Source organism: Streptomyces sp. NPDC091972, from assembly GCF_044756385.1.
GTDB lineage: Bacteria > Actinomycetota > Actinomycetes > Streptomycetales > Streptomycetaceae > Streptomyces.
The window spans coordinates 1-57,671 of sequence record NZ_JBIVSV010000024.1 but is presented as its reverse complement, the minus strand read 5'-3'; the positions used below and the strand labels follow the sequence as shown (position 1 = coordinate 57,671).

The following is a 57,671-nucleotide window of genomic DNA, read 5'->3' as shown; positions in this document are numbered from 1 at the left end:
GCTAGTCGTGGTGATGCCCGCGGCCGACTCGGGCGTGCGCATCGACGATCTCCTGACGGAGATCGACGACCATGTAGCGCACACAGCCCGCACCCGGCGGCGGCAGCCGGCCGCACCCGGGCGCTACTTCTCCGAACTGCGGATCAACGACCCGCTGAGCCCCTCGCGCCGAGCCGTCGGTATCCACTACGACCTGCGCATTGGCCGGCCCGGCAAGACGTCAGCCGCAGTCTTGCAGGACAGCACAGACCTCGACGATCTGCGGATCCCGCTCAGTGACCTGGAACAGCTGGCCGAGCGGCTCGATGCCGCCTACGAGGAGCAACACCGGGTGAAGGCCGTCGCAGACCTGCGACAGCATCTGCGCCATGCGGACGGCTCGGTCCTGGGCGAGGAGTTCCATGCGCGGGCAGGGGATACCCGTGTGTTGCACGCGCCCACCGGGCTGGGAAAGAACATCGCCTCGGAGCTGATCGCGCTGTGGTGTGCCCGGCGGGGTCTGACGGCCGCTGTGGTGGTCCCGCAGAACGCGCAGGTGATGCAGGCGGTGGCACGGCTGCGCCGGGACGCGAAAACCCTGCGCCGGACGGACAAGGAACAAGACGGCGGCCGGATGCCGGTGGTGGTGCCGCTGATTTCCACCCGCGGCATGCAAAAGCTCGCCGAGGACACAGCGGGCAGCGTGCACGATGATGCCGAGCACCGCGAGTGGGTGTTCGGGGAGATGTCCTATGGCTGCGCCCTGACCGCGCACGCCACGCCGGAGTCGCGGGGCGTGGAGCTGTGGGATCCCGGCAACGAACCGTGCGACCAGCTCAAGGACTCTTCCGGCAAGACACGGTGCTGTCCGTGGCGTGCCACCTGCGGGAAGTTTCGTCACCACCGTGCCGCACTGGACGCGGACATTCTCGTCACCAACCACACCAACTTCCTCATCGGGCGGGTCCACGTTCCACTGGACGACCGCGGTGTGGAGCGCCGGGATGTGACGGTGGAGGAACTGCTGCTGCGCCGGGCGCATGTGGTGATGATGGATGAGGTCGACGCGCTGCAGGCCAAGGCGTTCGATGAGGGCGCCAAGAGCGTCCTGCTGGCCCGGTACGGGTCGCCCAGCAGCCCGGTACGCGAGTTGGAGGAGCAGTTCAGCCGCCACTGTCTGCGGCTGAGCCGCGAGGTCGAGGAGTATCTGCATCCCAAGATCAAGCGGTTGTCGTGGCTGGCCGAGACGTATGTGTCGCACCTGGCGCGGGGCGCCATCACCCCGGACCGGGAACGGCGCAGACTGGTGGTGCCGCGGCGGTGGGATGCACTGCTGGCGCACCGGATCTTCAAACTGAAATCCGGGGACAGGCCCAGCGAAGCGCACATGCGCACCGTGAACCAGCTGTTCAGCAAGACCGGTGAGCTGGCGGCGGGCGACGAGGTTAAGGGGCTGGAGGAACTGCGGGCCGTCCTGTCGTCGCTGACCGACTTGTCGGACGATGACAGTTTGAGCGCCGAAACCCTCGCCGAACTCGCCGACCGGTTCAGGAAGGTCACCGCAGATCCCGCCCCGCAGGACACTTCCGACGCCTCGCCGAAGGACACGACGCAGGATGCCCCGCCGGAAGACGTGACCGATCTCGTCCAGTACGCGGCACGGCGGGCCTTCCTGGAGAAGAGCCGCGAGATCCTGCGGCAGATCGTGGGCGTGGCTCCGGCCCTGCAAGGGGCGGGGATGACGGCCTCCAACGAACTGGCGGAGGTGTTGTCGTCGCATGTGCCGTGGAGGGCTGCGCCCTACGGGCCGCTGGGACGGCCGCTGTTTGCGTTCAGCGAGCACTTCAACGACCAGGACCTGGCAGCAACCACCCTTACTCTCAAGAGCTTCGTGGGTGACCCGCACAGTCACATCAGCCATCTGGGCGACGTCACGGCGCTGGCCCACGGCGGCCGGCGGCGTGTGGTGATCGGCCTGTCGGCGACCGCGCACATGCCGCGCGCGCCGCGGCATCATCTCCTTACGCTGCCGTCGTGGTACGTGCCGGACGACGTCAACGGCAGTCTCAGCGCCGTGCTGGACAAGGTGCAGCACGAGGACGGGCAATGGGCACGGATCTCGGGACTGCGAGGACAGCGGCGCGAAGACGCGTACGGCCAGATGGGTGCGGCCTTGTGGCCGCGGCTGGACGCGGAGCTGGCGGAGGTGGCCGCTGATCCGGCGCGGGCGCACCGGGCGCACGTGCTGGTGGCGTTCGAGGCCTACAACGCTGGCCCGCTGCTGGCCCAGGGGATGATCTCGGCCGGTGCACCGTCCGGGGAGATCTGCGTGGCGGTGCGCCCGCAGGAGATGGCGCGCTATGAGAAGCACCCCCCGGGCTGGGTGCCCGTTCCAGCGGACCGACTGGAGCAGTTCCCCTTCCATGTCGGTCACGGACGGTGCCGGTTCCTGCTGGCGCCGATGGCTCGGGTCGAGCGGGGCCTGAACATCGTCGATCAGGGCGGGCGGTCCCTGCTGCACGTGGCCTGTCTGGTGGTGCGGCCGGTGCTGGTGATGGAAGAGCCGGCCGTGCTGCTGGCCATGGTCAACTCACTGGCCTACCGTGACGCGCCTGCGCCCGGCGCTGAGCCGGCCGCGGCCCTTGAGCAGCTGAGGCTGTCCGCCGGGCGCACGTTCGAGGAGATCCGGCGCGGCTCGCACTATTTCAAGGACCTCGGCGAGGACGTGAAGACCGCGATCGTGGCGGAGATCCTCACCCGTCTGATCCAGCTCGGTGGCCGTACCCGCCGTGGCGGAGACCATGGCAGCCTGCATCTGGCAGACGCCGCGTTCACCGAGACCGCGACCGACTCCACCCTCCCCCACCTCCTGTCCACGTTGCGCACGGAGTGGCAGCGGCGAGATGAGTGGGAGCTCATCGACCGGATCTACCGCTCCACCCTCGATGTCCTTCTGAGCCTGGCCGACCATGACCTTCCCGGGGAGACGCCGTGAGCCGCTCTGCCAAGAGCCCCAGTGCGCTGACCACTCTGTCGTTCGCGCTGACCGGCGAACTGATGGGCGAGGTGTATGTGTATCCGCTGCCCGAGGATTTCAGCCAGGCCTGGGCACGGCTGCCCAAGCTGCGTTCGCTCGACGCGCAGCGCCCGACCGCCTCGCTTGCGACGGCGGCCCGCGCGGTCACGGGACGGCGGCTGGTGTTCACCGACCCGGAACGCCCGCCGCTGACCGGGCCGTGGACCAGGCGGGCTCTGATCGTCACCTCGGAGCCCCTCGACTTCACGGTGTGGCGGCGGCTGGTCCGGGAATGGGAGGGCCGGCTGACTGGCTGGGAGGGCCAGGACACGCTCAGCCAGTACCTCCTCGACGAGGCAGGTGGCCCCTACCCGCTGGAGGAGGTATTGCACCGCGACCGTGAAGGCCGCATCACGGGACCGAACTGGGCTTTTCGGGTGGCGAGTTGGCGTCTGGCCCATCTCCTGCGCCGCGAGCCGTGGGAGGTCGACACGCTGGCCGAGCCGCTCGCGCTGGTCCTGGAATCGGAAGGCGACCTGCTGACGTGGGCGCAGCCGATGGAGCGGGAGGCGAGCTGGATCGACGCAGCCACGGGGGAGCGGCGCCGCCGTGTGGGGCACGCCATGGACCGCATCCACATCGACGTCGACCCTGCTCCCGGGGGCCGGACGCTGGTCGCACATCTGGAGGCGCGCACCGCGCGGATCGCGACCGGCTGGTACGGGGTCAAGAACGCGCACGTGTGCCATCCCGCCAACCCCGACATCGTGCTCAAGGCGCCGGTGCACCTGCGCTGGGCAAAGGACGAGCACGGCCAATGGACGCTGAAGTCGGCGCAGTACAAGGGGGCGACCGCGCAGATTGTCGAGGCTTGCGGGATCGCGCCGCTGCCCGACCCGTTCGCGGTCGACTTTGACAAGCCCGGGCCGGTGCGGGGCATCCACACCACCGCCGTGCACCCGATCGGCAAGGGGGCCGGCTCCCGGCTGAGGCGCCGGCTGGAGGAGCACGCCAGCCGCATGCTGGACGCCACTCCCCTGACCTACACCGGCAGCGGCGTCAGGGTGCCCCGCCTGTCGCCCGAACCGTCTCCGGTGGTGGCCCCGGACAAGATTCTTCCCGCCGTGGTGGCAGCCGGCTTTCAAGCCCTGCGGATTGTGGCCCTGTATGAAACCGGGGCGTGGAAGGAACGCGTCTTGGCCCAGCTGGCCCGCGACTTCGCCCAGCCGGACGTGGAGGCGCTCAAGGACGGGCACACCATCGCGCTGGCACCGGGCCTGCAGCTGATGACGGTGCGGGTGCCGGAACTCGTGCGGCACGGCCCGCACAACCGGGCCCCGGTCCTCAACGGTCTATCCATGCTGAGGCCCTGCGATCCGGGCGAGCTGGTCGCCGCCCTGGTCGAGACCTCCCTGCCGGCCCGTGGTGAGGCGGATGCCAAGGCGGCGCTCAAGCCGCTGTTCGCTGCCCGCGATCTCCCGTCGCAGTTTCTGACCATGGCCTCGCTCGGCGACCTCTACCAGCCCAATCTCGCCGAAAAGATCGCCCGCTCCCGCGCGGCCAAAAACGGCCAGGAGCCGCCGCCCGTCACGCGCAAGGAAGACGCCGCAGCACAGATCGCCACCGGCGGTCTGCTGACGGACTGCGGCGTCATCGACGACCGGCTGGCGGCCGCCGCCTGCCACCCCCTGGCCCGGGACACCGCACTGGACCGGCGGGCCTGGCTGGTGGGCCTGTGGACCCGGCTGCACCGTTTCCCGCGCATCCGCGGCCGCGCCACCGCTTCCCCGGTCCTGGCCGTCACCCTGGTCGCGCTGAAGGCCTCGCACCACCCGGACGAGAGGTACTGGCCGGCCCTGATGTACAGCAGCCAGCGGTGGCTGCCCCTCGCGGTCGGTCGCACCCGCCACCATGCCGGACCGATCGGCCTGCCCGGCCATCATCTACGCGACGAGACCGGCGGCCCGACGCGGGTACGCGATCATGTGGAGCAGGCTTTGGCGCAGCTGCCCGGCGACCTCGGTGTGGTGGTCTTCACCGAGCAGCACCGGGACCTGTGGCCGGGCCTGGCCAACCCCACCCTAGGCGACGGGCTACTGCCCGGGCTGACGCTGGCCGCCCGCGGCCGGGACGTTGCCGTTGTCCGCGTCACGCACGGCAGCCGCACCCCACGCCCCACCCACCGCGCCGGCGGCAGCAGCAAACGCCCCGGCGACGCCGACAAGGCGGCCATGCCTGAGAAGATCCTGTACGTCTCGGACCACGGTGGGGTCAACTCCTGGCTGTTCGCAGCAGAGACACGGCAGCACAAGGGCGGGCAGCGCACCGGCACCGACTACACCCGGCGCACCCTGCCGGATGCCTCACAGGGCAAGCTCGGCACCGACTTCCACGCCATCACCCGCACCGAGTACACCATCGCCCGGGCCGGCGCCTGGCAGGAGGAGCGGCTGGTCGGGCTCGCGGCCCGCCTCTCCCAGCAATCCGCCAGCTGGAGCGGCCGCACCCTGTTGCCGCTGCCGCTCCACCTGGCCCGCAACGCGGACGAGAAGCATCCGCAGTTCGTGGCCGCAGCCGAAGACGAAGAAGGGGAGCAGTCCTGACAGTCGGGACGGCGAGATCGCACAGGCACTCCGGCCAGGCGGTTTCGCTACTCTCGTCGACGCGGCATGGCGGTCATGGCATTGGTAGAGCAGCAAGTAACGCATGTTCATCGAGAAACGGTCTTGAGCTGGAGAACACGGTGGTGACCGCCGACGCCCTGCACACGCAGCACGACCACGGGGCCTATTTGACCAGTCGCAGCGCGCACTACGTGGCCGTCAATAGAAGAACCATCCGGGCTTGTATGTCCAGGTCAGGAAGCTGCCCTGGCGGGACATCCCGCTCGGGCACCGCACTCACGACCGCGCCCACCACCGCGAGGAGATCCGCCAGCTCAAGGTCGCCGCGTTCAGCCACCTGGACTACCCCGGCGCCCGCCAGGCGATCCAAGTCGTACGGTGGCGACGCGACTTGAGCACCGGGAAGCTGACCATCGAGCGCGTCTACCTGATCACCAGCCTGAGCGTCTTCGAGGCCACCTGCACCGAACTCGCTACCTGGATCAGAGGCCAATGGGGTATCGAGAACCTCTTGCACCACGTGCGGGACCGCACGTTCCGCGAGGACGACTCCAAAGTCCGCACCGCCACTTTGCCCCGCGCCATGGCTTCCCTGCGCAACCTCGCCATCAGCGTCTTCCGCCAGGACGGTCAGACCAACATCGCCGCCGCCCTTCGCCACACCGGCCGCGACTACCACCGGCCTCTACGAGCCCTCGGTCTCACGTGACGAACCCGGACAAACCTCGATCATGCAATGACCCTGATGCCAGCGCGGACATCAGGCGCGAAAGCCCGTGCCGCAGTGGCCGAGGCGACGCGCCCACGGTCGGCCGGCAAAGGGGCGACGTCGCTGCCGAACTTCGACTGACGCGTCGGGCAACGGGATAGTTGCCCGACGCAGTCTCTCATTTCGGCGCTGCGCCCTTCTGGTCACGGCTAGCGAGGAAATCAAGCAATTCCGCAAAGAGGCGCGTTACAACCTGGTCCTCAACCGCTTTGGATACATCCTCCACACACCGAATCTCATTCGGCGCAACTCCCAGTTTGGCCACTAGGAGCGCCCAGTAAAGATTGCTTCCACCACCCAGGCGCGCCGCGAGATGTGCGGAGAACCCGTTCAATAGTTCTCCTCTGGTGGCCGCGTTGCATCCGTTCACGAACGCCACAAACTCCCGGTAGCCTCCGTCGAGCCCGTATGCATTCGGACGTTTTTGCACGTCCATCAGCAGTCGACCAAAATCCATTTCACACCTTACGGAACATAGGGGCTTGGCGTCATTTGCAAGTACTCACTGTACTCCCAATGACTCAAGTAGTCATCCATTGCTTCTCCATGACGACCTGTCCACGCATCATAGACTCTTCCGTCCCTGACCACGACGTCGTGATGGCCCCAATAGGTGTCCTGACCACGATATTTCCCGAGCTGCGGCGCCCCTTCTGAATCTGTTATTCGCATTCGATCGCCGCCGATTTTCGATTGGATCTCGACTGCTACGTCTTCGCACCCATTACTTCCGCAGATGTTTGAGGGTTTGGATGGCTTCCAGTCGGCACCCAAATCGCCCGTCTTCGATGCTGGTGCAGACTTAGGCGATGATGCGCCAGACTCTGAGCGGGCCTCCGAGAGTGCCTTGTTGAGGCCGTTGTCGATGCGGTTGATGCCATCCGCGCCGCCCATCGCGCCAGCGCCAACCAAGGTCAGGCCCCCCGCGGCTACGGGCGCTCCGACGACGCAGCCGCCGACGGTTGTGCAGATGAGGGCTCCGCCCAGGAACGTTTGTCCGCCGTAGTTCATCAGGTAGATGCTGCCGACGGTCTCGAAAGCTCCCACCCAGACGTCGGGCTGGCTGAGGATAGCGGTGCCGTAGTTGATGGTTGTGTCTACGGCGCCGGAGAGCCAGTTGAGGAACCCGCCTCCACCGTCTCCGTCACCGCCCCCGCTGGTGGTCGTCGTGCTCGTGATGTAGCCGGTGTTGCTGGTGTAGGCGGTGCCGGTGTTCCATCCGGGGGCTACTCCGCCACCAGTTGGCTTGCCGTTCTTGGAGAGGGTGCCGTCTCCGTGGGTGACGACGTTGTTGCCGCAGCCGACGTCGAAGCCGTCGCCGCAGGCGAGTCCTTCGCCGGTGGGGTCGGAGAAGGTGGCGGGGTTGTTGGCGCTGTAGGTGTAGCCGTTGAGGGTCTGGGGTTTGTCGGTTTCCAGGAGTGGGTCGACGCTGATGAATCGGGCGAGGAAGGGGTCGTATTCGCGGGCGCCGATGTGGGTGAGGCCGGAGGAGGTGTCAGCGCTTTTGCCAAGGAACCGCTTGTCGTCGGGCCAGGTTCCGGTGCCGCCGGCGCGGGAGGCGCCGAAGGGGGTGGTGTAGCGCTTGGTGACGGTCTGGGTGGTGGCGTCCAGGGCGAGGCTGGAGGTGCCGTGGTGGTCTGCGGCGAGGTAGGAGAGGGTTGAGGTGCCGGTCTTGTTGTTGCGGACGGCGATGGTGGTGGAGCCGGCTGAGTAGTAGCGCTGGGCCCAGTACTTGGTGGTGGAGGTGCTGGTGTCGAGGTGGACCTCGGTGGCGCCGAGGTAGAGGACTGTCTCGCCGGCGGTGTTGCGGCGGATGAGGAGGTTTCCGTCGGCGTCGTAGATGTAGCCGGTGGTGCTGCTGCCTTCGACGAGTTGGTTCAGGCGGCTTTCGTTGTCCCAGATCAGGGTCTGGGAGGTGGTGCCGTCGAGGCGGGTGGTGGTGTTGCCGGTGGCGTCGTAGGCGTAGGTGGGGGTGACGCCGGTGCAGGTGCTGCCGGTGGTGGTGGCGGCGAGCTGGTGTGGCTTGGTGGTGCTGTAGCAGTAGGTTTTTGTGGTCGTGGCGCTGGTGGTGTGGGCGGTTTCGGTCTTGCGCAGGCCGGAGTCGGTGTAGGTGTAGGAGGTCCAGTAGGGGCTGGCGCCGCCGAGGTTGGCGGTGGTGCGCGTGCTGGTGGAGCAGTCTGCGGTGGATGGGGTCCAGGCGTTGGTCAGGCGGCGGTAGCCGTCGTAGGTGAAGCACTGGTTGTCGGCGGCGCTGGTGCCGCCGAGGGTGGTGGGATCAGTGATCGCGGTGACGTTGCCGGCGTCGTCGTAGGTGTAGTTGAGGTCCTGGAGCTGGTAGTTGTGGGTCTGGTCGGTGACCGCGGATTCGGTCAGCCGGTCGGTGCCCTCCTGGTACTTGTTGGTGATGTATGCCTTTTTGGTGCCGGAGGCGGAGGAGGTGCCGAGGGTGAGCTGTTGGGCCTGGCCGAGAGCGGAGTAGCTGGCGCCGAGGAGATAGCCGGTGGTGCCTGTGACGGCGGTGGGCAGGCCAAGTGCGTTGTAGTCGGTGTTGATGGTTTCGGCGCTGAGGCCGCCGGCGGCGGGCTCGGAGGTGTACTGCTGGGTGCCGTCGATGTTGTAGTACGTCGAGAAGGTCAGCGTTGAGGACGGTAGCGCGCCGGACTTGACCAGGGCGTCGCCGGCGGGCAGGACCACCTGTGTGGTGGTGGCGCGGTAGAGGTCGTCGTAGGCCGTGACCTGCTTGGTGTAGGCACTGCCACTCGCGGTGGCTCCGCCGACGTATCGGGTGGAGGAGTCCGGCTGGCCCTTGGCCAGGGTGTCGTAGGTGTAGTGGGTGAGCTTGTTCGCGTCGACCTGTTCTTCCAGGGTGGAGGTGAGGTCGGCGGTGGAGGCGGCACTCCAGGTGTCGGTGGTGCGGCCGAGGACGTCGTAGGCGTAGATGGTGACGCGGCCGGCGCCGTCCTTGGTCCAGGAGGTCTGGTCGAGGTTGTTGTAGCCGGTGGTGGCGGTGCCCGTGTCAGGGTCTGTGGCGGAGGTCTGCCGGCCGAAGAGGTCGTAGGTGTAGGTCCACTTGCTGTCGGGGCCGGTGATCGTGGCTTGCTTGCCGTCGCGGGTGTAGGTGTATGCGGTGGAGGTGTAGGCGGCGCCGACGGTGGCCCCGTAGCTGGTGTCGGCCGGGGAGGTGCTGGCGTACTCGCGGCGCTCCACCGTGCGCCCTTGGGCGTCGGTGATGGTGCGCACGGCGGAGCCGCCGGTGGTGGCGGTGGTGGCGGTGGAGTCACCGGTGTAGCTGCTGGTGGTGGACCATTTCTGGACGCCGTAGATGAGCAGGGTGTTGGTTGTGGGGCGTCCGGCGCCGTCGAAGACGGTCTCGGTCTGCTTGGGCGCTTCGCCGTATTCCGCCCGGGTGTAGGTGCCCGACGGGGTTGCGGTGGAGTCGAAGATGTCGGCGTACGTCTCGTAGGCCAGGCCCCGGCTGTCGTAGCGGGTGTCTGTCAGCAACCGTCCCCCGACCGGCGTCGGCGACTGCGTCTGCAGGGTCCGCAGCAGTGAGTCGTAGACGGTGTAGGCGGTGTTGTAGGTGCTGCCGTCGGCCTTGAGCGTCGAGGTGGATGTCCAGGACGGCGCGTTGTTGGAGACGGAGTAGGCGTAGGTGTAGTTGGCGCTCTGTCCCAGCGACCGGGAGCGGTTAGGCAGCCAGGTGGCGGTTTTGCGGCCGAGGGCGTCGTAGGTGCTCTCGGTGATCTTGTTGTTGGCGTCGTAGACCTTGGTGGGCGTGCCCCGCGCGTAGTCGGCGTAGGTGTAGACGTTCTGCGCCTTGGGGTTGGTGACCTTGGTCTTGGTCAGGGGTCCGGTGGCGGTGGGGGTGTAGACCGTGGTGGTGGTGTTGCTGCCGGCGTCCGTCGAGGTGGTGACGCGGCCGAGGGTGTCGTACGTCAGTTTGGAGAGCGTCTGCCACGAGGTCGGGGCCCGTTCGCCGCTGGTGGCGGTGGCGGGGTAGGCGGAGGCGCGCCCGGTCCAGGTGATCAGGCCCTTGGTGGGGGTCTGGGAGGGGCTCCAGGTGGTGGCGGTGGTGGTGTCGTAGACGGTGGCGGTGTCGGACAGGATGTCGCCGCGCGTGGCGGAGGTGGTGGGCAGCGACAGGGAGGTTTCGGTGACCGAGCAGGGCTGGCCGACCGTGCGGGTGCGTGAGGTGAGGGAGTTGATGCCCAGGGTGTCGTTGCGGGCGTACCAGGTGCGGGTGCAGGTCTCGTCGCCGGTGACGGCGGTGTCGCCTTCGTTGGAGACCTTGGTGGGCATGCCGTAGCCGTCGAAGGCGGTGGAGGTGACGCTGGTGCGCCACTTGGATGCGGCGGTGAGGTAGGTGTAGGTGGAGGTCTTGGCGGTGCGGACGTAGTACGCCTCGATGTCGGCGTACGACTTGTGCTGGGTGGCCGTCTTCTGCAGCCAGGGATCGTTGACGGTGACCGTCACGGGGGTGGAGCCGTCGTAGGTGATCTGCTGGCGCAGTTGTCCGGCGTAGGGGTCGCTGTCGGTCTGGTCGGCGACGTCCAGGCCGGTGAAGTCGATGCCGGCGACGGATGCGGTCCGGGTGGTGCCGTCTTTTTGCTTGTCGCCATTCATGCCCTGCAGGTAGAGCGACACCGTCTTGGACTGGGTGCCGCCGGAGGCGCCGACGGTTTCGGTCACCTTGCCGTAGCCGCGCCAGATGGACCAGGTGCGCTCGTCGGCGGGAGTCATCGGGTCGTCGTTGTAGTGCCAGGCCGGGTCGGCGTAGCTGTAGGCGTGTTCGACGGCGAGGTTTTTGCCGGCAGGGTCCGAGGAGAGGACCGCGGTGACGCGGTATTTGTGGAACCAGTCGATGGACGACTCGGCGGCGCCGTTGATGTGCCAGTAGGTCGGGTAGCAGCTTTTGGTGTCGTGGTCCTCGGCGGCCGGCATGTTGGAGCCGCGTACGCATTCCGGGTCGGACAGGGTCACCGTGGTGATCGCGCCGGTTTCGGAGGTGATGATCTCGATGCGCGGGCGGGACAGGGGGAGGATGTCGTCGGAGTTGGAGTCGACTCGGTTGATGCGCATCTGGTAGCCGAAGGTCACCGGGTCCAGCGCGATGTCGGTGCCGTTCTTGCCGGTGTGCTTAATGGACTTCAGAACCAGCGTCTGGTCGGAGGTGTCCCCGATGTCGCCGCCGTCCAGGAACGTCTGGGTGAGCGTCCAGGAGTCGACGGCGGTGAACGCGCTGGTTGCGGCCGACCATGCCCAGGTGTCGATGCCGGTCAGGCGCTTACGGGTGAAGAACGACGGACTTTGGGCATCGCAGGTGGCGTCCTGCTTGCACAGGGAGTCGTAGGGGACGTCCGGCCAGTTGTCGGCGGTGGCATCCGTCAGTGAGGTGCAGTCGGCTGCGGTGCAGCGCTCGTCGTAGGAGAAGGTGACCTTGTCCGAGGTGACCCCGGTGAACAGGGTGTCCTTGTTCTGCCCGTAGAGGATCTTGGAGAGGTAGCCGCCGCGGGTGTAGGCGGTGGTGGCGGTCGTGGCGCCGTTTTTGGCGTAGTAGTTGGTCTCGGCGGTGTACCAGTAGGTCATCGCGTTGCCGAGGGGGTCGACGACATAGTCGAGGTTCCAGCGCCAGGCCTGGGTGAGGGAGCGTCCGGAGAAGGAGCTGCCCTGGTCGTAGCCGGGCTCGCCCGAGTCGTCGCCGAACACCGGGACGGTCCATACCGAGTTGGTGCGCTCGGTGTCGGCTCCGCTGAGTTTGTTGAGGCCGAAGACGTACTTCGTGCCGTCGCCCGTGATCACCGTCCAGTACTCACCGTCGTTGTCGCCGTTGTCGGCGCCGGTGGAGTGGGTGACGGTGGAGGCGTCGTCGTCTTTCAGCCGCCATTTGCCGTCGGTGTCGTCCTTGACCAGCTCGCTGGACTTGCCGTTGAGGACCAGGGAAGCGTTGTCGTACTTCCAGCACTGGTCGTACTTGTCGTCCTGGCCGTCGTCGTCGCAGGCGCCGTAGGAACGGTCGATGTAGGAGGACGTGAGGTCAAAACCTTCGCCGACCTGCGTGGACTGGTTGTTCGTGGACGCCGTCTTGCCGTCCGAGCTGCCGGAGTTGTACGACAGCGACAGTGACGGGGCGGGGCCTGCTGCGGCCGGCGGCGTGCTCAGCGGATACGACCAGGTGAACGCACCGGAGGAGCCGCCGGCTTCCCAGGTCGAGGACGACGACAGGGGCGAGGCGGTGTAGTTGCCGGCGCCCGAGGCGGACTCTCCGGCGGCCGCGGTCACGGCCAGGACGGTGGCCGAGGAGGTGGTGGTGGCCGATGTCCGAGAAGCGCTCTGCACACGGGTGGCCGGCGTGGTCGAGGGGGAGGCGAGGCTCACCTCGGCGGAGACGGACTGGTCGGAGATGTCATTGTGCGAGTCGAGCGGGGTCTGGGCCCGGCAGGCCGCCTTCTGCGGCGTGGTGAGGGCGCATGCGGGGAGCCGGACCAGGCGCAGACGGCTGGACCAGCCGCCGCCGTAGGCGGACGCGAACGCCGAGTAGTCCACGCTCACCTCAGCCTTGCCGGGATCGGCGGCGACGGTGAGGAGCACCCCCTTGATACCGGCGGCTGTGGCGTCCTGGTGGCTCAGGACGCGAATGCGCGCCTCATTGGAGGCGGTGTTCTTGGCGCCGGAGCGGGTGATTGTCACCGGCAGTCCGCCGGCGGTGAGGTCGGCCTTCCCGCCCTTCTTGAGTGGAGCGCTGTCCTCGGCTGCCCTGGGCCAGGATGCTTTTTGTTCCGCGGCTGCCCGCTTGGCCTGGGCGGCGTTGGCCTTCTTGGCCTTCGCGGCCGCGGCGCGGGCTTTCGTGGCCCCGAGCCCGCTCACCTCCCGGACCTTGCTCACACGCTGCTTGGTCACGGCAGGCTTGCCCAGTCCACCGGTGGTTGCGGCAGCCGCAACGGGTGTCAGCGCCGGCACAGTCAGAGCCATGGACAGGACCACCACAAGTGGCGCCCATCTGGCTGGTGTTCGGGTACGCACGAAACCCCCAAGTGAAGTAGACCGGGAAAGTCCGAGAGCGCGGCAGGCGTGATGGCGGCACGGGCGGCGACCCGTGTGATGGGTGACGGAACGGACGAGGAGCAGGGTGGGCGGCGGTGGGTGCCGCCGCCCGGCCCGTGCTGCGGTGGTGTGGTGCTGGGGTCAGTCCCCGACGGTGCTGGCGATCTGATCCTGGCTGGCCATCGCACCGGCCCACACCCGGATGTCGGTGACGGAGCCGGGCAGGTAGTGGCCCCAGGCGGAGTTCGCGAAGCCCTTGCCGACGGCGAAGTCCCCGGATCCGATGACGGCTGTGTAGGCGGTGTCGGATCCGTTCTGGTTGAGCCCCAGGTAGAGACTGACGGTGCCGGACTGGGCGTCGTACACCCCGGTCAGGCGGACCGGGCTGCCCAGCATGGCCGCCGCGTCAGAGGTGACGCCGGTGAAGCTGCCGTCAGCGTTGAGGCGTCCGAAATGCCAGAGGCCGACCGGAATCGTCTTGTCTGTCTCCGGGTCGATGTCGGTGTTCTTCAGCTCGTACCAGAAACCCCAGGCGGACCCGTCGGCGCTGGGCTGGCCGATCACCTGCGCGGTGTAGCCGATGCCCTTGGCCACCAGCGCGTCAGGGTCCAGCTGCACGGCGGTGGTCGCGGTGAACGAACCGGTCTCGTCCACCAGCGGACCGGAGGCCGTGGCCGCGTCGTCGGCGCCGTGAAGCACGATCCCTTCACCGTCCAGTGAGGCGCCACCGGAAAGGGTGAGGGGGCGGCCGTAGCCGGAGTCGGTGTCCGCGAGCGTGGTCCCGGCGGCATCGACCGGGTTCCAGGCAGCCACCAGCTCGGCTCCCGCGTAGTTATTGGAGGTTTTCAGCCGTGCATCCGTGGAGAGTAGCTCGTCGGTGAGCTTGACCTGCCAGGCCCGCACCTCGTCGATCTGCCCGCCGAAGTAGTCGGCGGGCGATCCGGCCGTGTAGAGAGTGCGGCCGATCAGGAAACTGCCGTTGGCGGCCGTGGGCTGCCCGGTGTCCAGCGCGACCGGGGTGCCTTGGGGCTTGCCGTTGACGTACAGCTGGATGGTCTTGGCAGTCGAGTCGTAGACGCCGGCCAGGTGGGTCCAGACGCCGAACGGGACCGAGGTCTGGTTGGCGTAGGAGCGGACGATGTGCGAGGCCCCGGCGGCGTCCCGCCAGTGCCAGTTGAAGATCCACCCCTTGTAGGAGGTGGAGTAGTACAGCGCGAAGCCCGATGCGGTGGCATCGCTGCTCACCTGCGACACGACAGCGTAGTTGTGCGCCGGAGCCGAGGCGATGCGGGCCCAGGCCGAGACCGTGTAGGAGGCCCGCGTCTCCAGCACCGGGCCGGAGGTCGCGGCATAGCCCGCGGAACCGTCCAGGGCCAGCCCGGTGTCATTCACCGGGGTGGTGAGGTCGTTGCCGGTGGCGTCCTTGGTGATGAACCCGCGCCGGCCGTGTCCGTCCCGGGACGCGCCCGAGGCGGAAAGGGCGGCGTTGTCCTGGTCGGTCGTCACCGTCGTCGAGGTATCGACTGCGGCACCGCTGGCTTCGTCGAAGTGCCACTGCCCGACCGGACCGGGCCCCTCGGCGACCACGAAATCGATGGCGTTCTGCGCGCCCCAACTGATGGTGTCCTTGGCGCGTACATAGATGGTGTACGTGCCGGGCGCGCTCGGGACGATGTCCTTGGTCACGGTCGCACCGGGAAGCGGAGCAGACCAGGAGACGTCCGTGGACAGCCGGTACATATAGGCGGTGTTGGTGTCCCCGGCGTACGGGGTGAAGGTGAAGGTCGCCTTGACCCCCGGCCCGCCTCCGGGCGCGCAGGCGTTGGCCGTGCACCGGGAATAGGGGCTGGCCACCGCGATACCGGGGGCCTTCGGGCGAGATGAGTCGACCTTGAAGTAGCACCAGTCGCCCGTAGCGGCGTTGGACGGTGAGGACAGATGGCTGTTGTAGTCGTTGTAGTAGGAGCGGGTCCATGTCCGGTATCGGTACAGCGTGCCATCCGTCAGCGTCGGAGTGTCGGCGTACAACTGGGTGTTGTCGGCGGCGTGACCACTGGTGGGCCGCTCCATCTCGGCGACCGCCTGCGACCAGGAGTTGCTGCTGGCGGTGTACTTGTCGACGTCGAAGGCGGCACGCAGCAGGGCGTCTGCCTCACCCCCCTTGGCGGTCTGCACGGTCGCCGTCAGCCGGGCGTTGGGGGTCGAGACGATCAACGGATCGCTCTGGTCGGTCTCACACTGGACACCGTCGCCGGTGACCAGGCCGATGGTGGTGGGCTTGGCGGGAATGCCGACGAAGTCCACGTCCAGGGTCGCGTCGTCGTCGAACCGCTTCCAGCCGTTGGGGTCGGACTCGTCGTGTGCCTTCAGCATCAAAGTGAGACGGGAGATGTCACCGGCCGCGAACTTCTTCACGGTCGAAGTGAGGTTCTCGTTGGGCTCGGTTGCACTGTCGTTGAACTCGATCGCCTTGTCCGGCTGACTCGGGTCGCAGGCCGAACCCCGGCCCGCCGAGACGTACCGGTCGACCATCAGATCCCAGTTCGCCGTCGGCCCCGGCCACTTGGTGGACGAGGAGATGTTCCCGGTGCGCGTCAGATCCACCCACGAGGGCTCGCACGACATCGAAAACCGCTCCGTGACCCGGAACGTGACATCTAGCACCTCCTTGCCCGCCAACTGGCTCGGCGAGAACTCGAAGTACATGCGGTTCCTGTAGCCCGAACCGCAATAGTAGGCGTAACCGCCGGTCACATAGGTGCCGCAGTAGCCGACACCCTTACCGTCGTCACCGCCGGAGAAGTTGTAGAACGTATCCCCGTCGGACGACAACAGCGTGCGCTCCGACTCACCCCACGACACATCCGGGTCGATGTACAGCGGGTACACCGTGTCCGCACCGGTCAGCAGGTCCGCATCCGGTACCACCGTCACCGAATCCTTGTCCGCCGACACCGGCAGCATCACTGACACGTCGCCGTCACCCGGGCCTTCCGCGGGGTCTGCCGACTTCTCACCGGACCCGTCATCCTCGGACGCTGCCACCTCGTTCACCGAGGCAAGGCTGAACGAAGCCTGCGACGCGCTCGCCGGCGAGGTAGCCGCCGCGTCCCCTGCGGAGTCCCACATCTGCGCGGACGGCGCACGAAAGACCGTGTTTCCGTTGGCATCCACGGCAGAAAGGTTTCCGCCCTCGTCACGGACGGTCAGGCCCTTGGTCTTCAAGGAGAAATCGAGCTTTTTCAACGCCGGATTGGCCGCTGCCGTCGCATTCTTGACCACCAGGACCTGCCGGATGCCCTCAGCAGTGGCCGTCATCCGCAGATCCACACCCGGCAGCACGTCCCCATACACGGCGGACGCACCGTCCAGCACCGGCGGCGGAAGCACCCCGGGCCACCCCAAAGACAACGATGTCCCGCTGTCGGCCAGCGTCACCAGATCGGCACCATCACCGCCGCCGGACAGGGCGATGTCCAGGACCGCGGCCTTTGGCCCGATCGACCCGTCGGCTCGCCGCTCCAGGGTCGCATCCGGCGCAGCCCACGAACCGTCACCGAGCCTTGCCCGCACCGGGACGGCCGACTGCACCAGCTTGAAGGTCAAGCCGTCAGGATTGGCATATGTCGTCGAGTACTCCGTGCGCTGCCCCACAACCTCGACCCGCTCACCCGACTCGGCGGCCTTCGCCGAGGCTGCCTGAGCCTCCGGCGTCGCATCCGCCTGGGCCTGCGGCGCCGACCCCGCCACAACGGGCAGCCCGGCCAGCAACACCGTCACCACCGCGCTCGCCAGGAACCGTCCCCCGGTTCGCCGGCCCCGTCTACCGTGTTTGCTGTGCACCGCATGCGCACAGGCATGACGGCGCGACACACGCCACCCCATAGCCCCCACCCCACCCTTAACGGATCTTTACAAGTTGAAGATCTAAGTTCACTCGCTGCAGCAAGTCAACACTTCTGGGTGACCAAAATTGGCAGGGTCAGATCAGGACTGAATCGAATCACCCCCCCTCTCACAGCAAACCCACAGCAAAAGCAGGGGACTCCACGCCACAACTCCGCCCGCCACTGAAACGACACCCCCAACCATCAAGCTGAGTCCAGAGCGCTCCCGCACGACCCCGTCCCGCCGCCTCAACGACCCCTATCTCGGCGCCAAACCGCATGACTCCGACTTCAGACACTCACACACGAAGCCACGACCATTCGCGATCGCAATTCCCGATGCTCCGGACCGCGTGCGCGTGAGCCTTGCATCCCGACAGGTCCAATCACGATGCGAATTCGAGGCCGCCGTCACTCACTGGCCACCCGTCGTCCCCGCCCGCTCGCGCTCTGCCAGGGAAGGTTCGCCGAGCACGGGTCAATGGATGCCGAGACGACTTCCGACGCTGGGAGTGGGGCCCGTATGATCTCGAGTCCAGACCGTGGAGGTCGAAGGACGACGACAGAAGAGCCGCGGATACGCATCGGCGACGATGACGTGTGGCTGGAGCTGGCTCGAATCCGTGCAAACAGAGCCAGGTTGGCGCACCCTGGCAGGTTTCCTCTGGTCCGCCGGATGATGCAGTCGGGTTGCTCACCTCACCGCTGCGGCATCCCATCCCAGCGACCGGAAGCGGATGTGCGCAGCCGGTGTGACCGTGATGGAGCGACCGGTGTACTGGATGGTCGAGAAGGTCGTGTTGTGGTGAACGATGACTTCAGCGGCCGACGGTGCAGCACCAGGCGGTCGTTCAGACGTGGTGTGTCCGTCTGCAACCAGTACGAGGTCGTATCAACGCGAGAGCGCGCTGCGGCTGGTTGAGTCGACGCAGTACTCGGTGGCGAACCCGGTGACGATCAGACAGCGCACGGCTCGCTCGTCCAGTAGCTCCCCAAGCCCGGTATCGAGGAGGAGTCAGTGCTGTCCTTGTCGAGTACGACATCGCCGGGTCGGGGCGCCACCGCCGGATGGATCTCGTTCAGGCCAGCGGGCACGTCAGACAGCCGTTGTCGCAGATAGATGGGCCGCACGCCAGCGGAGCGAGCCTGCTCGGCAAGGTTGGCGACCCTGCGCAGACATGCCTCGACGTCATGGGCATCGGTCAACAAGGCACTCTGCATGTCGATGATGAGCAGTGCTGTGTCCGGCATCCCGCGAGACTATCTGGCTCGCCGACACTTCGGACGTCCGACCAGCGATCCCCCCGTCATCAAAGCGAAGAGACCCACGTCCTTCGTTTGGATCATCGTGGGGAGCAAACCTGAGACGTAGGGTGGCTTGGGTGTTCACTCCCGAGCGTCGCACGCAGACGCGAACTGCCCTGATCAAGCGCGCCCGACAGGACCCGAGGATCAGTGGCGGGGCCGTAACGGGGTCGTTCGCACGAGGTGAGGAAGATCGCTGGTCCGACATCGATCTGTTCTTCGCTGTCGCCCCGTGGTCACGAACCCCGCCTGCCCGAATCAAGCGCTCACCTCGTACCCTCCGCGCATGACTGATGATCCGTTCCAATGCCGCTGCGTTCTCTGCCATGACTACGGTGACCGGGACGAAGCAGACCGCGTTGACCTGACGATCATCGAGAAGGTGCAGCAGCACGGATGGCACGTCGTGATGGTTCCCGAAGACGAGATTGGTCCTGGATTCGCCTACACGATCGGGCTGTCGCACACGCACGGCGCGCCTGAGCTCGCCATGTTCGGACTCGATATCCACGCCATGCACCGCATGCTCAACAGGCTCGGAGAGAAGTCCGCCGCGAGGGCTGTACTGGCTGACGGCCAGAGGCATCCTGACGTTGTCGACGGTCACCAAGTCGTGCTCAGGCAGGTGGATCTCCGCTGGTACCGAACCTTCTTCGGGCGGGCCATCCGGTTCTACCGGAGGCCTCCATTTCCCGTGTTGCAAGTTGCATGGCCCGACATGGAAGGCCGCTTCCCTTGGGAAGAACAGGCCGAGGAGAGATATCAAGAGTCGCAGCCTCAGTTGTGGCTGCCACCGGGTGAACACCCCGTCGGGATCTGGACTACCGAACTCTGATCCCGAAAGTGCCGGCCAGCGACAGAGCAACACCGCCGTGGGGAGCTACTGGAGCAAGATCATCTTGTGGGGCAGTTCGAATTCGGCTCAACCATAGAGCTGCCTCTTGATCTTCTTGATGCGATTCACGGCGCCCTCGATCCGCGGCCCCGGTACGGGGAGAGGAGTAGCCGCATCTTCATCACGCGCTGCCGGGTGCGACCGGAGTAGATGCCGTCCGCCGTCCTCCATCGCATCGAGTGCCCGGGACCAAGTCGCGCACGCCTCTACGACGTTGCCTGCGGATAACTGGGTGGCCCCCAGGTAGCCGAGCGTCACGGCGTGCGTCCGCTTGAAGGCCGCCCCGCGGGTGCGGACGCTGCGCCCGAACTGGCCGACCGCACCCTTCTCGTCCTTGAGGTCGCGCAGGGCACAGGCCGTCTCATGTGCCAGAGACGCCTCACCGAAGAAGAAGGTGCGGTCCGGTTCCCTGATGCCGTCGTGCGCGCTGCGTAGATCGTCTTCGGCGCACAGCAGCATCTTGGCCGCCGCCTGGCCCTGCCCGGTCGCGGCGAGGCACCGGGCGAGCGGTCCCGTGATCTACTCGATCCGCGAGTATCGCGGCCGCAAGGGCGAACTGAAGGGCTTCGGCTGGCGCGACTTCCGCGACCTGATCGTCCGCGCTCGCAATCAGCTCGGCGGCCCGATCGTCCTGGTCCGGGACAACCTCCGCCAGCACCTGACCGCCGGCATGCGTGCGTTCATCGAGACGAACGCCGAGTGGCTCACCGTGTTCCACGTGCCCGCCTACGCCTCGGACCTCAACCCACAGGAGGGAATCTGGCTGGGCAAACGGGAGATCGGCAACCTCGCCGCCGAAGACCTCACCCAGATCACCCGAGCCGTGAAACGTCGGCTCAAGAGGATCCATTACCGTCCAGAACTCGTCGACGGCTGCCTCGCAACCGCCGGCCCGAGCCTTGAGGACTGAGGTGACTCATTACCCAGTTCGCATAGTCGCCCATCGCCACGTCATCACACAAGGTCTCCCACAACCCGTTGTCTGCGAATGCGGTGGCATCGAGAGTAGCGAGGAGCTGACGAAGCTCGTCCGCCACCTCCTGCCTCCTGTCCTCCTCGTCTTCCTCGTAGAAAAGGAAAGCGGGCGATGGTGCCCGCGGCGCACTGGTGGAACGCCTCGACGTCCCTGTTCACATGCCAGGCCGTCGCGGACCCGATCTTGGGAATCTGCACGACGCGACGCGAAGCCACATCGACGCCGAGTCGACCGAACAGGCCGCTGGCCAAAAGACGACCGACCCGCTCTCACCGATCCCGTCCAGGAGCGTTGCCTCAGTCAGCGGTTGGTACTCATAACCGATCAGCCCTGCTGGGACACCGACTTCCCGCAAATAGGCGGCGATCTCGGGCAGGCACACCTGGTGAGCAGCCGATACGGACCACGGCGTACTGGAGCAACGGCAACGGCGGGAAGTCTCGGATCACGCAACCATCATCCTCGTGCTCCGGCCACACCGGGAAGGCGTGAGCTGGCCCCTGCCACCCTGCAGCGGGCCCCGACATCACTCAATCAAGTTCGGTAGTATCCGACTCGCGGCGTCACATCGCGGTTCGCATCGGATGGCAACACCTCTCCTTCAGCCGCCGGTGGACACCGGAGCCGCACCGCGCAGCGGAAGGTTGGCGATCACCCGGAATCCGCCGTCGTCCCGCAGTCCGGCCTCGACACTTCCGCCGAGTCCGGCGGCGCGCTCCCGCATGCCGACCAACCCGTTGCCGTCGCCGGTCATCGCGCCCGGCACTGCCGGGCCGTCGTCGTCGATGCGTAGCCGTAGCGCGTCGGGGCCGTAGTCGACGACCACCCGTGCCGTGCGGGAGGCGGAATGCCGAACGACGTTGGTGAGCGCCTCCTGCACGATCCGGAAGGCGGCGAGATCCGTGCTTGCAGGCAACGTCCTGCGGCGGCCCTCGTGGCGGACTTCGACGTTGAGGCCAGCGTCGGCGAAGTGCTCGGTGAGCTCGCCCAGCCGGTCCAGTCCGGGAGCGGGCGCGCGGGGTGCACCGCCGGGGGCGCGAAGGGCTTCGAGCACCCGGCCGACCTCGCCGAGGGCCTCCTTGCTGGCGGCTTTGATCGTGGTGAGCGCCTCGCGGGCCTTCTCTGGATGCTGGTCAAGGAGGACGAGTCCGACACCGGCCTGCACGTTGATCACGGAGATACTATGCGCGAGGACGTCGTGCAGCTCGCGGGCCATTCGCATCCGCTCCTCGTCAGCGCGGCGCTGCCGGGCGGCCTTGCGCTCGGCCCCTGCCTGCGCCCACTGCTCCCTGCGGGTGCGGCCGAGCTCGCCGCCAGCGGTGACAGCCGCGATCAACGCGGCGAGGAACAATTCCTGTCCCCAGTTGGCGATCCCGTCATCCGCAGGCGGCAGCCAGCGGTACAGCCAGTGCCCGATCAGCACCTGCCCGCCCCACAAAACCCCCAGGGACCACCAAACGACGCGCCGTTCCCCCGCGGTGACGGCGGCGAAGGCAGCAACGACGACGAGGATGAAGATCGGCCCGTACGCGTAGCCCAGCGCCAAATAGATGAGCATCGCCGCGCTGGTGCCGACGACCGCGATCCGCGGCCTGCGGTGCCGGAGCAGCAGCAGGACAACCGCGCTTAGAACGAGGACGTACGTCAGCCAGATGGCTCGCTCCCGCTCGGGCTGGTTGCCCGACGCCCCGGCGGTTCCGACGGCGACAAACACGGCGATTACCAGCGTCGACGGCCACGGAATGCGGTCCGTAGCTCCTTCGAGCCAGTGCCGCATCGGCCACGGTGGCTCGGCCGGGCCAGACCACCGCCCGTCCTGCGGCACTCGGCAGGAATTGCGCTTCTCCCATGAGGGCCCTGGACTTGTCATGTCAGCCACGCTAGACGGCCGGGCCGCTGGTTGCGTCCGCCTGCTGCCGTCATCCTGCGTACTCCCTCTGGAGTACTTGCGCTCGACGAACTGTGCAGTCACCTCGTCCCAGGTAGTCCGCGGGCATCCGGCCAGTTCCCGCTGCACACACCTCGCCGGCCGCTCGGCGCGCGGAAGGCTTCGACACGTATGTCCTTCTCCGATTTGCAACGGAGCCACTGGAGCGGATGCCCCTGGTGCCTTGGCCCCTTCGTGGCCGCGTCCTGGTTCCGTCGTTGGCCCATGCCCTGACGGAGGAAGTTCTGGTGGCGCCACTTCGAGCGTTGCTCTACCTCTCGGCCACCTTGACCGACGAACTCGCCGTCGCGTACAGCAGCGCCTTCATTGGCACGTGCCCCGAAGGCCGACGCCCGCCGGGACCTATGAGCACCCGTGCCCAGAGCCACCCGCTACGCACTCCGAAGGGCGTCCAGCACCCTCTCGGGCGACACCGCGATGACACTGATGTCACCGATCGCCCGCGGCTCGATCATGGGTGCGACAATCTCATGGACGGGCAAAGAGAGGGTCCCTCGTCTGGGGCGATTCTGTGCATACGTGCCTCGTGCTATATCCGGCAGCGAAGACTCCCCCTGCGTCACCGTCTTGAGCAGTACTTACCAGAGCTGATCCGCCCACCAATATGGCAACTCGGCCAAAGTCGCGTCTGGTGTGAGATGGGTTCGCACGAGGCAGGCCGGGAGGGGCCGTACTGCCGTCCCCTCGCTTCTGGAACGCTGAGCCACACGACCGGCAATCGAACGTTTACGAATGTTCCACATGTCGCATTTGCCGCCCGCGTGCCGCCGCAATGTCACGGGCCGCTCGGTAAGAGATATATCTGTGTGTCACACTCTCCCTCCATCGACTGTGGACCAGGAAAGGGGTTGTGTGCGTCGTGTCAGAGAGCACTTCCACCGTTGAGCTGACCTCGCAATACACCGCTCAGGTTGGTGCCGATCTTGAGCGTAATTCCCAGGAGCAAGCGCAGATCAACGAGCAGATCGAGTCTTTGCGGAAGCAGTTGGAGGTTCTGCAGCGCGACGAAGTGGTACTGGTCAACATCCAGCAGGCTATCAGTGCAGCCACAGACACCACCAAGGTGACTCCGTCATCGCAGACACAGACGGTGCCGCCCGCGCGGAAGGAGGCGGCGAAGAAGGAAGCCGGTGGTCCGCCGTCGGGCGGCTCAGCGCGGGTTGGCAGGAACACGCCCAAGTTCCGCGGTGCTGTGGACAAGAAGGCATCAGCCGGCGGAGCGGGCAAGACCAAGGCGACGCAAAAGGCATCGACCCTGATCGGCCTCGTCCGCGATCACCTCTCCAAGCAGAGCACGCCGCTCTCGGCGACGGAGATCGCTGCCACCCTCGATGAGGCTTACCCTCAGCGCAGTATCAAGGTGCCCGTCGTGCGTGTCACTTTGGAGAGCCTGGTCGCCAAGAACGAGATTCAGCGCATCAAGCAGGGCAGGTCGGTGTTCTACGCCCGCGCTGAGGCGGCGGTGCAGTTGGCCTCGGAATCGGCCGACGAGTCGGCCCCAGTCAGCGCCTGATCCCATATGAGCGCCTGTTCAGGAGTGGGCGGGCCAGCCGGGAGTGCCCTGGGTGGGCCGTGTCGTGACGCCGAAGGGCGTGCTGCTAGGCGCATGGTTGCAGCCGTTTCAACTAGGCCTCCTCGGACCTGGTGGTGCAGGCGGTGCTCGCCAACCAGGGAGTGTCCTTGGTCCGGGGGTCTTTGGGAAAGGTTGGGCTTCAGCCCCGAGACTGTCTGGCGCGGGTGCTAATGCTCAAACGGCGGCTCACCTGCTCAATGAGCCAGCCTCACGATGCAGGACACCGTGTGCGGACGGATGACGCCGCAAGGTGCGTGGTCACCTTCCAGCGGCCCTAACGGCTGTAGCCCCGACCAGCGACGGGGCTGGTACGGGGCTACAGCAGTGAGCAACTCGCGTGTTACTGATCTCTCCGGGTTGTTGTCGGGTGGTGAGTGAGGGTGAGTCTGGTTCCGGCGAGGCAGCCATCGATCAGGTCGGGCTGGAGCTGGATATGACGTAAGCCCCGGCGGAGGGTGCGTTCGAGGTGATCGTCGTCGGCGAAGGCGACATTGGCCAGTGGGCCGCGCCGTAACAGGGACCGGACGCCCTCCACCGGGTTCAAGTCTGGCGCGTAGGGGGGGAGTTGCACGATGGTGAGCCAGTCGTGTGCGTCCGCATACTCGCGCATCCCGGCAGCCCGGTGGGTGTTGAGATTGTGCCCCGGTACCTGCGATGCGGGGCGCGGCCGGTAGATGAGCCGGGATGCCTCGCCCGGCTGGTAGCAGCACATGGCGGCGATCCACCAGCGACGTCAGGAACGGCCTCGGACCCGCACGACGGGCGTGTGCCCACGCCGGCCCCAGGTGCGGGCCTGCGGGGGTGTCATCGAGAACCCGGCCTCGTCCTCACAGACGACGAAGGCCCCCAGTGCCGCGGCAGTCATTTCACCTGCAGCCACACGTCCTTCTTCCACAGTTCGACTGCGTGCTCGTCGCGTTCCAGCGCGCGGCGGGCCGGAGCCTGCCAGACCAGCCGTGCCGGTGCGGCAGCCGCCACACCGCCGCCATCGAGCAGTCGTTCTCAAACCTGACGGCGATCACCGCTCGGATCAGCGCCCCGGTCCACCGCTGGTCCTCCCAGCCGTACTCGGCGGGCCCCAGGGCCCACTCCGTCTCCAACTCGGCGAACTGGCCGTCAGACAGTTTGGGCAGCTTCGCAGGTCCCGTGGAGATGGGGGCTTCCCTCCCGCCCACCCGCCAGGCACGCCGCCAGCGTTCCACCGACCGCCCACTCACCCGCAGATCCCTCGCGATCACTGCGGTTTTCTCCCCGCGCGTGAACCGCTCGCCGGCCTCATACCGGATGTGCTCGCGAAGCTCTCGCCGCTCGACGGTCAACCCGCCGCCCTGCGCGTAGCGCATACAACCGGCCTACCGCGGGGATCAGTTCCCGACAACAACCCGAAGAGATCAGTAGTCCGGATCGTGCCCTGAGAGCGTCGGCATCCGAAACATCCGCTGCGCGCGGCTGACCATCTGGTGCGGAGGGCACCAGCAGGCATCGCGACCGTTGCTCAATAACATATGACATGCCCGTCCGGCGGCCTCTGGCTGCCGGACGCGCACGGTCTCAATCGAGCTGCGTCAATCGCCCCGTGGAATGTCGGAGTCGGGGTTTTGATCGCCGACGGAACCACCCTGTGGTGGAGGCTGGTTTCCCGGCTCTGAGGCTCCCCCCTGGCCTGACGGCCCTCGTTCACCGCTCGGCGTTTGGCCCTGCTGCATCATGTCTGGAGGTGGTCCGCTCGGGCGGCCCATGGTGACCAGGTCCGTGCCTGCCAACCCCCAACCGAGCCCCACAAGAGCGGTGAGGCTAAGGGCGGCTACCCACTTTTTGGCGCGGCGGCGAATGGGGTCGACAGGAGGTTCGGCGATGGCCCACCCGCTGAACGGCTGCTGATGCGCGGCAATGGCGGCCGTTGCCACGCTTGAGCCTGGGGGTTTGGGACTTGCCGGCGAGCGTCGGTGCGCTGCGTTGGAGCGAAACGGGGGTGATTTGGACACGGTGGCTGCCTCTCACGTGATGGTGCAGGGGGTTGGTGCGCTGGATTGGTTCGGCGCGCTATCCCGGGAAGCCACCGCCGAAGCCCTCGGGACGTTCTCCGGTCGGCATGTCCCCGGGCGGGCCCTCTCCAGGCGGCATGTCCCCGGGCGGGCCCTCTCCAGGCGGCAGGTCGCCGGGCGGCTGTTCGCCTGGAGGCATTTCCCCTGGCCTTTCTATCTGGCCAGCGCCGGGAGGGCCGCCTCGCTCGGGGCCGGTGCCCGTGTGTGGTTTGGAGGCGAGCAGCCCTGCTGTGGCCACCACGGTCGCCACGGTGGTGATGATCATGCGGCGTACGTATCGGTTTCTCATCCGTGGCTCACAGGGTGAAGGACTCATGGTGGATGTTGCGGGCGGGTACTCCGGCTCGTCGTAGACCGTCCCAGGCGGCGGCCATCATGCCGGGCGGGCCACAGAGGTACACATCGTGCTCGGCCAGGTCGTCCACCTGGGCCCGAAGGGCCTCTGCCGTGAGAGGCGATGGCTTGGACGTGCCGGGGGTATCGATGATGCACCGGAAACTGTGGCTGCGAGTGTCTGCGACTGCCTCCAACTCGGAACGCAGAACGAGGTCCGCTTCACTGCGCGCCAGGTAGATCATGGTCAGATCGCCGGGGACGGCCGGCAGCGTTTCGAACAGGGTGCGCAGCGGTGTGATGCCGACACCTCCGGCGAGCAGGAGCACCTTCTGGCGCTGCCGTCGCGCCGCGGTAAGCGCGCCGTAGGGACCCTCCGCCCACACGCGTGTTCCCGGCTTTACGTTGGCCAGCTTGGCGCTGTGGTCGCCGGACTCCTTGACGGTGATGCGTAGGAGGTCGGGGGCGGGTGCGCCGGAGAGGGAGTAGGGGTTGGCACTGAGCCGCATTCCCTTGCTCAGAAAGCGCCAGCGGAAGAACTGGCCCGGCTGTGGTGCCAGTCCGTGCAAGTGGGAGCCGCGCATGAGGACGGAGTATGCGCCGGGAGCTTCTACTGTTACGGACTCGACGCGGAGGCGGTGGCGTAGGTTGAGGCGGATCGGCGTGAAGATGCGGAAGTACATCACAGCGCCGGCTGCGCCCAGGTAGAGGACGAACCAGCAGGCGCGCGCGAAGGTGGTGCTGAAGGAGGTGCCGAGGGCCAGTTGGTGGGCGAAGGTCAAGAAGAGCGCAACGTAGGTCGTCAGGTGCAGGAAGTACCAGACTTCATAGGGGATGCGCCGACGCACCAGACCGGCGGAAACGATACCGACGATCAGCAGCAGTGCTCCGCCGATGGCTGCGGGGAGCAGATAGGGGAATCGGATGATCATCTGCCATGTGAGGGGGAGAACCGGTGTCCCCCGCTCCATGGCACTGCCCCAGAACTCGAAGACGACGTGGAAGACCAGCAGGATGATCGTGTAGCGGCCTGCGCTGGCGTGCCATTTCGCTACCCGGTCGCTGCCGACAGCGTGCTCTAGGTAGGGGATGCGCGCCATCAGCAGGACCAGGAGGGCGCAGGTGTAGCCGGCGACCATGCCGAAGATGTCCCCGGCACCGATGATCCATCCAGCCAGGCCGATCACGGCGTGGGACGTGAACCACCACAGCGCCAGGACAGCCACGAGGCCAGTCCACAGGACTGTCTGTATGACCGTGTCGGGGTGAATCCGGCGCGTGGGGGGCTCGGGGCTGGCTTTGGGTCCTGTTCGCGCGCTGATTCCGTCGTGAACTGCGGACATGGGTAGAGCCTCCGTTTCGATCCGTGAGGAGGTGCCCACTGTGCCGAGGTCTTTTCTGCGTTTTTTCTGAGATCACGGCGGTTGGAGTTGTGGCGGGGCGGCGTCTCATCTTCATTTAAGAATCGGAAGGTAGAGCATGGCTGTATGGACGTTTCCGCCAGCTCTCATCAGCGCCGTGACCTTCGTACGCCGCACAGCTCGGGAGGGTTGTTGATCAGGTCCGACGGCTCCGCGGTGCGCGTGCTGGTCGTCGATGATTCGCCCGATCTGACGGAGGTGTTGTGCTCTGCGCTGGTCAAGGAGGGTTTCCGGGTGGAGAGCGCCGCCAATGGTGCTGCGGCCGAAGCGATCGCCCGGATGTTCCGCCCTGATGCAGTGGTGCTGGACATCATGTTGCCGGATTTCGACGGCCTGACCGTTTTGGAGCGGGTTCGGGAATTTCTGCCTGAAGTGTGTGTGCTGTTCCTCACCGCCCGCGACGCAGTGGAAGATCGGATCGCTGGGCTTGCCGCGGGTGGTGACGACTACGTGACCAAGCCGTTCAGTCTCGCTGAGGTGGTGATGCGGCTGCGCGGTCTCTTGCGCCGTGCTGGCATGGCCCGCCAACGCAGCGACACGGCGCTGTTGACGGTCGGTGATTTGGTGCTGGACGAGGAGGCGTATGAGGTCTCCCGCGGCGGTGTACCAATCCACCTGACACCGACCGAGTTCGAGCTGCTTCGCTTTCTCATGCGCAACCCTCGCCAAGTGTTCAGCCGCAGTCAGCTGCTGCAGCAGGTGTGGGACTACGACTACGGCGGCAGTGCGCACGTCGTCGAGCTTTACATCTCCTATCTCCGCAGGAAGATCGACTCGGACCGCTCGCCGATGATCCGCACCGTACGCGGGGCCGGTTACGCGCTGGATCCTTCACCTGCGAAGCGAGGGCGAGTGTGATGAAGAAGCCTTGGGAGAAGGACGGGCGGACCGGGCACCGGCGTCTGACAGGACGTCCAGCGATGAGCTGGCCGATGAGCTTGCGCGCAAGACTCACCTGCGGTCTGCTGGTGCTGCTCGCCGTGTGCTGTGCGGTAGTCGGTCTGACGGCTGCCATCGCCTTGCGGAGCGTGCTGACAGATCGGCTGGACGAGCAGTTGACCCAGGCGACGGACCGACTGCCGGCCAGCCTGGGAACCTCTCAGCGCAACCGGCTCGACGGCGACAGCGGGGACACCCGCGGCCAGATGCAAGGCACGCTCGGCGTGCTGCTGCAGGACGGCTCGCTGCTTGACTCGGCGGTGGTTGATGCGGGCGAGAGCACCACCGCACAGATGAACGCTGAAGACGTCGCAACTCTTGCTGCGCTACCGCACGATGGGCAGGCACACAGCGTGAGACTCAGCAATGTAGGCGACTACCGCGTAGTGTCGGTTAAGGGTGACGCGGGCAAGACACTCATCACCGGCCTTCCTCTGGCTCCCGTGGATGACGCGGTGTGGCAACTGGAAATGGTGTGCGCTGCTGTCTTCGGTGCGGCTCTGCTGGCCACCGGACTCGTCGGCGTCCTGTGGATCAGGTGGTCGTTGAAGCCTTTGCAGGAGGTGGCAGCGGTCGCGACGGAGATCACTCGGCTACCGCTGACGTCCGGGGAGGTTCGGTTGCCCCCTCTGGCGTCCGAGACCGACCGCCGTACCGAGGTCGGTGTGGTCGGAGCGGCCCTCAATCGCATGGTCGGCCATGTGGAGCGCGCCTTGGCGCAGCGTCAGCGCAGTGCCGAGCAACTACGCAGGTTCGCCGCGGATGCCAGCCACGAACTTCGCACTCCGTTGGCCACCATCCGCGGGTACGCGGAGCTTTCACTCGGGGAGACGGAGCCAGTTCCTGTGAGCGTGCTGCGCGCCCTGCAGCGTATCGAGGTGACGTCTGCCCGAATGGGCGAGCTGGTGGACGAGATGCTGCTTCTCGCCCGTCTCGACGCCGGACGGCCTTTGGCCAGCGAAGACGTCGACCTTTCGCTGGTGGCCTTGGAGGCCATCGAGGATGCGCGGGCGGCGGGACCCGATCACGACTGGCAGTTGGATCTACCCGATGTGCCGGTCATGATTATTGGGGATCCGCAGAGGCTTCGGCAGGTGATCGATAACCTGTTGGCAAACGCGAGACTGCACACCCCCGCAGGAACCCGGGTAACCCTTGCCCTACGGCGGGATAGGCAGACCGACGCACAGCTCACCGGCGGTCAAGGTGGCGACGACGGCTGGGTCCGGTTCAGTGTGGGTGATAACGGCCCCGGCGTGCCGCGGGAGTTGCAGGCGGGCTTGTTCGACCGGTTCGTACGCGGGGACGGGCTGGACGAGAGCAAGCAGGCGGGGGCTGGCCTGGGGCTGTCCATCGTCACCGCAGTGACCGAGGCTCACGGCGGCTTGGTGCAGATGACGAGCAGGCCGGGTGCGACCGAGTTCGCGGTCCTGCTGCCGGAGCGCGGTGTTCCCGAGATTGCCAATACTGACCGTTTGTGATTTGGAACTGGTTGGTTTATAAGGAGAGTATGGGCACCACGCAGACGACGGCATCCGGACCCGGCCGCCCCCGGGAGTTCGAGATCGAAAACGCGGTCCGCGACGCCATGAGGGTGTTCCAGGACCGGGGCTACGCCGATACCTCCCTGTCCGACTTGATGGAGGGGACGGGGCTGAGCCGAGGCAGCCTCTATAAGGCATTCGTCAGCAAGCAGGGTTTGTTCCTGGCGGCGCTCGACCGGTACACCACCCAGAACATCGAGGCACTGCGTGCCAATCTGGCGAGCGCGCCAGGCAAGGTGGGCATCCGCACTGCACTCCTGGAGGTCGCGCGCGCCTCGTCGCTCGAGATGGGGCGTATCGGCTGCCTGCTGGTGAACTCCACCACCGAGCTGGCATCCAAGGATCCTGAGGTGCGCGAGCGAGTCGTCAACACCTTCACCCGGCTGGAAGGGCTACTGAGCGACGCCGTCAGGGTCGGCCAGGCCGCCGACGAAATCGACGACGCGCAGGACCCGGCAGATATAGCGCGGTTCCTGTTGTGCACCGTGGAGGGGATGGGCGTGCTGGGCAAGACGGGCCGCACTCAGGAGGAGATGGCCCTGATCGTCGACGTCGCCCTGCGGGCACTGTAACGCCCACATCGGCATCCGCTGCCCCTGCTGCAGCCCTCCGGACCGTTAGCGCCTTGCCAATTGGAACCAGTCGGTCTAGATTTACGGCCGACGCCCCCAAGGCAGCTTGGATCCACCAGTCGCAGCTTCAGACGCGCACACCTCAATGTCGAGCGTTCGCCACAGGCATACCTGCATTAGGAACTCATTGGTTCCTAATGCATGGCTCAGGAGGAGGCTGAGATGACAGAAACCGCAGAAGCCACCGCGACACCAGGTCTCGACGGGACACAGCTTCAGTACCGGCGTCGATGGGCGGGGTTAGCGGTCCTGTTGGCCGGAACGATCCTGTCTCCCGTCGACTTTTTCATCGTCAACGTGGCGCTGCCGTCAATCAGCGAGGACCTGGCCGCCGGTCCCACTCCCACCCAGTTGATCGTCGCCGCCTACTCGTCGGCATATGCAGTCCTGCTGATAACAGGCGGCCGGCTGGGCGACCTCTTCGGTCGGCGTCGCATTTTCCTCATAGGCCTGAGCGGATTTGGGCTCGCCTCCGCCCTGTCCGGGACAGCGTGGTCCGCGGACGTGCTCGTGGGAGCACGCACTCTCCAGGGCGCCTTCGCGGCCGTACTGATGCCGCAGGCCCTGGCAGCCATACGCACGATGTTCCCTGAGCGTGAACGACCCAAGGCGCTGGGCGTGTATGGCATGACGTTCGGAGCGGGATCGGTGATTGGGCAACTGATGGGCGGGGTGCTGATCGCCGTGGATCCGTGGGGTCTGGGATGGCGCAGTGTCTTCCTGGTGAACCTGCCGATCGTCCTGGTTGTAGCGCCGCTGGCCAGGGTGTTGCTGCCGGAGAACCGGCCCCCACGGGCCTCGACGGCCGACCCTGCAGGGGTGATCATGCTAGCCATCGCGCTGGGAGCACTCGTCGTGCCGCTCACGGTGGGCCCCGAGCAGAACTGGCCGTGGTGGACGGTGGTCCTCCCGATTTGCTGCCCGCCGCTGCTCGTTCTGTTCTGGCATCAGGAACACCGCCTGCTGCAGCGGGGCGCGGACCCTGTGGTGCCGCCGCCGCTCCTTCGAATACCAGGGCTCGTCCGTGCTTTGACCGCCGCACTGTTCTTTAACGCCTTCGCCTCCCTGTTCCTGGTGTTTTCCGTCTACCAGCAGGCGGGACGCTCGTCCGGCCCGCTGTCTGCAGGCCTGGCCATCGTTCCGCTCGGCATCGGTTTCGTCAGCAGCCCGCTCGCTCTCGCACGGCTGACTGAGCGCCTGGGCGACCGCGTGGTCGTACTGGGCACGGCCCTGGTCACCACCGGATTGCTTGGGACTGCCTGCGCCTCACTCAGCAGTAGCCCATGGCCCCTTGCTGCCGCCCTCCTGGTCACAGGAGCGGGGCAGGGGCTCACCTTGCCGGCGCTGGCCCGCCTGGTCATCGAGCGGGTCCGCGGGCGGTGGGCCGGCATGGCCTCCGGGCTGGTCAACTCAGCTTTGCAGATCGGCGGATCACTTGCGGTGGCGCTGGTCGGCTCCCTCTTCTACGCAGTCCTGGGCGTGCATCCGCGCCCCGACGACGCCCAGAGAGCTTTCTTCTGGGCGACCACCACCATCGCTCTGTGCACCGCGGTTGCGGCCTGGCTCGTCAACGGGCTTGCCGCCTCCGCGCAAACATCCTCAGAGGAGTCGTAAATGCGGATCCTGCATGTCCAGGCATCTCCCCGCACAGGGAGGTCCGCCTCCCTCGAGGTGGCCAGCGCCTTCCTTGATGCGTGGGCGAGCCGCGATCCGGACGTCGTCGTGGACACGCTCGATGTATGGAACACCCCGCTGCCAGAGCTCGACGGCCCAGCGCTGGAAGCGAAGTACGCCGGGATCTCGGGCCGCTCCCGCACGCCCGAGCAGGAGGAGACCTGGCAGGCGATCGGCCTGTTGGCGGACCGCTTGAAGCAAGCCGAACTGCTCATATTCAGCGTTCCCATGTGGAACTTCGGCATCCCCTACCGGCTCAAGCACTTGATCGACGCGATCTCACAGAAGGACATGCTCTTCGCCTTCGACGGATCCTCCATCTCCGGCCACCTCAGCGGTCGGAGCGCCGTCATCATCTCGGCGCGAGGCAGCAGTTTCGGAGAGGAATTCGCGTCCGCCGAGTACGACTTCCAGCAACGCTACCTGCGGGCCTGGTTGCACATGCTTGGCCTCACCAACGTGCACACCGTGGAGGTTGAAAAGACCTTCCAGGGAGGTGAAGTCGACGCGGCCTCCCGCAGTGCCGCCCGCCAGCGGGTCCGCGCCCTCGCCCTCACCCTTGTGGCCCAGTCTCTGGGCAGCCGCCCCTCCCCCACACTTCTCGCCTGACGCCATCAGAGAAAGACCAGACAATCATGAAAATGCAAACCCTCGGGGCCAGCGGCCCGCTCGTCTCCGCACTGGGTCTCGGCTGCATGGGGATGAGCTGGGCCTATGAGCCCAACACCGACCGCGCAGCCATGCTCGACCTCCTGCGTGAGGCCGTTGACCGCGGCATCACCCTCTTCGACACTGCAGAAGTCTACGGCCCGCATATCAACTAGAAACTTGTCGGCGAGGCACTCGAGTGCGTCCGCGACCAGGTATTCATCGCCACGAAGTTCGGCTTCACAGTCGACCCGGACGGCGGCCCGCAGCCCGTCGGCCTGGACAGCCGACCCGAGCACATCAAAGCCGTCGCAGATGCCTCGCTTACGAGACTCCGAACTGACCGCATCGACCTGTTCTACCAGCACCGCGTCGATCCTTCGGTACCGATCGAGGAGGTCGCCGGCGCTGTAGGGGAGCTGGTGCAGGCCGGCAAGGTGAAGTACTTCGGACTGTCCGAGGCCTCGGCCGGCACGATCCGCCGCGCCCATGCGACGCACACGGTCACCGCGGTGCAGAGCGAGTATTCCCTGTGGTCTCGCGACCCCGAGCAGGAAGTCCTTCCCCTGTGCGAGGAGCTGGGCATCGGCTTCGTCGCTTACAGCCCCCCGGGCCGCGGATTCCTGGCGGGAGCCATCCGCCCCGACACCGTCTTCGCACCCACCGATCTGCGCAACGGCCACCCACGCTTCGCCCCCAAGTCGTGTCAACAGAACCTGGCACTGCTCAAGTCCTTGGAGGGCGTCGCCACGGCATGGAATGTCACCCCCGCGCAGATGGCACTCGCCTGGCTGCTGCAGCGGCGACCCCAGATCGTGCCGATCCCAGGCACGCGGCGCAGTTCCCGACTGCAGGAAAACCTCGCGGCATCTGACATCGACCTCTCCACACAGGATCTGGAGAGGATAGAGACCGCGCTCGCCAGTGTGAAAATCTCCGCGCGGCGGTATGGAGACAGCGAGATGGACCTGCTGAACAGGTAATGCGCCGGAAGGCGTCAGCCGGTGCGATCCGTACTGCTCGGCCCTATGGATGCGACGCCCGCAGGAGCGCTGTCAGGGTCACGTGAAGCCAGGCGCGATAATCCGCGACGCTCCAGCCTCGACCGAGGGTCAAACGAGTGAAGGCATCCGGCGCCGTGATCGTCCAGCAGGCGTCCGCCAGCCGATCGACGTTCACATCGGCGCTCAGCAGGCCTTCTCCAGCGAGATGACGCAGGAAAGCGGACACACCCACGAGGCGCTCGTGTTCGACGGTCTCCAGCAGTTCGTGAGCGGCACTGCCAGCCTGGGCCAAGAGGCCGGCAAGGGGGGCGAGTCGCTCGTGGTAGGTGCTGACGAAGTCGACCCAGAGTTGCAGCTTGGCGCTCAGTCCCTGCGCACCGAGGACTGCTTGCAGAGCAGGACGCTCAGCCATAGTCATGGGTTGATCGTCGCCAGCAAGGGTCACATCCCATAGGGCCTTCATCAGGCCGGGCTTGCCGCCGAACGCCTTATAGACGGTCTCGGTGGAAACGCCCGCCAGGCTTGCGACGGCCTTGACAGTGGTGGCCTGGTATCCGTTGCTGGTCAGCAGGTCGCGAAAAGCCGCCAGCACGGCTGTGCGGTTGCGCTCAGCCGCGGCTTGGCGGGCACTGGAGTCGTAGGTGCGACGGGCCGGTCCGGTCGTAGGCATACGCGTCCCCCAAAAATTTGTTACAGTTGACTGTATCGAATCGTTGTTGCATCTCACCCTACGGTTTTCAGGAGACACCCATGGGCCACACCGAACCCCACCCCACCAATGCCCCCGCCGACCCCACAGCAGTGCCTGGTGTCATCCGACTGGGCAGCCGCGCTGTCAACTGGTATCTCATCGAGAGTCCAGACGGGATCACGCTCGTCGACGCGGGACTGCCCGCCCAGCTTGGGCAACTGACCGACGCCCTGGCACGCTCCGGCCGCACCCTCGGTGATGTGCACAGTGTGTTGATCACTCACGCCCACCCGGATCACACAGGCGTTCTGGGCGACCTCGCCAAGGCGGGAGTGAAGATCTGGGCCCACGAACAGGAAAAGGCCGTCCTTGCCGACGGCCCGCGAAGCGCGATGCGCACTGCCGCTCCCGAGCGCTCCTTCCTGCCGTACCTCATTCGCCGTCCGGCGGCGGTAGGTACATTCGTGGCCATGGCCCGCCAGGGCGCGTTCGGGGCGCGCACTGTGACAGACGTGCAGGCCTTCGCCGAAGGGCAACGCCTGGACGGTGTTCCCGGACGGCCACAGGTGCTGGCCTTGCCCGGCCACACTCCGGGCAGCAGCGGGTTCTTCTTCCCTGACCTGAAGGTGTTCTTCAGTGGCGACGCCCTGGTCACACGCGATGACCTCACCGGCCATGTCGGACCGGGCCTCGTCTGTCGAGGGTTCACACACGACAGCAGCGCCGCTACGAATTCCCTCGACCGCATCGCCGCCCTGCCTCAGGACACGGTCCTGCTGCCGGGGCATGGAGAAGCTTTCACGGGCGGCCCCGCTGTAGCAGCCGATATGGCTCGTGAGTTCGGCGTTCACTGAGGGCGTTCAGCACTGCCTTTCCAGGGAGATGTCGCTGCATGTCCAGCGAAGGCTGCCGTCGGGGGGATCGTCGGCGCGACCGGCCAAGGCGTGGACGCCTCCGAGCCGGAGCCGGTTCGTCGGCTGCCCGGGAAAAGCGCTCGCTGTGCAGGCGGTTGACCGGTGGCCGGGTTCTTTCATCTCCTCCCACTCATAGAAGTGGTCGGCGGGCAGTAGCGGCATCCCGGCGGCAGAGTGATCTTCCGCCCAAACAACCAAAAGATCATTTACAGGTGTCCGCGCAGACTGACAGGCCCGGCCACTCGCCTCCACCTGCGCGCCCTCGGAGACAGAGGGTTCACCCCGGTCCTGAAACGCCGGAGTCGACTGCAAGGCGTGGGAGGAGTCCGGCGAAGGGGTCGCGTGGCTCGCATCGATTGCGGCCGAGCCATGCGCCCTGGCGCATCGTGACCCACTCGACCGAGGCGCGCGGTAAGCCAAGCGGGTCACGATGGAGGCAACAGCATTCCTGTTTCGCTCAGTTGAGGACCCACAGTCCTCCCTCACCAGCACGGGAGTCCTGCCTATTGCGCCCCGGCTCGCGCCAGGTCCGCCTCGCGACCGGTTGCGGGTCCGAAAGGGCGCCATCGACGTTGCTCAGGCAGGGAGTTCGGTGATGCTGAGGGCGAAGTCCAAGTTGCCCACCCCGTGGTTGGCGAGGCCCACCGTGAGCACGCCTGCCCCTTCCAGCCAGTGCGCCATTCTCAGGCTACCGACGTCCAGCGGGCGCATTCCGAGACTCCTGATGAACGCCTCCACGCTTGCCTTCGCCTGCGCACTGTCGCCGGCGATGAAGACGTCGGGCCGCCCCCTCTCCAGGACATGGCGGAAGACGGTGTTGAACGCCTTCACCACGCCGGCACTGGCCGGGGCCGCCTTGGCGACCTCCTGCGCGTTCGAGGTCTCCTCGCGGTGGGCGAGCCCGTCGAACGTCGAGTTGAAGGGATTGCTGATGTCGACTACGACCTTGCCCGCGAGAGCGTCCCCGTACTGGGCCACGGCCGGCACGACCCCGCTGTACAAGAGGGCCATGATGACGATGTCGCCGGCCGGGGCGGTGCTCCATTCTCCGGTCGTGGCACCGTCGCCGAGAGCCTTGGCCAGGTCAGCGGCCTTTACCTGATCGCGGCCCATGACCTCGACGGTGTTGCCGCCCGCCAGTGCCCGCGTGCCGATGGTGCGGGCCATGTTGCCGGTACCGATGATGCTGATGTTGCTCATGGGTTGTCCTGCCCTGGGGGTGGGTTGTTCGGTTCAGATGGCGGTGGTGCCGCCGTCTGCGACCAGTTCCATGCCGTTGACGTAGCTGGAGTCGTCGGAGGCGAGGAAGAGGGCTGCGGTGGCGATTTCGTCGGGTCGGCCCATCTGGCCGCGGGGGATGAGGGACTCGAACTGTCGCTTGGTGGCTTCGTCGAAGAGTTCTTCCTGCTTGGCGGTGGCGACCTGGCCGGGGGTGAGGACGTTGACGCGGATGCGGCGGTCCTTGAGCTCGTTGAGCCAGATGCGAGCCCAGGCCTGCTGGACGGCCTTGCTGCCGGCGTACACGCTCCATCCGGGGAAGGCGCCGAGGGAGGCGTTGGAGCCGGTCATGAGGATGGAGCCACCGTCGTTGAAGAGCGGAAGGGCCTTTTGGACGGTGAACAGGGTGCCGCGGGCATTCAGCCCGAACCAGGTGTCGAACTGCGCCTCGGTGATCTCGCCGAGCAAGGCGGGCTCGCCGCCGCCGGCGCTGGCCCACAGCACGTCGATGCTGCCCTTCTCCCGCTTGACGGTGTCATAGAGGCGGTCCAGGTCGTCCAGGTCGGCGGCGTCACCCTGGACGCCGGTGATGTTGCGGCCGATCTGCCTCACGGCCTCGTCCAGGGCGTCCTGGCGGCGGCCCGTGATGAAGACGTGCGCTCCTTCGTCGACGAACAGCTTCGCGCCGGCCAGTGCCATGCCGGTGGTGCCGCCGGTGATGACCGCTACCTTGCCGTCGAGCTTTCCCATAAGTCGCTTCCTTGGGTCGGTGGTGCCGTGCGCACCTGGAACGACAGTGTTATGTACACCGCCTTGTGTACGTAAACGTACGGGGCGGGCGGCCGGGAGGCAAGCTATGTACACCGGTCGTTACCCAACCGAGGTAGCATGGAGCCATGACGGAGTTGGAGAAGGGCCCCACGGGCCGCCGCCGCGGCCGGGGCGCCCGCGAGCGCATCCTCAGCGCGTCCCAGCAGTTGTTCCGCGAGCAGGGCATCAACCGCACCGGCATGGACCAGCTCTGCGCGGCGGCCGAGGTGTCCAAGCGAACGGCCTACCAGCACTTCACCGGCAAGGATGAACTCGTCGCCGAGTACCTGCGCCGGTTCGACCCCTCCGTTCTGTCCGGCGTGTTCGACCGCACCGACCTCACGCCCCGCGAACGGCTTCTCGCCGCCTTCGACGTCCCCCCCACCACTCCCCTGTGCCCCTACATCGGTGCCGCCGTCGAGCTCCACGACCCCCAGCACCCCGCATCCCAGTACGCACGCGAGTACAAGAAAGCCGTCGCCGCACGGCTCGCCGACACCGCCCGAGAAGCCGGCGCCGCCGACCCTGAGCAACTCGGCGAACAGCTCGCGCTGCTCCTCGACGGCGCCGCTGCCCGCACTCGGGTCCTCAACGCCGACGCCTTCCCCACCGCCGCCGCCATCGCCACCGTCCTCATCGACAACGCCGTCCCCGCCCCAGCTGGCGATGACCGGCGACGGGAGGAAGCGTCAAGCTGACGTGGCACTACACGGCCAGGCTGGACGCGCTGCCGGTCGCGCGGCCGCACCCGCTGATATGCGACACCATCTGCCCGGCACTAGCAGTGCTTCGTTACGTCGGGTGATCTTGCCTGGTAGTGGGAATTTTGCTCGGTATGAGGTTGGGGAGGTGGAACCACTCCGGGGTGAATTATCGAAGTTCGTTGCCGATGTGTTCGCGTTGATGCCGCGGCGGTGGTGGGTGGCGCGTTACCTGTGGGGTTTGCTGTGGGCGCTAGGTCAATGCGGGGGCCAGGTCGTAGCGGCTGACGGCAACGTATGTTTCCGGCGTCGCCGCTTCGAGGAGACTCTCGTCGCCCTCCAAGTCGAGTTCCGGCTCCTGGGAACGACGAAGAAGGTCGCTCCAGTCCCTCGCTGCACCTCGCTCGTAGGCGTCGCGGAGCAGAGCGCGCATTCGTGGGCGGGCTTCCTCTTGCTGTTCGCGGAAGGTGCGCCGCTGGGTGAGTAGCTGTTCTTCCAGGGCTTCGTCGCTGAGTTCCAGGTCGGCGGGCGGCTGGTCCTCGGCGCGCAGCCCCGGGGTGCGCCGGGCGATGGCGAGGTCTTCCTCGTGGAGGCGCTCACAGGCGGCGAACAGCTTCCGGGACATGCCGAGGTGGACCTCCGTGCCGGGAATACGGCAGCTCAGGAAGTCGTCGAGGCCCATGGAACGGATTCCGGCACGCAGGGTGCGCTGGTCCAAGCGCGGAGCTTGCCCGCGCCGTCGATGTTCAGCAGGGGGCGCCAGGAGGTCGGGGCCGTTCCGACGGGCGTGTCCTGGAAGCCCAGCAGCACGGCCGACGGGGTGGCGGTACGGAACCACATTTCGGCGGACATGTCCGTGGCACCTGCGAAGATCGAGCCGGGGATCTGAACGGTGGCACCACCGGTGAGCTTGACGGCACGGTTGTCGCCCGCGCCGAACACACCGCTCTGGTCAAGCTTTGAGGCGTTGCCCGCGTCAGGCCGGAAGGTGGCGGTGAGGCCGCTGCCGCCGATCTCGCTGGCCAGCGCGGTGCCCTGGGCCTCGCCGAGCCGCCAGTAGCCGGCGGGCGCATCGGCAACGACACCTTCCAGAGACTGCCGTTTTCATCGGTGTGCTGCGACAGGCGCCCGTTCACCGGGTCGTATCCGGCGGTGGCGTGAACACGGCCGGACGGCAGGATGACCTTGGTGATCTGTCCGATCGCGGTGCGCGAGACGTAGTGCTCCGTGATGGTCGCCGGGTCCAGGGTGTGGTCGAAGAAGGCGACTTCGTCCATCTGCCCGGTGAAGCGGTACTCGCCTTCGGCCAGGCCCCACCAGCCTGAGCTCCCGTAACCGGCGCCCAGGTAGGCGTAGTCACGGGACTGTTCGGTCACAACGCCGTTCAGGGAGCCGACCTTCGACCCGTCCAGGTAGAGGGTCTGGGTGTTTGCCGCGGCGGTGAGCACTGCGTGATGCCAGGAGCCGTCAGTCACCACCTGGGAGGACACGATGGGCGTGGCGCCTCCGGCGGTGTAGAACTCGCCGCGCAGTTTGCCCGCGCCGTCGATGTTCAGCACCGGCCGCCAGGAGGTGGGCTTCTCGCCCAGCTCGGCGTTCTGGAAACCGACCAGGACACCCGAGGGCGTGCTGGTCTGGAACCACAGCTCGATCGTCGGGGACGCGCCGCCGTCTTGAGGGTGTCCGTGGACAGCTCAACCACCGAGTCCGTGCCATCGAAGCCGACCGCCGTGTCAGTGCTACCAGCGATCGCCGCGTCAGCACCGAGCAGGAGTGTCGCGGTGAACGGCGTCGTTCAGGCCGGTGCGCGAGACCGCTTCGCTGGCAGCCGCCGAGCCCTCGCTCTCGCCCAGCCGCCGTAGGAGGTGGGCGCCGAGTCGAGTACGCCGCTGCGGTAGACCGAGCCGTCGGCGTACGCGTACACGGTGCACTTGGTGGCCGAAGCTGGCGGGCAGACGGAGATGAGGCGGTCGCCGGAGTAGGCGTACTTCCAGGTCAGGCCGGGCGTGTTGGCGTTCACCGCGCTGGTGGTCACGGTGGCGACGTGCCTGCCGGACCAGGTGAAGGACAAGGAGCGGCCCGACATCACATCGGTGACCTTGCGCAGTTCGCCGCCGTCCTCGGACTCGTGGGTGAGTTGCTGGACGCGGCCCGCGCTGTCCTTGATCGGCGCTGAAGGCGGCCAGGCGTTCGCGGCTGCGCAGCAGGTCGGCGAGGTAGGACTGCAGGTCGGGTAGATGGGAGACGTCGGTGCGGAAATGGCCGCAGCCCACGCAGCGGAAACGGACGGGGCAGTCGTGGCCGCCGGCGGCGACGTTGGACGGCTCGGCGCACAAACCGTAGGGATCGGCGACCTCGCCGACTGCCCGGCGTGCGTGCTCGGAGTTCAGGACGAGCTGGGCCTGGCGCCGCACCGGCGGCCGCGCCGGTCGAACTGCATGGCCATGACCCGCTCGACTGCCTCCCACCTTCGTTGCTGACCCACTAATGGTGACGTCGGGTATTGGAACTGCCGGAATGCCTCTGGGGCGAGGGTCCTCTGAAGTGGATCGAGCCCGCTGGCGGGCGAGCCGTGGTAGGCAGGGTTGGTGATCAGCCGACTTCCTCTCGACGAGCAACTTGAGTCCCTGCGCGCGGTGCTGTCGCGCAACGATGTGCTGACGGAGGTGCTGGCTCGGACTGCGACGTTGGATCTGCCTGGGTGGTATGTGACGGCAGGGTGCTTGTTCCAGACCGTGTGGAACGTAGTCACGGACAGGCCGCCGATCAGCGGCATCAGGCTCCACGGTCTCCTTCAGCGGCTCAACCCGCCACCCCGCGTCGGTCACCTTCGGGTCGTCGTGGTCGTGAGATTCCGTCCGCCCATACGGCAATGCTGACGAAGTTGCAGGCCAGTGCGGTCAGCACGTGCGAACACGGGTCTTGTTCAGGCCACGGTAGCGTGAGCGGCGCGGTCCGCAGCGCCGCATGTTCCGGGAGAGGTTGCCTTCGATGCTGGTCCGGGCCGCGCCAGGAGTGAGACATAGGTTTCGTCTCCGGCACTGGCACGCCGACGGCCTGGACCTGGTCGACGACACCCATCGGAGACGATCGAGGACTGGTACAACAGCCCGGGCCCCGGAGCTCCTCACCAACACCGACAAGATTCAGCGCCGTGAACTGGCGCCGCGGGCCACCGTCCCCCTCGAACAACTCAACTACGTTAAGGATGCGGCTATCTCGAACACTGCCTCGGCTGCCTGGACAACCGCGCGCTACTAGCCCTGGCCTAGCACACCCGCATCCCGAAACAGGAAGATTACCACCCCGTGAGCGAACGACACCTGACCCCCGGAGGCCGTGGCTTCCTCATGGTCAACGCCCACCCGCAAGGCGCCGCCGCCACCGTCGACCGGCTCTGGCAGCAACTCCCGCAGCAGGACGCCACCGAGGGCAAGCGTCCGGTCGTGGTGGTCGTCGGCTTCAGCGCTGGCTACGGCTTGGCCGCGACACTCGCTGCAGCCCGCCGCGGCGCGGTCGGCGTCGGCGTCGCCTACGAGGCCACCGAACGGCCGCGCCGCACCGCCTCCGCCGGCTGGTACCGCGCCGCCCGCACCGCCGAACTCACCAACGGCTGGACCTTCCTCAACACCGACGCCTTTGCCGACACCGCCAAGGCCGACGTCGTCAAGGAACTGACGCAGCGCCACGGCAAGGTCGACCACTTGATCTACAGCATCGCCGCCCCACGCCGCACCGACCCAGCCACCGGCCAGGTCCACCACTCCGTCATCCAGCCCCTCGGCCAGGCCTACACCGCCAAGACCTTGGAGTTCACCGACAACGTCCCCGCCATCGGCAGCTCCACCCTGCAACCCGCCACCGACGCCGAACACGAGGCCACCGTCAAGGTCATGGGCGGCGAGGACTGGCACCTCTGGATCGACGCCCTAGCCCAGGCCGATCTCCTCGCCGACGGCTTCACCACCACCGCGCTCACCTACGTCGGCTCCGACCTGACTGCCGCCATCTACCGTAACGGCACCATCGGTGCCGCCAAGGAACACCTCGAAGCCACTGCCCACCACCTTGGGACTCAACTCGCCGACCGCGGCGGGCGCGCCTTCACCGCCGTCGCCGGAGCCGCCGTCACACAGGCCTCCACCGCCATCCCCAGTATTGCCCTCTACACCAGCCTGCTCCACTACGTCCTCGGCGACCACGGCTTCCACACCACTGCCCAGCAGATGCACGCTCTGTGGCTTCAACTCGACGCGAACGACCCCTCCTCCTTGACGACACCGGCCGCATTCGCCTCGATGGCTGGGAACTCGACACCACCGTACAGAGCCGGGTCCGCACCCTGTGGGACCAGATCACCACCGACAACGTCACCGATTACGCCGACACTGACTGGTTCCGCAGACAAGTCGGCCAGCTCTACGGCTGGAGCGTCCCTGGCATCGACTACGACACCCCCAGCCAGACCACCGTCCCCTGGCCCTCACCGACCGCATAGCGTTACGGAGCACCTCTGCCACCAGCGCGGATGACCCAGCGTGACCTGAACGACGTCATCGGCGCCTTCGCAGAGGCCGCCGAGCGCATCGGCTTCGACGGTGTCGAATTGCACGGCGCCCACGGCTGCCTCCTCGACCAGTTCCTGCGGGCAGGGACGAACCGCCGTACCGACGCCTACGGCGGCGACCCCGTGTCCCGTACGAAGTTCGCGGGCCGAGATCGTGACCGCGGTGCGCGAGAACGTCCAGCCCGACTTTCCGGTGATCTTTCGCTACTCGCAGTGGAAGCAGGGAGCTTACACCGCGAGGCTCGCCGAGATCCCGGAGGAGCTGGAGGCGATCCTGGCCCCGCTCGCTGCGGCCGGCGTCGATGCCTTCCACGCCTCCACCCGCCGCTACTGGCTACCGGAGTTCGAGGGCTCGGACTTGAACCTGGCTGGCTGGACCACCAAGAAGCTAACCGGCAGGCCCACCATCACCGTCCGCTCGGTCGGGCTCGACGGCGACTTCATCCGCGCGTTCGCCGGCGAGGGGGCCCCGGTCCGGGGCATCGACAACCTCCTCGACCGTCTTGAAGGCGACGAGTTCGACCTAGTCTCCGTCGGCCGCGCCCTGCTCCAGGACCCGGAGTGGGCAGCGAAGGTCCTGGGGGGCCGGTTCGAGGAACTGAAGCCGTACGACGCGGCGGCGCTGAAAGGGCTGAGCTAACGAGTTGGTGCGTGATAGCGGGTGAGGCGTCGTTCCTAGCCGGTGGCATGATCCGGGTGTGGCGATCACGATCAATCGGGTGGTGCTGGCGCATCAACCGCTCACGGGGCTCTCTCGGCGTCATCTCGCCTTTCTGGTCGAGGAGTTGGCGGTGCCGTGGCAGGCCGGCGTCGAGGGCCGCTGTCATGCTGCGCGAGTTGGTGCCAGGAAGCGGGTCGCAGGTGCTGGCGCCCGTCACCAGTTGGTGTTCGTCGACCGGCTGGTGGCCACGCTGATCCATATGCGGCACGACCTGCCGCACTCGGTGCTGGGCTGCTGTTCGGTGTTGACCGTTCCACCGTCACCCGGGCGATCGGAGAGGTGCGCACGCTCCTGGCGGAGCGGGGGTGCGCGGTTCCCCGACCGTCCCGGCCTGCGGCTTCGGACTCCGACGGATGTGTTTGCCTACGCCCAGGCCGAAGGCGTCGAGCTGCGTTTGGATGCCACCGAAATCCAGGTCCGCGGGCCACCGGCCAGCCGCGGCGGACGCCGTGCCTTCGTCTCGGGCAAGAAGTAGCAGAACACGATGAAGGCCACCGTGATCGCCGACGATCAAGGCCGCACGTTATGGACCGATGCCCTGCGACCTGGGCGTATGCACGACGCCACGGCCGCCCGCAACGAGTGCATCGCCGTCTGCTTCCGGCACTTCCCCGACGTCGAGGTCCTCTTGGACGACGGCTACCTGGGCTTGAGCCGCGACCACCGTGGTCAAGCGATCACACCGCCCAGAAAACCGCGGCCGGGAGCACTGCCCGGCAGAGTCGAACAGTGGGAACGCGACCGACACCGGCACTCGTCCGACCGCATCACCGTCGAACACGCCCTTGCCGATCACAAACGCTGGAAGCAACTGACCCGCTGGACACACCGGCGAGATGTTTTGCCCGACAACTACCGCGCCATCGCCAGCCTCGTCTCCGACCGCACCGCCAACGTCTGAAAACCGGCCACGGCCAGGCCGAACACACCTCACCCGCTATCGCGCACCAACTCGTTACTGGTCCACGACGGGACTCGGTGGCGGCAGTGGGCTTCTTACCTTCTGAGGTAAGCCCGGTTGCCGATCGGTCAACCTCAGCCACGCCGCGTCTTGGCGTGTGCGAGCCTGGGGAAGTCCGTCCGGTCTCGTAGGACGCGGTGGGTGAGGGCAGTAAGTGTGCATCGGGCTTCGCCGACCCTAGCCCGATGCACACGTGTGTTGGTCGGTCGTTTCAGCCGACGGGGTCACCGACCAGAGGATGACGTGCAGCGAAAGAACGCGCGTCAGCAGGGGTGTCATGGTGGCCGGGGCGGGAGTCGAACTCCAGTCCTATCAGCCCGTCGTACGCGACATCTCGCAGAGCCGCCACGACGCGGGCGAAATCCAGATCTCCTGTCCCTGGGCACGAGCGACCGGGGGTGTCGGCGAACTGAACGTGGCGGAGGGACTTGGCGTATCGCTCTATCGCCTGAACTGGGTCCTGTCCCATCCGGGCAATGTGGTAGACGTCGAGAAGCAACCCGGTGTTGTGGGTACCCCTCTGGTGTGTGCGGTGCACAATGTCGGCTGCCATACCCAGGTCGGTCAGTAGGTATCCGGGGTTGTCCAGCGGGTTGAGGGCCTCCACGAGGACAGTTATGCCATGGCTGTGAGCCTGGCGGGCTGCGAAGAGCAGGTTGTCGAAGGCTGTCTGATGCTGTTCGTCCTCGGACATGTCGGGCAGGCGATTGCCGTAGGGGAGGTTGAGTAGGTGACAGCCGACCTCGGAAGCAAATTGCACCGCTGCCAGGATGCTCGACTGGCAGGCCCGCTGCCGACGAGGATCGCTGAGGATGCCCCGCTCGCCTGACGCGTAGTCGCCCGCGTCGATGTTCATGCAGACGAGCCGCGTTCCAGCGTTCGTCAGCGCTGTACGCAGTTCCTCGGTCTGTGATGGGGAAGGATGCTCCGTGGGGAACGGCCACCAGGTTTCCACCAGTGAGAAGCCGGCAGCCGCGGCGGCGACTATGCGCGGTGCCAGCGGCTGCCCCCGCAAGGGGGGCAGCGAAATGTTCAGCGCGTAGCGGTCGCCTGCGGCGGTGGTCACAGTCCTTCCCCGGCCAGCGTTCGACGCAGCGCTTCGGCGAGGAGCGTGGTGTGGTCACCTGGCTGCGCATCCCCGTGCATCCAGGCCACATGGCCGTCCGGGCGTACGAGGACTGCTCCGCCTGGCGAGATGCCGTAGAGCCGATCGAATTCGGCCGGGTCCACATCGCATGCGGCGCTGGGCACTCGCAGTGCATGGAGGGGCAGGTGCAGGTGGGTGCCGATGCTTGCGGCGGCTTCCTGCCAGGGGTCTCCGACCAGCCCGTAGAGCAGGGTGAAGCGGCCGTCGAGGAGATCGAGGAGGGAGCGCTCGCCTGGGGAGCCCAGCCACAGGTGCGGTGCGCGTCTGCCCACGGCGGCGCTGAACGGGTTCGCTTCGTCTACGGTCTCCGTGCCGCCGGCCAGGGCGCCCTCGGTGTAGCGGAAGGCAAGGTCCCGTTCGATGGCGGCGAGGTGGGCGCGCTGGCGCTCGATGGGGTCACCGGCGGGTGCCTTGGTGATGATGCGCTCCCAGACAGCATCGAACCGCTGGGCGTTTTCCTTGCTCCATTGAGCGTTCGACTGCGCGACGGGGCGGCGTTCGCTCTCGTAGGTGTCCAGCAGTTCCCGTGGAGCCACGCCCTTGAGGACCAGGGCGATCTTCCAGACCAGGTTGTGCGCGTCCTGGACCCCGGTGTTGAGGCCGAAGCCGCCGGTGGGCGGGAAGACATGGGCTGCGTCTCCGGCGAGGAAGACGGAGCCGGCTCGATAGCGCGCGGCCACGCGGGCCTCTACTGCATAGGTGGCGGCACTCATGATCTCGGCGCGGCAAGGTCGACCGACGGCGGCTTCGATGAGGCCCTGGGCCTGGGTCTCGGTGAGCAGGCCCGGGTGTCCGCTGTCCTTGCTGCGCATCCGGAAGGTAAGCCAGCGTGTGTGGCCGTCCACTGGAGCCACGGTGACGAATCCACCGTCCTCTGCGGCCGTCAGGAATTGGATGGCGCTACGGTCGCCCATGACGTCGGAGATGTCGCCGTGCCAGTAGACGCTCTGCCAGTAACCGACGGTTTCCCCTTCCATGGGGATGTCGAGCGCGGCTCGGAGGGGGCTGGCTGCGCCGTCGCAGGCGATGACGTACTGCGCAGTGACAGCGTGCTGGTCCCCGCCGTTGGTGGGCTCTAGGAGGGCACGGACCTGGTTGCCTTCCTGGGTGAGGCTGTGGACCGTGGTGCCGAAGTGAGCTTCGACGCCGGGAGCGGCGGCGACCCGCTCTCGCAGGATGCGTTCCAGGGAGTCCTGCGGGATGCGGCAGGAGCCGACCGGTCCCAGGGTGGTGTCTTCCGGGCCTGGCGGTGTGCGACCGAATTCTTCGCCACTCAGTGAGTCGCAGTAGACGAAGCCGTGCTTTGGGGTGTGGGTGGCCTGGGCTCGGATCTCCTTCTCCAGGCCGAAGAAGCGGAACAGTTCCATGCCCCGGTCGCGGACGCCCCGGGCTTTGGGGTGGGCGAAAGGCTGGGGGAATTTCTCGACCAACATGCATGGGATGCCGTGTTGGGAGGCGAGCAGAGCGGCGCTGAGGCCGACGGGGCCGCCTCCGACGATCAGAAGTTGGGTGTCACTCACTGTGCAGCTCCGGTCGCGTCGGCGATCGGGGTCTCCATGACGCCCAGACCGGTGATTTCCATACGGACCACGTCGCCCTCGAAGAGGAAGGTGGGCGGGTTCTGGAAGGCTCCGCAGCCGGTGGTGGTGCCGGTGTAGATGATGTCACCGGGCGAGAGTTCCAGCACGTTGCTGAAGTCGGAGATGAGGCCCGGGATGTCGACGATCATCTCGGAGCTCCAGCCGTCCTGGCGCAGCTCGCCGTTGACCCAGCAGCGCAGCTGCAGGTTGTGGGGGTCGGGGATCTCGTCCTTGGTCACCAGCCAGGGCCCGAAGGGCGCGCCGGTGGGAATGCCCTTGGCACGGGTGATCTGGGAGTACAGGGGGCTCAGCTCGATGTCCTTGAAGGCCATGTCGCGTGCAGTGACATCGTTGCCGATCATGTAGCCGGCGACGTGGTCGTAGGCGTTTTCGCGGGTGATGCGATGTCCGCCCCGTCCGATGACGACTGCGATCTCTGTCTCGTAGTCGAGCTGTTCGGTCTCCCGAGGGCGTACCAGGGCGTCGTTCGGGCCGATCACCGTGTTGGAGGGCTTGAAGATCAGCAAGGGCTCGGAGGGGGAAGGAGCGTTCTTCTTCCCGGAAGCCTCATCGACGTGGGACTGGTAGTTGCCGCCCGCGACGATGATTTTCTCGGGCTTCGGGACGGGCGGTCCCAGACGGACGGATCCGAGTGCGACGGTCTCGCGGGGGTCCTTCGCCGCTTCCTCGATGATCGGCTGAAGGTAGGGGAGGAAAGCGAGGATGGCGTTGGTGTCCAGCGTGGGCAGGCCTGCCCGTGCGAGGACCGGAGGCAGGGGCAGGATGGTCTGTTCGTCGCCCAGCAGGACGCCGGGCTGCTCGCTGCGGGGAGGTCCGAAACTGACAATCTTCACGGCTCTTCTCCTCTGGTCAGTGGTCGGTGGGTCGGGTGGCCACAGGCGGCTCGGCCGTGGCGGTCAGGAAGTCGAAGTCGCAGCCTTCGGGTGCCTGGGTGATGTGGCGGCGGTAGAGGGCGGCGTAGCCGCGTCGGGGGGCGGGTGCTGCAGTCGCGGGAGTGCGGCGGCGTAGTTCTTCGGCGTCGACGTCGAGATCCAGGCGGCCCTCGACGGCGTCGAGAACGATGGGGTCGCCGTTCCGGACGAGGGCGAGGGGGCCGCCCTCTGCTGATTCAGGTGCGACGTGCAGTACGACGGTTCCGGTGGCAGTGCCGCTCATGCGCGCGTCGGAGACGCGCACCATGTCGGTGACTCCTTGGTGCAGCAGTGCTCTGGGAATGGGAAGCTGTCCCACTTCGGGCATACCGGGTCCGCCTACGGGTCCGGCTCCTCGCAGGACCAGGACAGAGTCCTTGGTGATGCCTAGGGCGGGGTCGTCGATGCGGGCGTTGAGGTCGGCGACTCCGTCGAAGACGACGGCGGGTCCTCGGTGCTGCCAGAGGCGGGGGTCGGCTGCGGAGCGTTTGAGGACTGCTCCGGCCGGGGCGAGGCTGCCATGGAGCATGGCCAGTCCTCCGGCGGCAAAGACAGGGTCCGCTGCGGATCGAAGCGCGGGATGCTTCTGAGATGTCACTGAGCCGAGCACCTGGGACCACGTCTGCCCTGTGCCGGCCAGGGCGTCGGTATGGAGCATCGGCTGCAGTTCGTTCAGGACGGCGGGGAGTCCGCCAGCCTCATGGAGGTCCTCGAGAAGGTGCGGTCCGGAGGGGCGCACCTGGGCCAGGACGGGAGTTGACTGGCTCAGCTCTGCCATGACGTGCAGACCCAGTCGGTGGCCGATCCTGCCGGCGATGGCCTCCAGGTGGATGACCGCGTTGGTGGAGCCGCTGACGGCGCACAGCATGCGGAAGGCGTTCTCCAGGGCTGCGGGGGTGACGAAATCCGTGGGGGTCTGTCCGCTGCGGGTCAGTTCTACGGCTCGTCGACCGGTGTCCTCGGCGAGGGCGGCTCGGGCGCCACTGGTCGCGGGCAGAAGGCTGGAGCCGGGCAAGGACATGCCGAGCGTTTCGGCGATCATGGCCATGGTGACGGCGGTGCCCAGAACGTTGCAGGTTCCTACGCCGGGCACGAGGCTGCCTTCGATGGCCTGCCATTCGTCGTCGTCGAGTTCGCCGGCGCGACGGCGGTCGGAGAGGGTCCACAGATCGTCGATGGTGAGGGCCTCACCGTGCAGGCGGCCGGTGGCGCGGGGGCCTGCAGTGACCATGATGGCGGGTTTGCCTGCGCTGATCGCCCCCATGAGCTGAGCTGGGACGGTCTTGTCGCATCCGCCGAGCAGCACCACCCCGTCGATGGGCGAGGCGGCGATCATCTCCTCGACGTCGATGGCCATGAGGTTGCGCAAATAGAGGGTGCTGGGACGAATGAAGGGCTCGGCCAGGGAGATAGTCGGGAATTCCAGTGGGAAGCCCCCGGCGGCGATGACGCCCTGCTTTACGGACTGGGCGAGGTCGCGCAGGCCCGCGTTGCAAGGATTCAGTTCGCTGTAGGAGTTGCAGATGCCGATGACCGGTCGGCGGCGCAGCGCTGCGGAGCTGTGTCCGGCTCCGCGCATGAAGGCTCGGTGGATGAAGCCGTCCCGGTCAGAAGAGGAAAACACATCCCCGTTGCCTTGTTTGGTGTCGTTTTGCGACATCAGTACGCCTCCGCCGGTGAAGATGGTGTGGGTGCGAGGGGCTCGTGGTCATAGATCCGCGCGAGCTGCGCAATGTCCTGGGCGCCGGCACCGGCGGCTGTCAGCAGGGCAAAGGCGTCGCGTGCCGCGGGGAAGACCCGCAGTGACAGGTCGTGGGCCGAGGCGAGGTCGGCGACGGCGTCTTGGACCGCAGCGAGGCCGCCGATGGTCGCCCCGGAGGGGGTCGCGTCGGGTGTCAGGGCTGCTGGCAGGCAGTAATCCAGCATGGCACTTGCCGCCCATCCCGACATCAGCACGGTCTTGGCGACGTCGGCGGGAATGTGCAGGCGCTCGATCATGGTCGCTGCTTCGGCAGCTGCGGCGACATGCACGGTGACGAGCAACTGATTGACGAGCTTGAGCTCCAGTCCCCGGCCGATGGGGCCGACGTGAACGACGTCACGGCAGTAAGTCGCCAGCAGGTCTCGTGCGGCCGCTATGTGCTCTCTCCCGCCGCCCGCCATGCACGTCAGCTGCCCTGTGACAGCGGCCTGGGGACCTCCGGTGACGGGCGCATCGATGAGGTTCGCGCCGCGGCTGGCCAAACGGTCGGCGATCTCGCGGGCCACGCGGGGCGCGATCGTGGCGTGCTCGATTACCAGCTGTCCGCTGCGGACCGCCTGGATGATGCCGCGCTCCCCCAGATAGATTTCACGAGCCGCCTTCTCATCCAGGAGGCAGCCGACGATCACATCGCTTCCCTCCGCGAGCTGGGCTGGACTGTCGGCGAGCTCTGCTCCGGCCTCTAGAAGCGCCGCCACCTTCGCCGGCGTTCGGGCGTAGACAATCAGCGAGTGGCCGGCGTCCTGAAGTCGCCTGGCCATCGGCAGCCCCATGACCCCGGCTCCGACGAAGCCAACCCTGGGCATCAGGCTCACAACCACTCCTTCGCTGGGGTCGCAGGGCAGGTCGCGACTGAATCGTGCGATGTGGCGCGGGCCACGGATGCGCCTTCTGGCATGCCACGAAGATCTTAGAGTATTAATGAGATGTCAATAGTGTCTTACAGATATATTTCTGTTGGCATGTTTGACCGGCTCTGCCCTGCCACAGAGCGGCGCGGCATGGACTCGTCTACGAGTGGGTCCATGCCGCGTCTTGGGTCATCGACGCACGTCGACGAATGCTTCCACCATCGCAGTGGCCACTTCGGACAGGTGATCCGCCATAAGAGCACGCGCACCGTCAGCATCACGGCGGTGTACGGCCTCGACGATGTCACGATGAGCCGACAGCTCAATCCGAGATGTGATGTGCGGTTCGACCCGGGGCATGAGGTGGTGCAGGCGGCGGACTTCGTCCAGTTGCCGACCGAGTACCGTCATCACTCGCCGATTGCCCGCCAACACGGCAAGTTCAAGGTGGAAGTGACGGGCCGCCTGCAGTGACGGCCCCACGCCCACGCCTGCATCCGCCTGGTCTGAACACAGCGCAACCAGCCGCTCCAGAGCGGCCTCCGAGGCTTGCGCGGCCGCCCTCGCTGCCAGGTCAGGCTCGATCATGTGCCGGATCTCGAAGATCTCGCGGATGTCGTCCAGATGGACCGGTCGCACCAGGTATCCCTTGCGGGGGATGACCGCCACCCATTCATCCTGCACGAGCAGGCGCAGCGCCTCCCGCACAGGCGTTTTGGAGACTCCGTAGCGTTGCGCCAGTTCCGCTTCGATCAGCGCGTCACCGGGGCCGCACCGCACCTCAAGGATGTCTTCCTTGAGCTGCTCGTAGACCTGGTCCGTGAGTGAGAGCGGCCGCGTGGCGAGGCTCGCGTGCGGATGAACCGCCTTGATGATCTCTCGAGGTCGTTCCGTCATACACCCACAATAAAGATATTGGAAAAATACCACTGCAAGACTTACGGGATCCTACGGTAACCCGCACCGGTTGCCGCTCTGGCGCGTCCGCCCTACGGTCGAAGCGGACGATCACCCCACACCCCCTCCCCCTCCCCCTCCCGCCGTTCAAGGAGCCAGCCACCATGCGGTTTGACATCCGTCCGGTCGGAAGTGAAACTGAATTCAGTTTCACTCATGGAGGTAGCAGTGACGGAGATGACGGCCAAGGGAAGGCGCTCCGCCCAGGACCTGAAGGCCGCAGCCCTGCGGGTGATCGCCCGCCAGGGCTACCTGGCGACAAAGATCACCGACATCACCGCAGAGGCAGGCAAATCGGCCGGCGTGTTCTACCGGTACTTCGCGGACAAGGACGACCTGATGCGCTCGGTCGCGGAGGACTTCGCCACCGCCCTGCACGATCGCGTCAGCACAGAACTCGGGCACCGTCACAAGCTGCACGACGAACGCCACATCGAGCAGCACGTGCGCGCCTACTGGGACATCTACCGGACCTTCCAAGGTCAGATGATCGGCATTTACCAGGCGTCGCTGATGAGTACCGAGTTCTCTGAACATTGGAAGCATCTGCAAGAGCGCCATGTAGCCACCTGGTCAGCCCACATGGCCGAAGCCCGGCATCTGACAGCGGCCGACGAGGACTGCACCCGCACCGCCCACGCCCTGGTCTGCATGCTTGAGCACTACTGCCGCACTACCGTGCCGACTCTCGAAGCAGGCGACGACGAGGTGCACATCAAGACCCTCACCCGTCTCGCCGCGCACGGAATCTTGCACACCGACGCTTCCCACGAGTGAACCCAACCACCTGTCGAGTACCACCCCTGAGAGGACTCCATGGAGTTCACCCCACTCACCCATCTGATCGAAACCCAGTCGATACCCACCTCGGGAGCCCGGGCCGTGGAGCCGTTCGAAGTGGACGGCATGCGCCTGCTGGCGATTCCGCAACTGGCCTACGACATTCCCGGAAGCCAGATCGACATGAACGGCGGAGACAGCGACACCGACCTGCTGCTCCTGCGCCGCGGAGACAAGGAGTACGAGCCCTTCCAGCGCATCCCCGCGCCCGGCGGCGAGGACGCGGAGTTCTTCCGCATCGGCGAACGCGCCTTCCTCGCCGTCGCGAGCATCAGGCGCGGCAAGGGGCCCTACGAGTACGCCACCGACTCCCACGTTCTGGAGTGGAACGGCGAGACGTTCCTCCCCTTCCAGGCCTTCCAAGGATTCGCGGCCAAGCAGTGGAAGCACTTCTCCATTGGCGAGCAGCACTTCCTTGCCCTGGCCCAGGGCGTCGTCGTGCCCGGCCATGAGGAGGACAACCGGCCCTCGCAGATTTACCACTGGGACGGCGAACGTTTCACTCACCTGCAGGACGTCGACTCCAAGTGGGGCTACAACTGGCACGCTTTCGACCTCGACGGCCATCATTTCCTGGCCTACGCCGACCACGTGCGGCCGTCGGTGTTGTACCGCTGGAACGGCGAACGATTCGAACCGCACCAAGATCTTGCCGACCGCCACGGTCGCGCCTTCGCCCACTTCAGCATCGAGGGCACGACCTACCTGCTCGTTGCCCGGCTCCAGAGCCAGTCGCAGGTGCTGCGATGGAACGGCGAGAGGTTCGTCGTCCACCAGACCCTGCCCGGCCCTGGTGCTCGCGAGTTCGCGGTGGCCCACGGCAAGGACGGCACCGTATACGTCGTGCGCGTCAACTTCGTCCTGGGGACGCCCGCCGACCCCACCACGGCACTCAACTCCGCCATCTATCAGTGGCAGGACGATCGGCTCACCCTCGTCGAGACCTTCGCCACCACTGGTGCCACGGACGTGGCAACCATCCCCGACGGCCAAGAGCTCCTGCTTGCCGTGTCCAACAGCCTCACCGCGGACATCCGCTTCGCCAGCTGCACCGTGCTGTACCGCTTCACCCGCTGACCAGCCCCCACTGCCCAGGATCGGAAGTCGCCACCATGGCACCTGCCTATGAAAGCCCCGAACTCGTCGAGCTGTTCACCACCTACACAGCCGGCCCCACCAGCATTGGTTCCCGTCTGACCACCACGGCCGCCGAACACCTCGCCGATGCCCCGCTCATCGTCGCCACCAGCGCCGACTTCGCTCTCTATCCCGGCAAGGGCCAGATGCCGTCGGTTGAGGGCTTCCGCTTCTCCACCCGCGGGTTCAAGGAGCTGGCCGGCATCTCCCACCTCGGACCCGCCGTAGCCACCCTGGTCCAACTGCGTGAGAAGTACGACTCCGGCGTATGGAGGCTGGAAGCCGAACGTCTGCTGCGCGAAGTGGAACGCAGCCGGCGCGCCAACAGCACCGCCCTGTGGCGCGACACCATCGCCGTGGAGGCCTACCGAGGCCGTGAACAGGCCATCGCTGAGATGGCCGACTACGCCTTCGCCCTCACCTCCCGCTACCTGCGCGCCGGCTTGGCGGACGAAGTCCAGTTCAATTCCTCCACGCTGCGCAGCGAATTTCTGACCGTCGGCGAGGCGGAGGGCCACGGCACCATCAATCAGATGATGATCGCCACGTTCTTCCTCACCGGCATGGACATCTCCTACCGCATCCTGCGCTGGTTCCGGGCGCAGGAGATCGACTGGCAGCGGGCGATGGTGGTGATCGCAGGCAAGCAGGGACGACCCACCTCGGGCGTGACCTGGAACACTTCCAGTGTCGCCACCATGATCCTGGGTGCCTCCGGCTACAGCCTCCCCCTGGAACACCTCTTCATGGCCCCCCACGCCCCGACGTTCGCCACCCCGCAAGACGGCGACCTGTCTGAGGTCATCGCCCTGGAACAGCCCCTGCGCCGCATCTGGTCCAACACCCGCGCCACTGTCGAATTGGGCGACCTCATGTTCCCGGGCCTGCCCCGGTACGCCCCGGGCCGCCTGGACACCCCCGACGTCGACGATCTGTCCGTCAGCGAGATCAGCGAAATGCCCGTCATCCACAGCCCCGACGACTGGCGGTCCATGACCACGCGCCTGCGCATGGTCCTCGAAGACCCCCGCCAACTGCTCTCCGGTTGCGTGACCGACTATGCGGTCACCCAACTGGTTGCCGCCGACACCGACCCCACCAAGGTCACTGTTCCCGGGCTGGACGGCGTGACCTACCCCGGCATCCCGTAACCGCGACGGCGCGGCGGCCCGCGTGCCGCGTTCGCCCCCTCACATCAGGAGCACACCACCTCCATGGCCCCACTCACCTTCGACGACGCACGCTTCCTTGACGTGGAAAACGGCAAGGTCGCCTACTACGAGACCGGCAGCGGCAACCACACAATCGTGTGGGTCCACGGCCTCCCTCTGGACTCCAGGTCCTGGGAAGCCCAGCGCAAGCACTTCGACCCCCGCTACCGCAACATCTTCCTGGACCTGCGCGGATACGGCGCCTCCGACAAACTGCCTCCCAAGCCATCCGGCGGCATCACCTCGCTGTACACCGCTGACCTCGCAGCGCTCATCACCCACCTGCGTCTCGACAAGCCCACCGTGGTGGGCTTCGCCTCCGCCGGCCATGTGGCCTTGCGCTTCGCTGCCCAACATCCCGATCTACTCGGTCGCCTCGCAGTCATCAACGGCTCCCCCCGCTTTCGACGAGGCGAGGGCTGGCCATACGGGTTTGACGAGGCGGGCATCGCGCACTTCACCCATGCCGCTCGGGACAACGGCATCAAGGGCCTCACTGACGCTGTCCTGCAGCCCAAGGTCGTCTTCGCCGACGTGACTCCCGAGCGGGCCGCTGAACTCGATGCATGCTTCCGGGAGATGAGCTACAACGCCGGCGTCGAAACGCTGCTGGGATTCTTCAACGACATCTCTCTCGACGACGACAGGTCGCTCATGCCCGCGATCAAGGTCCCGACGCTGCTGATGTCCAGCACCATCGGCCAGGAAGTCCCCTCGGGAGTCTCGCTGTACCTGCGTACGAACATCGAGAAGGCCCGTCTCGCCGAACTGCCGGGCACAGATCACTTCGCTTTCGCCACACGACCCGAGCTGGTGAACTCGCTGATCGACACGTTCCTTACAGCGTAGGGAACTCATCTGTGGGGCCGCGGTTCGCACCGAACCGCGGCCTCACAGATATATCTGTAACATTCTATTGACATCTTTTAAATGTCTCGTAACTATTTATTAAAGCGCGTTGTAGCGAGATCAATAACCCGCCAACCGCCGGAAAGATCCAAAACCCCGCGAAGCCAGCCACACCCCGGCGGCCCCCCGCAGCACCGACCGGAACATCACCAGCCCGCTGCATGAAAGCCATCCATCCAAGCCAGCCAAGGGATTCCCCCTCTTCCCTTACGGCGGGAGGTACGTCAAATGAGCACCATGCAGACAACGGCGGCTGACCAGCTCGGCCACGCAAGCGCCCGACCGGACATGTTCTCGTACGAGCTCGCAAGCTCATCTGCCAGCGTGCCGACATGCCGACGCATCGTGCGCGCGGCCGCAGAGCAGTGGGCTCTATCCGCAGATACCGCATACGCCCTCATGGTCATCGTGAGCGAACTGGCCACGAACGTGTGCCTGCACAGCGGCAGTCCTGACATGCAGCTCGCACTACGCAACGGATCACAGTCGGTCGAAGTCGAAGTCGCAGATCGCGGCCAATGGAAGGCTCCCCAGAACGAGCGCCTCGCGAAAACAGCAACGAGCGGCAGGGGTCTGGACATCACGCACGCCTACGCCGAGGGATTCGCACTGCACCGCAGCCCGTCCGGCACGCGCGCCGTCGCCCGCGTGGGCAAGCAGGCGGCTGCAGCGGCGTGAACGCCGCAGGCTGACCGGAGACCGGGTGGGACCTGACCCCGCGGCGTCCGCCTCCCCCGCCCCGGTCCGTGTTGACTTGCATCAGCGGTACAACCTCGCCTCACGCAGCCGGGACGACTTGCTCGGGTCGATGACAACGGTCCCTACCAGCCTGAGTCACAGCCATCAGCTCGTGCCGGATTGGAGATCGGCATCAGAGGCCCCGTGCGCCTTCACCGCGTCGTCTGACTGCGGCAGACACGTGCTGATGGGGGCCTTTGAAACGGCTCCGTCCGCAGTTCCGTGAATAGGCGTACTGCCCAGTTGGTGGGGTGCCTTACTCTGTCAGCAGGCTCGCTAAGTGACGGATCACGGCATTGAGTTCCCAGTCTCCCGACTTCATGTTGTGCCAGCGGTCCTCGCCCTTGCGAGTACGTCCTGGCCGCGTGATGTCAGACTGCGGCCGCAGGAGTTCGAGGACTTGGACTACTTGGTCACCGTTCTGTTCGACGACTTGGCCCTCGAGGAGTATCGGAACGGAAATTAGCGGAAGCCGCTGACGTAGTACGGCGTTACCGGGCGGCCTCCGCCGTCGCCATACACGGGCCCGGGCGTTCGCCAGGCTGGAGGGCGGCGAAGTCGGCATGCGCCGCCTCGACGGCTTCGGGGTACGCCTCGCGCTTGGCGCGCTCGGCGAGCGCCCGGTAGATGCTGGCGACGGACGGGTTCTGTCCCTTGCGCACTGGTCTATCCGCTCATCCAGGGCGGCGCACATGGCTGGCCAGGCTGGTCCTGGGCCATGCTCGCCGCCGGCGGCGCGGTGCTGGCGGGCTTCGCCGCACATCAACGGCG

44 protein-coding genes and 5 pseudogenes (1 of these 49 running past the window's edge) are annotated in these 57,671 nt (G+C 66.6%); 26 read left to right on the top strand and 23 right to left on the bottom strand.

The window, feature by feature from the left end:
• The 3 genes from ACIQJT_RS40750 to ACIQJT_RS40740 all read left to right on the top strand — a co-directional run.
• A protein-coding gene (locus ACIQJT_RS40750) for a hypothetical protein (RefSeq protein WP_402650517.1) crosses the window boundary here: on the top strand, nucleotides 1-2,974 show its 3' portion. 335 nt of this gene lie to the left of the window's left edge; only the last 2,974 of its 3,309 coding nucleotides appear in the window; the start codon falls outside the window, past its left edge; its stop codon occupies nucleotides 2,972-2,974.
• Nucleotides 2,971-5,598 (top strand): RNaseH domain-containing protein, encoded by a 2,628-nt coding sequence (locus ACIQJT_RS40745; protein WP_402650516.1) that lies wholly within the window; start codon nucleotides 2,971-2,973, stop codon nucleotides 5,596-5,598. The genes ACIQJT_RS40750 and ACIQJT_RS40745 overlap by 4 nt, the downstream gene beginning before the upstream one ends.
• Before the next feature lie 241 nt (nucleotides 5,599-5,839).
• Complete coding sequence (locus tag ACIQJT_RS40740) at nucleotides 5,840-6,328, top strand: hypothetical protein (RefSeq protein ID WP_402650515.1); 489 nt, start codon at nucleotides 5,840-5,842, stop codon at nucleotides 6,326-6,328.
• Nucleotides 6,329-6,506: 178 nt separating this feature from the next.
• On the opposite strand, the gene ACIQJT_RS40735 is transcribed toward ACIQJT_RS40740, so the two are convergent.
• The 5 genes from ACIQJT_RS40735 to ACIQJT_RS40715 form a co-directional block, all read right to left on the bottom strand.
• The gene (locus tag ACIQJT_RS40735; protein ID WP_402650514.1) at nucleotides 6,507-6,845 is read right to left on the bottom strand and encodes a hypothetical protein; all 339 of its coding nucleotides are present in this window, start codon (nucleotides 6,843-6,845) and stop codon (nucleotides 6,507-6,509) included.
• An 8-nt stretch (nucleotides 6,846-6,853) separates the two neighbouring features.
• Complete coding sequence (locus ACIQJT_RS40730; RefSeq protein WP_402650513.1) at nucleotides 6,854-13,357, bottom strand: RHS repeat-associated core domain-containing protein; 6,504 nt, start codon at nucleotides 13,355-13,357, stop codon at nucleotides 6,854-6,856.
• Between the two features lie 213 nt (nucleotides 13,358-13,570).
• A complete protein-coding gene (locus ACIQJT_RS40725) occupies nucleotides 13,571-17,302 on the bottom strand; it encodes a LamG domain-containing protein (protein ID WP_402650512.1) in 3,732 nt (1,243 codons plus the stop codon).
• A gap of 906 nt (nucleotides 17,303-18,208) precedes the next feature.
• The gene (locus ACIQJT_RS40720; protein ID WP_402650524.1) at nucleotides 18,209-18,286 is read right to left on the bottom strand and encodes a hypothetical protein; all 78 of its coding nucleotides are present in this window, start codon (nucleotides 18,284-18,286) and stop codon (nucleotides 18,209-18,211) included.
• Entirely contained in the window at nucleotides 18,274-18,567 is a 294-nt protein-coding gene (locus ACIQJT_RS40715; protein WP_402650511.1) for an isochorismatase family protein, read from the bottom strand. The genes ACIQJT_RS40720 and ACIQJT_RS40715 overlap by 13 nt, the downstream gene beginning before the upstream one ends.
• Here ACIQJT_RS40715 and ACIQJT_RS40710 point away from each other — a divergent pair.
• Both ACIQJT_RS40710 and ACIQJT_RS40705 read left to right on the top strand, forming a co-directional pair.
• Nucleotides 18,552-18,911: a nucleotidyltransferase domain-containing protein gene (locus ACIQJT_RS40710; RefSeq protein ID WP_402650510.1), complete on the top strand. Its 360-nt coding sequence runs from the start codon at nucleotides 18,552-18,554 to the stop codon at nucleotides 18,909-18,911. The genes ACIQJT_RS40715 and ACIQJT_RS40710 overlap by 16 nt on opposite strands.
• A complete protein-coding gene (locus ACIQJT_RS40705) occupies nucleotides 18,908-19,456 on the top strand; it encodes a DUF4262 domain-containing protein (protein WP_402650509.1) in 549 nt (182 codons plus the stop codon). The genes ACIQJT_RS40710 and ACIQJT_RS40705 overlap by 4 nt, the downstream gene beginning before the upstream one ends.
• Before the next feature lie 87 nt (nucleotides 19,457-19,543).
• Here the strand turns inward: ACIQJT_RS40705 and ACIQJT_RS40700 are convergent, their stop codons facing one another.
• Nucleotides 19,544-19,975 (bottom strand): hypothetical protein, encoded by a 432-nt coding sequence (locus ACIQJT_RS40700; protein WP_402650508.1) that lies wholly within the window; start codon nucleotides 19,973-19,975, stop codon nucleotides 19,544-19,546.
• Between the two features lie 55 nt (nucleotides 19,976-20,030).
• On the opposite strand from ACIQJT_RS40700, the gene ACIQJT_RS40695 reads away from it, so the two are divergent.
• Nucleotides 20,031-20,426 (top strand): transposase, encoded by a 396-nt coding sequence (locus tag ACIQJT_RS40695; RefSeq protein ID WP_402650507.1) that lies wholly within the window; start codon nucleotides 20,031-20,033, stop codon nucleotides 20,424-20,426.
• A gap of 667 nt (nucleotides 20,427-21,093) precedes the next feature.
• Here the strand turns inward: ACIQJT_RS40695 and ACIQJT_RS40690 are convergent.
• Complete coding sequence (locus ACIQJT_RS40690; RefSeq protein ID WP_402650506.1) at nucleotides 21,094-22,362, bottom strand: sensor histidine kinase; 1,269 nt, start codon at nucleotides 22,360-22,362, stop codon at nucleotides 21,094-21,096.
• 937 nt (nucleotides 22,363-23,299) lie between these two features.
• Here ACIQJT_RS40690 and ACIQJT_RS40685 point away from each other — a divergent pair.
• The gene (locus tag ACIQJT_RS40685; protein ID WP_402650505.1) at nucleotides 23,300-23,953 is read left to right on the top strand and encodes a hypothetical protein; all 654 of its coding nucleotides are present in this window, start codon (nucleotides 23,300-23,302) and stop codon (nucleotides 23,951-23,953) included.
• A 400-nt stretch (nucleotides 23,954-24,353) separates the two neighbouring features.
• Here the strand turns inward: ACIQJT_RS40685 and ACIQJT_RS40680 are convergent, their stop codons facing one another.
• The 3 genes from ACIQJT_RS40680 to ACIQJT_RS40670 form a co-directional block, all read right to left on the bottom strand.
• A complete protein-coding gene (locus tag ACIQJT_RS40680; protein ID WP_402650503.1) occupies nucleotides 24,354-24,725 on the bottom strand; it encodes a transposase in 372 nt (123 codons plus the stop codon).
• A gap of 154 nt (nucleotides 24,726-24,879) precedes the next feature.
• Nucleotides 24,880-25,356 carry a winged helix-turn-helix domain-containing protein gene (locus tag ACIQJT_RS40675; RefSeq protein WP_402650502.1) on the bottom strand — a complete coding sequence of 159 codons (477 nt, stop codon included), beginning with the start codon at nucleotides 25,354-25,356 and terminating at the stop codon, nucleotides 24,880-24,882.
• 998 nt (nucleotides 25,357-26,354) lie between these two features.
• On the bottom strand, nucleotides 26,355-27,734 hold the full coding sequence (locus ACIQJT_RS40670; RefSeq protein ID WP_402650501.1) for a ferric reductase-like transmembrane domain-containing protein: 1,380 nt from the start codon (nucleotides 27,732-27,734) through the stop codon (nucleotides 26,355-26,357).
• Between the two features lie 144 nt (nucleotides 27,735-27,878).
• Here ACIQJT_RS40670 and ACIQJT_RS40665 point away from each other — a divergent pair, with 144 nt between their 5' ends.
• The 6 genes and pseudogenes from ACIQJT_RS40665 to ACIQJT_RS40640 all read left to right on the top strand — a co-directional run bounded on the left by ACIQJT_RS40665 (nucleotide 27,879) and on the right by ACIQJT_RS40640 (nucleotide 34,232).
• The gene (locus ACIQJT_RS40665; RefSeq protein ID WP_402650500.1) at nucleotides 27,879-28,670 is read left to right on the top strand and encodes a response regulator transcription factor; all 792 of its coding nucleotides are present in this window, start codon (nucleotides 27,879-27,881) and stop codon (nucleotides 28,668-28,670) included.
• 62 nt (nucleotides 28,671-28,732) lie between these two features.
• A complete protein-coding gene (locus ACIQJT_RS40660) occupies nucleotides 28,733-30,232 on the top strand; it encodes an ATP-binding protein (RefSeq protein WP_402650499.1) in 1,500 nt (499 codons plus the stop codon).
• 29 nt (nucleotides 30,233-30,261) lie between these two features.
• Nucleotides 30,262-30,867 (top strand): TetR/AcrR family transcriptional regulator, encoded by a 606-nt coding sequence (locus ACIQJT_RS40655; RefSeq protein ID WP_402650498.1) that lies wholly within the window; start codon nucleotides 30,262-30,264, stop codon nucleotides 30,865-30,867.
• Nucleotides 30,868-31,089: 222 nt separating this feature from the next.
• Nucleotides 31,090-32,541: an MFS transporter gene (locus tag ACIQJT_RS40650; RefSeq protein WP_402650497.1), complete on the top strand. Its 1,452-nt coding sequence runs from the start codon at nucleotides 31,090-31,092 to the stop codon at nucleotides 32,539-32,541.
• Entirely contained in the window at nucleotides 32,542-33,210 is a 669-nt protein-coding gene (locus ACIQJT_RS40645) for an FMN-dependent NADH-azoreductase (protein WP_402650496.1), read from the top strand.
• 26 nt (nucleotides 33,211-33,236) lie between these two features.
• Nucleotides 33,237-34,232 (top strand): annotated as a pseudogene (locus tag ACIQJT_RS40640) (aldo/keto reductase).
• Between the two features lie 43 nt (nucleotides 34,233-34,275).
• Here the strand turns inward: ACIQJT_RS40640 and ACIQJT_RS40635 are convergent.
• Nucleotides 34,276-34,923 carry a TetR/AcrR family transcriptional regulator gene (locus ACIQJT_RS40635; RefSeq protein WP_402650494.1) on the bottom strand — a complete coding sequence of 216 codons (648 nt, stop codon included), beginning with the start codon at nucleotides 34,921-34,923 and terminating at the stop codon, nucleotides 34,276-34,278.
• An 80-nt stretch (nucleotides 34,924-35,003) separates the two neighbouring features.
• Here ACIQJT_RS40635 and ACIQJT_RS40630 point away from each other — a divergent pair, with 80 nt between their 5' ends.
• Nucleotides 35,004-35,798, top strand: a complete 795-nt coding sequence (locus tag ACIQJT_RS40630; protein ID WP_402650492.1) for an MBL fold metallo-hydrolase — start codon at nucleotides 35,004-35,006, stop codon at nucleotides 35,796-35,798.
• 636 nt (nucleotides 35,799-36,434) lie between these two features.
• On the opposite strand, the gene ACIQJT_RS40625 is transcribed toward ACIQJT_RS40630, so the two are convergent.
• Both ACIQJT_RS40625 and ACIQJT_RS40620 read right to left on the bottom strand, forming a co-directional pair.
• Entirely contained in the window at nucleotides 36,435-37,058 is a 624-nt protein-coding gene (locus ACIQJT_RS40625) for an NADPH-dependent F420 reductase (RefSeq protein WP_402650491.1), read from the bottom strand.
• Nucleotides 37,059-37,091: 33 nt separating this feature from the next.
• The gene (locus ACIQJT_RS40620; protein WP_402650490.1) at nucleotides 37,092-37,826 is read right to left on the bottom strand and encodes an SDR family NAD(P)-dependent oxidoreductase; all 735 of its coding nucleotides are present in this window, start codon (nucleotides 37,824-37,826) and stop codon (nucleotides 37,092-37,094) included.
• A gap of 146 nt (nucleotides 37,827-37,972) precedes the next feature.
• Here ACIQJT_RS40620 and ACIQJT_RS40615 point away from each other — a divergent pair, with 146 nt between their 5' ends.
• Nucleotides 37,973-38,584, top strand: coding sequence for a TetR/AcrR family transcriptional regulator (locus ACIQJT_RS40615; protein WP_402650489.1), 612 nt, complete (start codon nucleotides 37,973-37,975; stop codon nucleotides 38,582-38,584).
• A gap of 256 nt (nucleotides 38,585-38,840) precedes the next feature.
• Here the strand turns inward: ACIQJT_RS40615 and ACIQJT_RS40610 are convergent, their stop codons facing one another.
• The 3 genes from ACIQJT_RS40610 to ACIQJT_RS40600 form a co-directional block, all read right to left on the bottom strand.
• Complete coding sequence (locus ACIQJT_RS40610) at nucleotides 38,841-39,305, bottom strand: hypothetical protein (RefSeq protein WP_402650488.1); 465 nt, start codon at nucleotides 39,303-39,305, stop codon at nucleotides 38,841-38,843.
• 28 nt (nucleotides 39,306-39,333) lie between these two features.
• A complete protein-coding gene (locus ACIQJT_RS40605) occupies nucleotides 39,334-40,200 on the bottom strand; it encodes a LamG domain-containing protein (protein WP_402650523.1) in 867 nt (288 codons plus the stop codon).
• Between the two features lie 182 nt (nucleotides 40,201-40,382).
• The gene (locus ACIQJT_RS40600) at nucleotides 40,383-40,607 is read right to left on the bottom strand and encodes a hypothetical protein (RefSeq protein WP_402650487.1); all 225 of its coding nucleotides are present in this window, start codon (nucleotides 40,605-40,607) and stop codon (nucleotides 40,383-40,385) included.
• On the opposite strand from ACIQJT_RS40600, the gene ACIQJT_RS40595 reads away from it, so the two are divergent.
• The 6 genes and pseudogenes from ACIQJT_RS40595 to ACIQJT_RS40570 all read left to right on the top strand — a co-directional run bounded on the left by ACIQJT_RS40595 (nucleotide 40,594) and on the right by ACIQJT_RS40570 (nucleotide 44,776).
• A complete protein-coding gene (locus ACIQJT_RS40595) occupies nucleotides 40,594-40,824 on the top strand; it encodes a hypothetical protein (RefSeq protein ID WP_402650486.1) in 231 nt (76 codons plus the stop codon). The genes ACIQJT_RS40600 and ACIQJT_RS40595 overlap by 14 nt on opposite strands.
• A 351-nt stretch (nucleotides 40,825-41,175) precedes the next feature.
• Nucleotides 41,176-41,367, top strand: a pseudogene (locus ACIQJT_RS40590) (nucleotidyltransferase family protein); the annotation flags it as partial.
• Nucleotides 41,368-41,937: 570 nt separating this feature from the next.
• Nucleotides 41,938-42,771, top strand: a pseudogene (locus ACIQJT_RS40585) (enoyl-[acyl-carrier-protein] reductase FabV); the annotation flags it as partial.
• A gap of 53 nt (nucleotides 42,772-42,824) precedes the next feature.
• Nucleotides 42,825-43,085: a hypothetical protein gene (locus tag ACIQJT_RS40580; protein WP_402650522.1), complete on the top strand. Its 261-nt coding sequence runs from the start codon at nucleotides 42,825-42,827 to the stop codon at nucleotides 43,083-43,085.
• 30 nt (nucleotides 43,086-43,115) lie between these two features.
• A pseudogene (locus tag ACIQJT_RS40575) lies at nucleotides 43,116-43,794 on the top strand (12-oxophytodienoate reductase); the annotation flags it as partial.
• A gap of 58 nt (nucleotides 43,795-43,852) precedes the next feature.
• Nucleotides 43,853-44,776: pseudogene (locus ACIQJT_RS40570) on the top strand (transposase family protein).
• A 271-nt stretch (nucleotides 44,777-45,047) separates the two neighbouring features.
• On the opposite strand, the gene ACIQJT_RS40565 reads toward ACIQJT_RS40570, so the two are convergent.
• From ACIQJT_RS40565 to ACIQJT_RS40540, 6 genes are all read right to left on the bottom strand, one after another.
• A complete protein-coding gene (locus ACIQJT_RS40565; RefSeq protein WP_402650485.1) occupies nucleotides 45,048-45,902 on the bottom strand; it encodes a TIM barrel protein in 855 nt (284 codons plus the stop codon).
• Entirely contained in the window at nucleotides 45,899-47,503 is a 1,605-nt protein-coding gene (locus ACIQJT_RS40560) for an FAD-dependent monooxygenase (RefSeq protein ID WP_402650484.1), read from the bottom strand. The genes ACIQJT_RS40565 and ACIQJT_RS40560 overlap by 4 nt, the downstream gene beginning before the upstream one ends.
• A complete protein-coding gene (locus tag ACIQJT_RS40555; protein WP_402650483.1) occupies nucleotides 47,500-48,417 on the bottom strand; it encodes a fumarylacetoacetate hydrolase family protein in 918 nt (305 codons plus the stop codon). The genes ACIQJT_RS40560 and ACIQJT_RS40555 overlap by 4 nt, the downstream gene beginning before the upstream one ends.
• A 16-nt stretch (nucleotides 48,418-48,433) precedes the next feature.
• Nucleotides 48,434-50,155: a dihydroxy-acid dehydratase gene (locus ACIQJT_RS40550; RefSeq protein ID WP_402650482.1), complete on the bottom strand. Its 1,722-nt coding sequence runs from the start codon at nucleotides 50,153-50,155 to the stop codon at nucleotides 48,434-48,436.
• On the bottom strand, nucleotides 50,155-51,063 hold the full coding sequence (locus ACIQJT_RS40545; protein ID WP_402650521.1) for an NAD(P)-dependent oxidoreductase: 909 nt from the start codon (nucleotides 51,061-51,063) through the stop codon (nucleotides 50,155-50,157). The genes ACIQJT_RS40550 and ACIQJT_RS40545 overlap by 1 nt, the downstream gene beginning before the upstream one ends.
• A 234-nt stretch (nucleotides 51,064-51,297) precedes the next feature.
• Nucleotides 51,298-52,005, bottom strand: coding sequence for a GntR family transcriptional regulator (locus ACIQJT_RS40540; protein WP_402650480.1), 708 nt, complete (start codon nucleotides 52,003-52,005; stop codon nucleotides 51,298-51,300).
• 237 nt (nucleotides 52,006-52,242) lie between these two features.
• On the opposite strand from ACIQJT_RS40540, the gene ACIQJT_RS40535 reads away from it, so the two are divergent.
• The 5 genes from ACIQJT_RS40535 to ACIQJT_RS40515 all read left to right on the top strand — a co-directional run bounded on the left by ACIQJT_RS40535 (nucleotide 52,243) and on the right by ACIQJT_RS40515 (nucleotide 56,840).
• The gene (locus ACIQJT_RS40535) at nucleotides 52,243-52,842 is read left to right on the top strand and encodes a TetR/AcrR family transcriptional regulator (RefSeq protein ID WP_402650520.1); all 600 of its coding nucleotides are present in this window, start codon (nucleotides 52,243-52,245) and stop codon (nucleotides 52,840-52,842) included.
• Nucleotides 52,843-52,881: 39 nt separating this feature from the next.
• Entirely contained in the window at nucleotides 52,882-53,982 is a 1,101-nt protein-coding gene (locus tag ACIQJT_RS40530; RefSeq protein ID WP_402650479.1) for a hypothetical protein, read from the top strand.
• A gap of 35 nt (nucleotides 53,983-54,017) precedes the next feature.
• On the top strand, nucleotides 54,018-55,193 hold the full coding sequence (locus tag ACIQJT_RS40525) for a DUF5624 domain-containing protein (RefSeq protein WP_402650478.1): 1,176 nt from the start codon (nucleotides 54,018-54,020) through the stop codon (nucleotides 55,191-55,193).
• 63 nt (nucleotides 55,194-55,256) lie between these two features.
• On the top strand, nucleotides 55,257-56,102 hold the full coding sequence (locus ACIQJT_RS40520; protein WP_402650477.1) for an alpha/beta fold hydrolase: 846 nt from the start codon (nucleotides 55,257-55,259) through the stop codon (nucleotides 56,100-56,102).
• 288 nt (nucleotides 56,103-56,390) lie between these two features.
• Entirely contained in the window at nucleotides 56,391-56,840 is a 450-nt protein-coding gene (locus ACIQJT_RS40515) for an ATP-binding protein (protein WP_402650476.1), read from the top strand.
• A gap of 551 nt (nucleotides 56,841-57,391) precedes the next feature.
• Here ACIQJT_RS40515 and ACIQJT_RS40510 read toward each other — a convergent pair.
• Nucleotides 57,392-57,562 (bottom strand): hypothetical protein, encoded by a 171-nt coding sequence (locus ACIQJT_RS40510; RefSeq protein ID WP_402650475.1) that lies wholly within the window; start codon nucleotides 57,560-57,562, stop codon nucleotides 57,392-57,394.
• Nucleotides 57,563-57,671 lie beyond the last annotated feature (109 nt).

What these genes read in the sequence shown, in the direction of transcription:
- ACIQJT_RS40655 (WP_402650498.1), top strand. Translation starts at nt 30,262, where the DNA reads ATGGGCACCACGCAGACGACGGCATCCGGACCCGGCCGCCCCCGGGAG.
- ACIQJT_RS40550 (WP_402650482.1), bottom strand. Translation starts at nt 50,155, where the DNA reads ATGTCGCAAAACGACACCAAACAAGGCAACGGGGATGTGTTTTCCTCT.
- ACIQJT_RS40540 (WP_402650480.1), bottom strand. Translation starts at nt 52,005, where the DNA reads ATGACGGAACGACCTCGAGAGATCATCAAGGCGGTTCATCCGCACGCG.
- ACIQJT_RS40520 (WP_402650477.1), top strand. Translation starts at nt 55,257, where the DNA reads ATGGCCCCACTCACCTTCGACGACGCACGCTTCCTTGACGTGGAAAAC.
- ACIQJT_RS40700 (WP_402650508.1), bottom strand. Translation starts at nt 19,975, where the DNA reads ATGCTGCTGTGCGCCGAAGACGATCTACGCAGCGCGCACGACGGCATC.
- ACIQJT_RS40675 (WP_402650502.1), bottom strand. Translation starts at nt 25,356, where the DNA reads ATGCGCTACGCGCAGGGCGGCGGGTTGACCGTCGAGCGGCGAGAGCTT.
- ACIQJT_RS40620 (WP_402650490.1), bottom strand. Translation starts at nt 37,826, where the DNA reads ATGGGAAAGCTCGACGGCAAGGTAGCGGTCATCACCGGCGGCACCACC.
- ACIQJT_RS40515 (WP_402650476.1), top strand. Translation starts at nt 56,391, where the DNA reads ATGAGCACCATGCAGACAACGGCGGCTGACCAGCTCGGCCACGCAAGC.
- ACIQJT_RS40645 (WP_402650496.1), top strand. Translation starts at nt 32,542, where the DNA reads ATGCGGATCCTGCATGTCCAGGCATCTCCCCGCACAGGGAGGTCCGCC.
- ACIQJT_RS40615 (WP_402650489.1), top strand. Translation starts at nt 37,973, where the DNA reads ATGACGGAGTTGGAGAAGGGCCCCACGGGCCGCCGCCGCGGCCGGGGC.
- ACIQJT_RS40525 (WP_402650478.1), top strand. Translation starts at nt 54,018, where the DNA reads ATGGCACCTGCCTATGAAAGCCCCGAACTCGTCGAGCTGTTCACCACC.
- ACIQJT_RS40690 (WP_402650506.1), bottom strand. Translation starts at nt 22,362, where the DNA reads ATGACAAGTCCAGGGCCCTCATGGGAGAAGCGCAATTCCTGCCGAGTG.
- ACIQJT_RS40650 (WP_402650497.1), top strand. Translation starts at nt 31,090, where the DNA reads ATGACAGAAACCGCAGAAGCCACCGCGACACCAGGTCTCGACGGGACA.
- ACIQJT_RS40635 (WP_402650494.1), bottom strand. Translation starts at nt 34,923, where the DNA reads ATGCCTACGACCGGACCGGCCCGTCGCACCTACGACTCCAGTGCCCGC.
- ACIQJT_RS40535 (WP_402650520.1), top strand. Translation starts at nt 52,243, where the DNA reads ATGACGGCCAAGGGAAGGCGCTCCGCCCAGGACCTGAAGGCCGCAGCC.
- ACIQJT_RS40665 (WP_402650500.1), top strand. Translation starts at nt 27,879, where the DNA reads ATGGACGTTTCCGCCAGCTCTCATCAGCGCCGTGACCTTCGTACGCCG.
- ACIQJT_RS40530 (WP_402650479.1), top strand. Translation starts at nt 52,882, where the DNA reads ATGGAGTTCACCCCACTCACCCATCTGATCGAAACCCAGTCGATACCC.
- ACIQJT_RS40730 (WP_402650513.1), bottom strand. Translation starts at nt 13,357, where the DNA reads ATGGCTCTGACTGTGCCGGCGCTGACACCCGTTGCGGCTGCCGCAACC.
- ACIQJT_RS40715 (WP_402650511.1), bottom strand. Translation starts at nt 18,567, where the DNA reads ATGCCGGACACAGCACTGCTCATCATCGACATGCAGAGTGCCTTGTTG.
- ACIQJT_RS40545 (WP_402650521.1), bottom strand. Translation starts at nt 51,063, where the DNA reads ATGCCCAGGGTTGGCTTCGTCGGAGCCGGGGTCATGGGGCTGCCGATG.
- ACIQJT_RS40705 (WP_402650509.1), top strand. Translation starts at nt 18,908, where the DNA reads ATGACTGATGATCCGTTCCAATGCCGCTGCGTTCTCTGCCATGACTAC.
- ACIQJT_RS40670 (WP_402650501.1), bottom strand. Translation starts at nt 27,734, where the DNA reads ATGTCCGCAGTTCACGACGGAATCAGCGCGCGAACAGGACCCAAAGCC.
- ACIQJT_RS40660 (WP_402650499.1), top strand. Translation starts at nt 28,733, where the DNA reads ATGAGCTGGCCGATGAGCTTGCGCGCAAGACTCACCTGCGGTCTGCTG.
- ACIQJT_RS40680 (WP_402650503.1), bottom strand. Translation starts at nt 24,725, where the DNA reads ATGTGCTGCTACCAGCCGGGCGAGGCATCCCGGCTCATCTACCGGCCG.
- ACIQJT_RS40625 (WP_402650491.1), bottom strand. Translation starts at nt 37,058, where the DNA reads ATGAGCAACATCAGCATCATCGGTACCGGCAACATGGCCCGCACCATC.
- ACIQJT_RS40630 (WP_402650492.1), top strand. Translation starts at nt 35,004, where the DNA reads ATGGGCCACACCGAACCCCACCCCACCAATGCCCCCGCCGACCCCACA.
- ACIQJT_RS40735 (WP_402650514.1), bottom strand. Translation starts at nt 6,845, where the DNA reads ATGGATTTTGGTCGACTGCTGATGGACGTGCAAAAACGTCCGAATGCA.